At 72.0% G+C, this 56159-nt stretch carries 53 protein-coding genes and 1 tRNA gene (2 of these 54 running past the window's edge); 34 read left to right on the forward strand and 20 right to left on the reverse strand.

Annotation, left to right across the window (positions count from 1 at the left end; genetic code table 11):
* The 9 genes in view from ftsH to ACFWCH_RS08465 are tightly spaced (at most 33 nt apart) and all read left to right on the forward strand, a layout consistent with a single transcriptional unit that may run on beyond the window.
* Positions 1–243, forward strand: the final stretch of a protein-coding gene (gene ftsH / locus ACFWCH_RS08425) for an ATP-dependent zinc metalloprotease FtsH (protein ID WP_136028527.1). Its footprint begins 1758 nt before the window's first position; 243 of the gene's 2001 nt are visible here — the last part of the coding sequence; its start codon lies off the left edge, out of view; it ends in the stop codon at positions 241–243.
* Between the two features lies 1 nt (position 244).
* The gene (gene folE / locus ACFWCH_RS08430) at positions 245–850 is read left to right on the forward strand and encodes a GTP cyclohydrolase I (protein WP_378803348.1); all 606 of its coding nucleotides are present in this window, start codon (positions 245–247) and stop codon (positions 848–850) included.
* Complete coding sequence (gene folP, locus ACFWCH_RS08435; RefSeq protein ID WP_206251821.1) at positions 850–1659, forward strand: dihydropteroate synthase; 810 nt, start codon at positions 850–852, stop codon at positions 1657–1659. The genes folE and folP overlap by 1 nt, the downstream gene beginning before the upstream one ends.
* Before the next feature lie 33 nt (positions 1660–1692).
* Entirely contained in the window at positions 1693–2088 is a 396-nt protein-coding gene (gene folB / locus ACFWCH_RS08440; RefSeq protein ID WP_136028524.1) for a dihydroneopterin aldolase, read from the forward strand.
* Complete coding sequence (gene folK, locus ACFWCH_RS08445; protein WP_206251820.1) at positions 2085–2624, forward strand: 2-amino-4-hydroxy-6-hydroxymethyldihydropteridine diphosphokinase; 540 nt, start codon at positions 2085–2087, stop codon at positions 2622–2624. The genes folB and folK overlap by 4 nt, the downstream gene beginning before the upstream one ends.
* Entirely contained in the window at positions 2621–3103 is a 483-nt protein-coding gene (locus tag ACFWCH_RS08450; RefSeq protein ID WP_136037237.1) for a DUF3180 family protein, read from the forward strand. Before folK ends, ACFWCH_RS08450 begins: the two co-directional genes overlap by 4 nt.
* The gene (locus ACFWCH_RS08455; RefSeq protein WP_136028521.1) at positions 3054–3635 is read left to right on the forward strand and encodes a PH domain-containing protein; all 582 of its coding nucleotides are present in this window, start codon (positions 3054–3056) and stop codon (positions 3633–3635) included. The genes ACFWCH_RS08450 and ACFWCH_RS08455 overlap by 50 nt, the downstream gene beginning before the upstream one ends.
* Positions 3632–5785: a PH domain-containing protein gene (locus tag ACFWCH_RS08460; RefSeq protein ID WP_378803349.1), complete on the forward strand. Its 2154-nt coding sequence runs from the start codon at positions 3632–3634 to the stop codon at positions 5783–5785. Before ACFWCH_RS08455 ends, ACFWCH_RS08460 begins: the two co-directional genes overlap by 4 nt.
* Positions 5782–6480, forward strand: coding sequence for a DUF2520 domain-containing protein (locus ACFWCH_RS08465; RefSeq protein ID WP_206251817.1), 699 nt, complete (start codon positions 5782–5784; stop codon positions 6478–6480). Before ACFWCH_RS08460 ends, ACFWCH_RS08465 begins: the two co-directional genes overlap by 4 nt.
* Before the next feature lie 6 nt (positions 6481–6486).
* Here the strand turns inward: ACFWCH_RS08465 and ACFWCH_RS08470 are convergent, their stop codons facing one another.
* Positions 6487–8400, reverse strand: coding sequence for a DUF2207 domain-containing protein (locus ACFWCH_RS08470; RefSeq protein ID WP_247638323.1), 1914 nt, complete (start codon positions 8398–8400; stop codon positions 6487–6489).
* An 80-nt stretch (positions 8401–8480) separates the two neighbouring features.
* Between ACFWCH_RS08470 and lysS the strand changes: the two genes are divergently transcribed.
* A complete protein-coding gene (gene lysS, locus ACFWCH_RS08475; protein ID WP_136029575.1) occupies positions 8481–10013 on the forward strand; it encodes a lysine--tRNA ligase in 1533 nt (510 codons plus the stop codon).
* Positions 10014–10024: 11 nt separating this feature from the next.
* Here the strand turns inward: lysS and ACFWCH_RS08480 are convergent, their stop codons facing one another.
* Entirely contained in the window at positions 10025–11137 is a 1113-nt protein-coding gene (locus ACFWCH_RS08480) for a DUF4192 family protein (RefSeq protein WP_378803350.1), read from the reverse strand.
* Between the two features lie 110 nt (positions 11138–11247).
* Between ACFWCH_RS08480 and ACFWCH_RS08485 the strand changes: the two genes are divergently transcribed.
* The 3 genes from ACFWCH_RS08485 (at position 11248) to ACFWCH_RS08495 (ending at position 13773) form a co-directional block, all read left to right on the forward strand.
* Positions 11248–11421, forward strand: coding sequence for a hypothetical protein (locus ACFWCH_RS08485; RefSeq protein WP_168387235.1), 174 nt, complete (start codon positions 11248–11250; stop codon positions 11419–11421).
* 86 nt (positions 11422–11507) lie between these two features.
* Positions 11508–12968 (forward strand): cardiolipin synthase, encoded by a 1461-nt coding sequence (gene cls, locus ACFWCH_RS08490; RefSeq protein ID WP_136029579.1) that lies wholly within the window; start codon positions 11508–11510, stop codon positions 12966–12968.
* A 58-nt stretch (positions 12969–13026) separates the two neighbouring features.
* The gene (locus ACFWCH_RS08495; protein WP_136029581.1) at positions 13027–13773 is read left to right on the forward strand and encodes a hypothetical protein; all 747 of its coding nucleotides are present in this window, start codon (positions 13027–13029) and stop codon (positions 13771–13773) included.
* A gap of 596 nt (positions 13774–14369) precedes the next feature.
* Here the strand turns inward: ACFWCH_RS08495 and ACFWCH_RS08500 are convergent.
* Entirely contained in the window at positions 14370–14813 is a 444-nt protein-coding gene (locus tag ACFWCH_RS08500; RefSeq protein ID WP_206251813.1) for a hypothetical protein, read from the reverse strand.
* A gap of 153 nt (positions 14814–14966) precedes the next feature.
* On the opposite strand from ACFWCH_RS08500, the gene ACFWCH_RS08505 reads away from it, so the two are divergent.
* A complete protein-coding gene (locus ACFWCH_RS08505) occupies positions 14967–15626 on the forward strand; it encodes a TetR/AcrR family transcriptional regulator (protein WP_136028483.1) in 660 nt (219 codons plus the stop codon).
* 26 nt (positions 15627–15652) lie between these two features.
* Here the strand turns inward: ACFWCH_RS08505 and ACFWCH_RS08510 are convergent, their stop codons facing one another.
* Positions 15653–16651: a diacylglycerol kinase family protein gene (locus tag ACFWCH_RS08510; RefSeq protein ID WP_241115050.1), complete on the reverse strand. Its 999-nt coding sequence runs from the start codon at positions 16649–16651 to the stop codon at positions 15653–15655.
* A gap of 56 nt (positions 16652–16707) precedes the next feature.
* Here ACFWCH_RS08510 and serS point away from each other — a divergent pair, with 56 nt between their 5' ends.
* The 4 genes from serS (at position 16708) to ACFWCH_RS08530 (ending at position 20239) form a co-directional block, all read left to right on the forward strand.
* The gene (serS, locus tag ACFWCH_RS08515; protein WP_136030473.1) at positions 16708–18012 is read left to right on the forward strand and encodes a serine--tRNA ligase; all 1305 of its coding nucleotides are present in this window, start codon (positions 16708–16710) and stop codon (positions 18010–18012) included.
* Positions 18009–18830 (forward strand): HAD family hydrolase, encoded by an 822-nt coding sequence (locus tag ACFWCH_RS08520; protein ID WP_378803351.1) that lies wholly within the window; start codon positions 18009–18011, stop codon positions 18828–18830. The genes serS and ACFWCH_RS08520 overlap by 4 nt, the downstream gene beginning before the upstream one ends.
* A gap of 42 nt (positions 18831–18872) precedes the next feature.
* A tRNA-Ser gene (locus tag ACFWCH_RS08525) sits at positions 18873–18957 on the forward strand.
* A gap of 52 nt (positions 18958–19009) precedes the next feature.
* Positions 19010–20239, forward strand: coding sequence for an LCP family protein (locus tag ACFWCH_RS08530; protein ID WP_136030468.1), 1230 nt, complete (start codon positions 19010–19012; stop codon positions 20237–20239).
* A gap of 144 nt (positions 20240–20383) precedes the next feature.
* On the opposite strand, the gene ACFWCH_RS08535 is transcribed toward ACFWCH_RS08530, so the two are convergent.
* The 7 genes from ACFWCH_RS08535 to ACFWCH_RS08565 all read right to left on the reverse strand — a co-directional run bounded on the left by ACFWCH_RS08535 (position 20384) and on the right by ACFWCH_RS08565 (position 29439).
* Complete coding sequence (locus ACFWCH_RS08535) at positions 20384–21874, reverse strand: Ig-like domain-containing protein (protein WP_378803352.1); 1491 nt, start codon at positions 21872–21874, stop codon at positions 20384–20386.
* 199 nt (positions 21875–22073) lie between these two features.
* Complete coding sequence (locus ACFWCH_RS08540) at positions 22074–23483, reverse strand: rhamnulokinase family protein (RefSeq protein WP_136037232.1); 1410 nt, start codon at positions 23481–23483, stop codon at positions 22074–22076.
* Between the two features lie 13 nt (positions 23484–23496).
* Positions 23497–25533 carry a bifunctional aldolase/short-chain dehydrogenase gene (locus ACFWCH_RS08545; RefSeq protein WP_136028618.1) on the reverse strand — a complete coding sequence of 679 codons (2037 nt, stop codon included), beginning with the start codon at positions 25531–25533 and terminating at the stop codon, positions 23497–23499.
* Between the two features lie 84 nt (positions 25534–25617).
* Positions 25618–26379, reverse strand: a complete 762-nt coding sequence (locus ACFWCH_RS08550) for a DeoR/GlpR family DNA-binding transcription regulator (RefSeq protein WP_378803353.1) — start codon at positions 26377–26379, stop codon at positions 25618–25620.
* A gap of 9 nt (positions 26380–26388) precedes the next feature.
* Positions 26389–27417 carry a LacI family DNA-binding transcriptional regulator gene (locus tag ACFWCH_RS08555; RefSeq protein WP_378803354.1) on the reverse strand — a complete coding sequence of 343 codons (1029 nt, stop codon included), beginning with the start codon at positions 27415–27417 and terminating at the stop codon, positions 26389–26391.
* A 31-nt stretch (positions 27418–27448) separates the two neighbouring features.
* Entirely contained in the window at positions 27449–28603 is a 1155-nt protein-coding gene (locus tag ACFWCH_RS08560; RefSeq protein ID WP_136046221.1) for a Gfo/Idh/MocA family protein, read from the reverse strand.
* Positions 28600–29439 carry a class I fructose-bisphosphate aldolase gene (locus ACFWCH_RS08565; protein WP_136028615.1) on the reverse strand — a complete coding sequence of 280 codons (840 nt, stop codon included), beginning with the start codon at positions 29437–29439 and terminating at the stop codon, positions 28600–28602. The genes ACFWCH_RS08560 and ACFWCH_RS08565 overlap by 4 nt, the downstream gene beginning before the upstream one ends.
* Before the next feature lie 152 nt (positions 29440–29591).
* Between ACFWCH_RS08565 and ACFWCH_RS08570 the strand changes: the two genes are divergently transcribed.
* From ACFWCH_RS08570 to ACFWCH_RS08625, 12 genes are all read left to right on the forward strand, one after another.
* On the forward strand, positions 29592–30599 hold the full coding sequence (locus tag ACFWCH_RS08570) for an aldose 1-epimerase family protein (RefSeq protein WP_378803355.1): 1008 nt from the start codon (positions 29592–29594) through the stop codon (positions 30597–30599).
* A gap of 124 nt (positions 30600–30723) precedes the next feature.
* Positions 30724–31800, forward strand: a complete 1077-nt coding sequence (locus ACFWCH_RS08575) for a LacI family DNA-binding transcriptional regulator (protein ID WP_206251804.1) — start codon at positions 30724–30726, stop codon at positions 31798–31800.
* Positions 31797–32843: a class I mannose-6-phosphate isomerase gene (locus ACFWCH_RS08580; RefSeq protein ID WP_378803356.1), complete on the forward strand. Its 1047-nt coding sequence runs from the start codon at positions 31797–31799 to the stop codon at positions 32841–32843. Before ACFWCH_RS08575 ends, ACFWCH_RS08580 begins: the two co-directional genes overlap by 4 nt.
* Positions 32840–34249, forward strand: a complete 1410-nt coding sequence (locus tag ACFWCH_RS08585; RefSeq protein WP_378803357.1) for an L-fuculokinase — start codon at positions 32840–32842, stop codon at positions 34247–34249. Before ACFWCH_RS08580 ends, ACFWCH_RS08585 begins: the two co-directional genes overlap by 4 nt.
* Before the next feature lie 3 nt (positions 34250–34252).
* A complete protein-coding gene (locus ACFWCH_RS08590; protein WP_136028610.1) occupies positions 34253–35098 on the forward strand; it encodes an ATP-binding cassette domain-containing protein in 846 nt (281 codons plus the stop codon).
* Positions 35095–36177 (forward strand): ABC transporter permease, encoded by a 1083-nt coding sequence (locus ACFWCH_RS08595; RefSeq protein WP_136028609.1) that lies wholly within the window; start codon positions 35095–35097, stop codon positions 36175–36177. The genes ACFWCH_RS08590 and ACFWCH_RS08595 overlap by 4 nt, the downstream gene beginning before the upstream one ends.
* A gap of 51 nt (positions 36178–36228) precedes the next feature.
* A complete protein-coding gene (locus ACFWCH_RS08600; protein WP_136028622.1) occupies positions 36229–37227 on the forward strand; it encodes an ABC transporter substrate-binding protein in 999 nt (332 codons plus the stop codon).
* A 58-nt stretch (positions 37228–37285) separates the two neighbouring features.
* Positions 37286–38053 (forward strand): SDR family oxidoreductase, encoded by a 768-nt coding sequence (locus ACFWCH_RS08605; RefSeq protein WP_136028608.1) that lies wholly within the window; start codon positions 37286–37288, stop codon positions 38051–38053.
* A 1-nt stretch (position 38054) separates the two neighbouring features.
* On the forward strand, positions 38055–39539 hold the full coding sequence (locus ACFWCH_RS08610) for a rhamnulokinase family protein (RefSeq protein WP_378803358.1): 1485 nt from the start codon (positions 38055–38057) through the stop codon (positions 39537–39539).
* On the forward strand, positions 39526–40281 hold the full coding sequence (locus ACFWCH_RS08615) for a class II aldolase/adducin family protein (protein ID WP_136036973.1): 756 nt from the start codon (positions 39526–39528) through the stop codon (positions 40279–40281). The genes ACFWCH_RS08610 and ACFWCH_RS08615 overlap by 14 nt, the downstream gene beginning before the upstream one ends.
* Positions 40278–41012, forward strand: coding sequence for an SDR family oxidoreductase (locus tag ACFWCH_RS08620; RefSeq protein WP_378803359.1), 735 nt, complete (start codon positions 40278–40280; stop codon positions 41010–41012). Before ACFWCH_RS08615 ends, ACFWCH_RS08620 begins: the two co-directional genes overlap by 4 nt.
* A 16-nt stretch (positions 41013–41028) precedes the next feature.
* Positions 41029–42042, forward strand: a complete 1014-nt coding sequence (locus ACFWCH_RS08625) for a 1-phosphofructokinase family hexose kinase (RefSeq protein ID WP_378803360.1) — start codon at positions 41029–41031, stop codon at positions 42040–42042.
* 18 nt (positions 42043–42060) lie between these two features.
* Here ACFWCH_RS08625 and ACFWCH_RS08630 read toward each other — a convergent pair whose 3' ends face one another.
* Entirely contained in the window at positions 42061–43275 is a 1215-nt protein-coding gene (locus tag ACFWCH_RS08630) for an HAD-IA family hydrolase (protein WP_378803361.1), read from the reverse strand.
* 84 nt (positions 43276–43359) lie between these two features.
* Here ACFWCH_RS08630 and ACFWCH_RS08635 point away from each other — a divergent pair, with 84 nt between their 5' ends.
* Together ACFWCH_RS08635 and ACFWCH_RS08640 are read left to right on the forward strand one after the other, a co-directional pair.
* Positions 43360–44268 (forward strand): tagatose-bisphosphate aldolase, encoded by a 909-nt coding sequence (locus ACFWCH_RS08635; RefSeq protein ID WP_136028602.1) that lies wholly within the window; start codon positions 43360–43362, stop codon positions 44266–44268.
* A gap of 69 nt (positions 44269–44337) precedes the next feature.
* Positions 44338–45321, forward strand: coding sequence for a substrate-binding domain-containing protein (locus ACFWCH_RS08640; protein WP_241115410.1), 984 nt, complete (start codon positions 44338–44340; stop codon positions 45319–45321).
* A gap of 16 nt (positions 45322–45337) precedes the next feature.
* On the opposite strand, the gene ACFWCH_RS08645 is transcribed toward ACFWCH_RS08640, so the two are convergent.
* Complete coding sequence (locus ACFWCH_RS08645) at positions 45338–47488, reverse strand: nucleoside/nucleotide kinase family protein (RefSeq protein ID WP_378803362.1); 2151 nt, start codon at positions 47486–47488, stop codon at positions 45338–45340.
* 146 nt (positions 47489–47634) lie between these two features.
* Here ACFWCH_RS08645 and ACFWCH_RS08650 point away from each other — a divergent pair, with 146 nt between their 5' ends.
* Entirely contained in the window at positions 47635–48363 is a 729-nt protein-coding gene (locus ACFWCH_RS08650; protein WP_136028673.1) for an SDR family oxidoreductase, read from the forward strand.
* A 22-nt stretch (positions 48364–48385) separates the two neighbouring features.
* Here ACFWCH_RS08650 and ACFWCH_RS08655 read toward each other — a convergent pair whose 3' ends face one another.
* From ACFWCH_RS08655 to ACFWCH_RS08685, 7 genes are all read right to left on the reverse strand, one after another.
* Positions 48386–49237: an alpha/beta hydrolase fold domain-containing protein gene (locus tag ACFWCH_RS08655; RefSeq protein ID WP_378803363.1), complete on the reverse strand. Its 852-nt coding sequence runs from the start codon at positions 49235–49237 to the stop codon at positions 48386–48388.
* 148 nt (positions 49238–49385) lie between these two features.
* Complete coding sequence (gene rhaI, locus ACFWCH_RS08660; protein ID WP_136028674.1) at positions 49386–50552, reverse strand: L-rhamnose isomerase; 1167 nt, start codon at positions 50550–50552, stop codon at positions 49386–49388.
* Positions 50549–50932, reverse strand: coding sequence for an L-rhamnose mutarotase (locus tag ACFWCH_RS08665; protein ID WP_136028675.1), 384 nt, complete (start codon positions 50930–50932; stop codon positions 50549–50551). Before ACFWCH_RS08665 ends, rhaI begins: the two co-directional genes overlap by 4 nt.
* A gap of 54 nt (positions 50933–50986) precedes the next feature.
* Positions 50987–52021 carry a rhamnose ABC transporter substrate-binding protein gene (rhaS, locus tag ACFWCH_RS08670; RefSeq protein ID WP_378803364.1) on the reverse strand — a complete coding sequence of 345 codons (1035 nt, stop codon included), beginning with the start codon at positions 52019–52021 and terminating at the stop codon, positions 50987–50989.
* Positions 52018–53127 carry an ABC transporter permease gene (locus ACFWCH_RS08675; RefSeq protein WP_247638343.1) on the reverse strand — a complete coding sequence of 370 codons (1110 nt, stop codon included), beginning with the start codon at positions 53125–53127 and terminating at the stop codon, positions 52018–52020. The genes rhaS and ACFWCH_RS08675 overlap by 4 nt, the downstream gene beginning before the upstream one ends.
* Positions 53124–54143 (reverse strand): ABC transporter permease, encoded by a 1020-nt coding sequence (locus ACFWCH_RS08680; RefSeq protein ID WP_206251788.1) that lies wholly within the window; start codon positions 54141–54143, stop codon positions 53124–53126. The genes ACFWCH_RS08675 and ACFWCH_RS08680 overlap by 4 nt, the downstream gene beginning before the upstream one ends.
* A complete protein-coding gene (locus tag ACFWCH_RS08685) occupies positions 54140–55657 on the reverse strand; it encodes a sugar ABC transporter ATP-binding protein (RefSeq protein WP_378803365.1) in 1518 nt (505 codons plus the stop codon). Before ACFWCH_RS08685 ends, ACFWCH_RS08680 begins: the two co-directional genes overlap by 4 nt.
* 147 nt (positions 55658–55804) lie before the next feature.
* Here ACFWCH_RS08685 and ACFWCH_RS08690 point away from each other — a divergent pair, with 147 nt between their 5' ends.
* On the forward strand, positions 55805–56159 hold the beginning of the coding sequence (locus ACFWCH_RS08690) for a LacI family DNA-binding transcriptional regulator (protein WP_247638345.1). The gene runs 650 nt beyond the window's last position; only the first 355 of its 1005 coding nucleotides appear in the window; the start codon lies at positions 55805–55807; its stop codon lies off the right edge, out of view.

Consider the following 56159-nt stretch of genomic DNA (forward strand, 5'->3'; position numbering starts at 1 on the left):
GCGCTGCTCGAGGAGGAGACCCTCGACCACAACCGCATCGCCGAGATCTTCACCGAGGTCAAGAAGCTGCCCGAGCGCCCGCTGTGGCTGTCGAGCGAAGACCGTCCGGTGTCGGAGCGCCCGCCGATCGAGGTCCCGAAGAAGGACGTGTCGCTCGCGGCCTCCGTCGAGGCGCCGTCCGCTGCGCCGCGTGCGCAGCAGGGATCGGCAGGAGCAGGCAACCCCCGCCCCGCGACGGCGTGACGTGACGGTCGACAGGGAGCGCGTCGAGCGGCTCACCCGCGAGCTGCTGGAGGCGATCGGCGAGGACCCGGACCGACCGGGCATCAAGCAGACCCCGGCGCGAATGGCGGAGCTCTACGCGGAGTTCTTCTCCGGCGTGGGGGAGGACCCCGGAGCGCCCCTCGCGCACACGATCAGCGTGACGCGCGGTCCTGCCCCCGACACCCTGCCGTCCGGTGCGGTGCTGCTGCGCGACATCCGGTTCCGCTCGGTGTGCGAGCACCACCTGCTGCCGTTCGCCGGGCACGCGCACATCGCCTACCTTCCGGGCGAGCAGGTCGTCGGCCTCGGGGCGCTGGTGCGCGTGGTCGAGATCCTCGCGGCGCGGCCGCAGGTGCAGGAGCGGCTCGGTGAGCAGATCGCCGACACGATCGCCGAGCACCTCGACACGCGGGGCGTGCTGGTGGTGCTCGATGCGAGCCACGGCTGCGTCACGATGCGCGGCGGACGGCAGACCGAGGCGTCGACCCTCACGATCGCCGCGCGCGGGGAGTACACCGACGCCGTCGCCAGGGCCGAGCTCGTGACCCTGATCAGCATGTCCGTCCCGTCCGCCGGCGCGCGCTGATGACCGGCATCTGGGGCATCGTCAATGTCACGCCCGACTCGTTCAGCGACGGCGGCCGCTACTTCGACGTGGAGCGCGCGGTGGAGCACGGTCTGCGGTTGCGGGCAGACGGCGCGACCGTGCTCGACGTCGGCGGGGAGTCGACCAGGCCGGGCGCGGAGCGTGTCGGTGCAGACGAGGAGCAGCGTCGCGTGCTCCCCGTGATCGAGCAGCTCGCGGCGGCCGGTGCGCCGGTGAGCGTGGACACGCTGAACGCCGCCACGGCCGCGGCGGCCGTGCGCGCGGGCGCCCGGATCGTGAACGACGTGTCGGGCGGCCTCGCCGATCCGGACATGCGTGCGGCCGTCGCGGAGTCGGGTGCCGACTACGCGATCGGCCACTGGCGCGGCTTCTCGGACGACATGTACGCGAGGGCGGAGTACCGCAGGGTGGCGCGCGACGTCGCGGGCGAGCTGCAGGAGCGGCTGGGGGAGGCCGCCGCCGCCGGCATCGCCCCGTCGCGAGTGATCCTCGACCCCGGGATCGGCTTCGCGAAGGCCGGGGCACAGAACTGGGACGTGCTGCGCGGCCTCGACGAGATCGTCGCGCTCGGCCCGCGCGTGCTCATCGGCACCTCGCGCAAGCGGTTCCTCGCCGAGGTGCTGCAGGGTGCACGGCCCGAAGACGGCGAGGTGACGCAGGCGCGGCGCGATCTGGCGACCGCCGTCACGAGCGCCCTCGCCGCGCAGGCCGGGGTCTGGGCCGTCCGGGTGCACGACGTCGCCGCGACGCGCGACGCGCTCGCGGTCGCGAAAGCCTGGCGCGGCTGAGGCGGCGTCGGAGCCGCGCCGTACGCTAGAGGCATGGACTTCCTCGACGAGATCGTGCTGACAGGGCTGACGGTGTTCGGCCGCCACGGGGTCTACGCGCACGAGCGCGAGGAGGGGCAGGAGTTCACGATCGACCTGCGTCTGCGGCTCTCGCTGGAGCAGGCCGCCGGATCGGACGACGTGGCCGACACGGTGCACTACGGCGAACTGGCGGAACGCGTGGCCGCGGTGGTCGCCGGCGAGCCGGTCAACCTCATCGAGACCCTGGCGGAGCGCATCGCCGCGGTCGCCCTCGACGACCGTCGCGTGCAGGGCGTCACCGTCACGGTGCACAAGCCGCACGCGCCCATCCCGCTGGAGTTCGCCGATGTGGCCGTCACGGTGCACCGCACCCGGGCGCCGGAGACCCTGGAGGACATCACGGTATGAGCCGCAATCTCACGCGCCCGCCCGACGTTCCCGCCCCGCGCCCGGGTCGCCCGGAGACGGTCGCGGTCGTGGCGCTCGGGGCGAACCTGGGCGACCGGCAGAAGACGATCCGCGCGGCCGTCGAGCGCATCCGTCGGCTGCCGCTGGTGAGCGACGTGCGCGTCTCGCGGCTGTTCGAGACGGTGGCGGTGCGCCTCGACGGTCCCGACCCCGACGCCCCGGGCTACGTCAACGCAGTCGCGCTCGTCACCACGCGGCTGGCGCCGGAGATCCTGCTGGGCATGCTGCACGCGATCGAGGACGAGAACGGGCGCGTGCGAGAGGAACGGTGGGGCGACCGCACGCTCGACCTCGACCTCATCGCGTACGGCGATGTCGAATCGGACGACCCGCGGCTGGAGCTGCCGCATCCGCGCGCGGCCGAGCGCCTGTTCGTGCTGGAGCCGTGGCTCGACGTCGACCCCGGCGCCGCACTGGTCGGACACGGACGCGTCGACGACCTCGTGGCGGGGCTGCGGGCGCGGGGCGACGCATGAAGCGCACGTCCGTCGGGCTGCTCGCCGTGCTCGCCCTCCTCGGGGGCGCCGTGGGGTTCGCGCTCGACCAGATGCTGACCGCGGGAGGGCGGGCCACGTTCACGCCGTCGCTGCTGCTGCCCGTGCTGCTCGTGCTCATCGCGATCGCGGCGCTCGGAGTCGCCTGGCCGGTGCGCCGCAGCGTCCGCTCCGGAACGCGTATCGACCCGTTCCGCGCGCTTCGTGCCGCGACACTGGCGCGGGCGTCGAGCCTGCTCGGCGCGATCATGGCCGGCTTCGGCGCAGGACTGCTGCTCTTCCTTCTGACGAGGCCGATCGATCCGCCGGTAGGGTCGACAGTGGCGATGGCCGCGCTGATCGCGAGTGCAGTCGTGCTCGTCGTGGCCGCCCTCATCGCTGAACAGTTCTGTACCCTCCCGAAGGATCCTGATGACTCAGAACCCAGAGACCGCGCCCCTGAACCCGGCGGAGGGCACTGACCTCGACGCGCTGGACCGCGGCACGTACACGCAGTTGCGCACGGCGCGCAACGAGGCGCGCCTCGAGCTCGACGGCACGTGGCACCAGATCTCGCCGCGGTACGTCGTGTCGCAGATCGTGCAGAACGTCATCTTCCTGGTGATCGTCGCCGTCGCCGCGGTGGTGCTGAACGTCGTGCTCGAGCAGGACTGGGTCTGGATCCCCGCGGGCGCGATCATCCTGATCACCCTGATCACGCTCGTGATCCTCCCGCGGCAGGCGCGCGCGATCGGCTACATGCTGCGCGCGGACGACATCGTGTTCCGCAAGGGGATCCTGTGGCAGCGCATGATCGCCGTGCCGTACGGGCGCATGCAGCTGGTCGACATCACGCAGGGCCCGCTCGACCGGGCGTTCGGCGTGTCCCAGCTGAAGATGGTGACGGCGGCGGCGACGACGGGCGTGCAGATCCCCGGACTCACCCAGGCGGCGGCCGAGGCCCTGCGCGACACGCTCATCCAGGTGGCCGAGACCCGCCGGACCGGCCTGTGAGCGAGGCGCAGCTCCCCGGCTCCGCGGTCGGTCAGGCCGCGGCGCCGTCGACGAACCTCGCCGACGGCGAGTGGCACCGCATGCATCCGCTCACGCCGCTGTTCAAGGGCGGCCTGGCGCTGATCATCGTGGCCGGCATCGTGATCGCCAACATGCGCGATCGTGTGATCGCATGGCTCGTCGGCATGTTCACGCCGGAGGAAGCGCACTACGGCGACTACACCGGCGGCGATCCGGTGGACTGGGTGCTCTCGAACAACCTGGCGCTCGTGGCGCTGCTCGGCGTGCTGGTGCTCGTCGTCGTGCTCGTGGCGATCTTCTGGTTCGTGTGGCGCTTCCAGCAGTTCCGCATCACGGGCGACCACGTGGAGGTGCGCAAGGGCATCATCTTCCGGTCGCACCGGCGTGCGCCGCTCGACCGGGTGCAGGGCGTGAACCTGACGCGCCCCTTCCCCGCGCGGATCATCGGCCTCGCGAAGCTGGAGGTGGTCGGGGCGGGCAATGACGCCAACGTCGAGCTCGAATACCTGGCCACGCCGCGGGCGGAGGGCGTGCGCGCGGAGATCCTGCGTCTGGCGTCGGGTGCACGGGCCGCCCGGCACGCCGCCATGAACCCGGGTGCGGAGGTGCCGGGGGAGCGGGTGTCGGCACGGTCGCAGCTCGTCGGCTCGATGAACCAGGGGGTCACCGGCCTCATCGCGGGCGTCGATCTGGAAGACGTGGTGCCGGAGAGCGTCGTGAAGATCCCCACGGGGCGTCTGATCGGCTCGCAGGTGATCTCGGGTCTGCTGTGGCTCGTGTTCTTCGGTGCGATCTTCGCGATCGCGATCGGCAGCACGATCATCGGGGTCCTCGTCGACGGTGATCCGGACGGCGGCATCGTGCTGCTCGGGATCGGGCTCGGCATGGGCGTGCCGATGGTGGTGGCCGTCGTCGGTATCACCTGGGCGCAGATCTCCAAGTCGCTGCGCTACTCGATCGCGCCGACGCCGGACGGCGTGCGCATCACCTACGGGCTGCTCACCACCGTCACCGAGACGCTTCCGCCCGGCCGCATCTTCGCGGTCGAGGTGTCGCAGTCGCTGCTGTGGCGTCCATTCGGCTGGTGGACCATCAAGATCAACCGGATGAGCGGCAAGAGCGCGGCGCAGCAGTCCTCCGGCAGCGGCCAGCAGTTCAACGTGGTGCTGCCGGTGGGCAAGCGCGCCGATGTCGAGCGGGTGCTCGCGCTGGTGCTTCCCGACCTTCCGCCCGCGAGCATCCCGCTGTTGTGGGAGCAGGGCGTCGTGGGTCCCGCCGCGGACGACCCCTACCGCACGATGCCGCAGCGCGCGTGGTGGCGGCGGCCCTTCTCCTGGAGACGCCACGGCTACGCGGTGACCGCGGACGGGCTGCTGCTGCGGCGGGGCATCGTCTGGCGCAAGCTCGCGGTGTTCCCGCTGGCCCGACTGCAGGGCGTGTCGCTGAACCAGGGGCCGATCGATCGGGCGCAGCGGGTGTCCGGCGCGCAGGTGCACACCGTCCCCGGCCCGATCACCGGGATCCTCGCGGGGCTGGAGCGCGCGGACGCCCTCGCTCTGCTGGACGACGTCAGCCGCGCGGCCGCTGAGGCGGCGTCGCGCGACCGCACGCACCGGTGGAGCGAGCACGCGGTCGCACCGGAGCCCCCGGCGTTCACCGGTCCGCCGCCACCTCCGGGTGCACGGCCCGCGCCCTTCGCCCCACCCGTGGGGTCGCCCGCGGTGCCGCCGGTGGGGTCGCCCGCGGTGCAGCCTCCCGCGGTGCCTCCGGTGCCGCCCGCCGCGGTGCCGCCCGTCGCGGTGCCTCCGGTGCAGCCGCCCGCCGTGCAGCCTCCCGCGGCGCCCGCGGTGCAGCCTACGGTGTCGCCGCCTCCGGTGCAGCCTCCCGCGGTGCCTCCGGTGGGGTCGCCCGCCGCGGTGCCTCCGGTGCAGCCGCCCGCGGTGCCTCCGGTGCAGCCGCCCGCCGTGCAGCCGTCCGCGGCGCCTACGGTGCCGCCGCCTGCGGTGCAGCCGCCGCCGGTGCCGCCGGTGCAGCCTCCCGCGGTGCAGCCGCCGCCGACGCCCCCCGTGCAGCCGCCCGTGGTTCCGCCGACCCGTCGGTCGTCGAGGCCGGCTCCGACCGAGGAATGAGCGCCATGCGGGACGGCCGGCTGGGCGTCGGCATCGTCGGTGCAGGTCGCGTCGGGCCCGTGCTGGGCGCTGCGCTCGCCGGTGCAGGTCACGCCGTCGTCGGTATGACCAGTGGATCCGACGACGAACGAGCCTCGGCCGTGCTCCCCGGTGTGCCCGTGCTCGAGACGCAGGAGGTCGTCCGCCGGGCCGAGCTCGTGATCCTCGCCGTGCCCTCCGAGCAGCTCCCGGCGCTTGTCGCCGGCATCGCCGAAGTGGGCGGGTGGCAGGTGGGTCAGCTGGTGCTGCACACCGATGCGGCGCACGGCATCGAGGTGCTCCGTCCTGCCGCTGAGCGCGGAGCGATCCCGCTGGCGGTGCACCCGGCGATCACGTTCACCGGGACATCGATCGATCTCCGTCAGTTGCAGGCCGGCTATGCCGCGGTGACCGCTCCCGCGGCCGTCCTTCCCATCGCGCAGGCGCTGGCCGTGGAGATGGGCTGCGAACCGGTGGTGATCGCGGACGCGGACCGGCCCGCGTACGCGGATGCGATCGCGACCGTGACCGAGTTCTCGCGGTCGATCATCGGGCAGTCCACGTCCCGGCTGCGGGAGATCGGCGTCGACAATCCCGGGGGGTACCTGTCTGCGCTCGTGCAGTCCACGGTGGAGCGGGCGCTGCGCGAATCGTCCGAGCCGCCACCCCTGATCTGACGGCGCTCACCGTCCGCCCGAGAAGCCGCCGCCGCCCCCGCCGCCCGAGAAGCCGCCGCCGAACGATCCGCCGCTCGACGAGGACCCGGTCGTCGGCGCCGTGTACGTCGCCGCCGACTGCGACGACGACATGAACGCCGCGAGCTGCACGCGCAGCGCGAGCGAGGTGGGATCGCCGATCCAGGCCGCGCCGCGCTGCTCTCGGGTGTAGGCGCGTTCGAGGACCTCGCCCCACTCGTCCTCCATCCCGAACAGCATCGCGTACGGCAGCAGTCGCTCATACACGTGGATCACCTCGGCACCATCGACCTCACGGCGTTCCGCACCGGTGTACGACTGCAGCATGCGCAGGCGGTCCTCCTCGGCCACGCGGATGAACTCGCGCACGCCCTGGAGGTACTCGAGCGTCCGGGCACCCTCCGGGGTGAGCACGGTGTGCTTCGAGAACGAGTAGAAGGCGGCGATGCCGACCAGTACCACGGCGAACGCCGCGGCGACGAGCGCCGGGATCGCGGCCAGCCGCCCGCTCGCCACGGCCCAGATGCCCACCCCGAGGCCCGCCAGCGCGATCGCGATGGCACACCACTGCACGACGACGGCGCCGCGACTCCGGGCCCGCTCCGTGAGGCCCCGCGTGGCGGCGGCCGTGGCCCCGGCGGTGGTGAGCGCCGACATGCGGGCGGCGAAGCTCTCGCTCGCGGTCGGCAGGTCGACCACGCCTTCCGCGTCGGCGCCGTGGAACAGGGCGTCGAGGGCGGCCGCGTCGAGCTCGTCCGGTGCGGAACCAGCAGGAAGACGGCGAAGTCGGGGTTGCTCGGGGCTGTCCCCCTCCTCGATGCGCAGCGCTCCGCGGACCGCGAGGTGCACGATCTCCGCGGGGATGACGTCCTGCGCCTTCGGGATGACCGCGGCGGCGACGAGCGGCGGCAGCGTCTCGGGCACGTCGTACTGGGCGACGACGATCCCCGTCGCGCGGCGGCGACGTCGGGTGAAACCTGCAACGGCGAGCCACCCCGCGACCGCGACGCCGACCGCGCCGATCGCCGCTATCAGCGGCCCGACGTCCGCGACCGGGTCGGGCGTGCGGGCCGGCGGCTGCTGGACGGTGCCCGCCTCGAACCCGATCGCGACCGTCACGCCGTCCCCGGCCGCAAGGTCCGCCGCCGACGTGCGGAACGTGGCGCCGTCGCCCGTGGGGTCTGGACCGTCGAGCGTGCACGCGGTCGTGGATCCCGCCGGCCCCTGGTAGCAGCGGGTCGAACCGGTGAGCCTCGCGGCCAGCGCAGCGTCCACGTGGACTTCGGCGTCGAACCGCTCGATCGGCTGCGTGCTGTCCAGCGGAAGGAGGTTCCAGTAGAACTCGTCGACCGCGGGCGTCGCGGAGTCTCTCGGCGACGTGGCCAAGACGACATCGCTCATCTCGTACTCGATCACATACGTCGTCAGGCCGCGCGCGTACTGGTCGTCGCCGGTGAGCACCAGCAGCAGTCCGTCCTCGTCGTCGGTCTCGAACGGGACGTCGCGCCCTTCGCCGTCGGTGACGGACAGCACGCGGGTGTCGATGCGGGCGTTCTCGTACGAGGTCGCGAGGCCCCGGACGATCCCGCGGTTCTGGTCGAACTCAGGGAACCGTGCCACGAGGGTCTCGGTCACGTGGAGGCGAGCGCGACCGTCGACGAGACTCAGGTCGTAGGTGGCGTCCCACGACGCGTACGAGAAGTCGTCCACGTCGGCGGCGACCGTACGCGCCGCGGTGCCCGCGGTGCCCGTGGCGGCCGCGGCTGCCGGCGCGACCGCAGCGCGGTCCGACCGGGCGGAGGTGAGTGCCGGAGCGGCGGAGGCCGAGGCGACGGGGAGGACGATGGCGCCGGCGGCGAGGACGAGGGCGGCGGAAGCGCGGGCGATCCTGGAGAGGGCCATGCACCGAGGCTACCCAGCGACGGCCGCGGGCCCGCATCGCGCCTCGGTAAACTGGGGGAGACTTTCAAGGAGCCCCGCACATGACTGACGCGTCCGCCGCGCCCGAATCGGCCACGACCGACTCTTCCCCCGAGGACGACGTCCACGAGCAGAAGGCGGTGCGACTCGCCAAGCGCGAGCGCCTGATCGCCCGACGCTCGGATGCGGGGGGCGGCGCGTTCCCCGTGGGCGTGCCGGTGACCCACTCGATCCCCGCCCTACGCGCGGAGTACGGCGAGCTGGAGGCGGGCGCGGAGACCGGTGTCGTGGTCGGGGTGGCTGGCCGCGTGGTCTTCAGCCGCAACACCGGCAAGCTCTGTTTCGCGACGCTGCAGGCCGGCGACGGCAGCCGCATCCAGGCGATGGTCTCGCTCGCGAACGTGGGCGAGGAGTCGCTGGCCGACTGGAAGGAATACGTCGACCTCGGCGACCACGTGTTCGTGCACGGCGAGGTCATCTCGAGCCGCCGCGGAGAGCTGTCGATCATGGCGGACGACTGGGCGATCGCGTCGAAGGCCATCCTGCCGCTGCCGAACGCCTATGCGGAGCTCAGCGAGGAGGGCCGCGTGCGCAGCCGCTACCTCGACCTGATCGTGCGCGAGCAGGCCCGCACGACCGTCCGGGCGCGCGCCGCCGTGAACGCCAGCCTGCGGGCGACGTTCGCGAGCCACGACTACCTCGAGGTCGAGACCCCGATGCTGCAGGTGCAGCACGGTGGGGCATCGGCGCGTCCGTTCGTCACGCACTCGAATGCGTTCGACACCGAGCTCTACCTGCGCATCGCTCCGGAGCTGTACCTCAAGCGGGCCGTGGTCGGCGGGATCGAGCGCGTGTTCGAGATCAACCGCAACTTCCGCAACGAGGGCGCCGACTCGACGCACAGCCCCGAGTTCGCGATGCTCGAGGCCTACCAGGCCTACGGGGACTACAACCAGATGGCCGCCCTCACGCAGGAGCTCGTGCAGCAGGCGGCGATCGCGGTCTCCGGCTCGACGACCGTGACCTGGGCGGACGGCACCGAGTACGACCTCGGCGGCGAGTGGGACCGCATCTCCATGTACGAGTCGCTGTCGGCGGCGTCGGGCCGCACGGTGACGCCGCAGGACGCGGTGGAGGACCTGATCTCGTTCGCGCAGGCCCACGGTGTGGACGTGCCACCGCAGGCCACGCACGGCAAGCTGGTGGAGGAGCTCTGGGAGCACTTCGTGAAGGGCGACCTGGTGCGCCCGACCTTCGTGATGGACTTCCCCGTCGACACCTCGCCCCTCGTGCGCGAGCACCGCTCGATCGCGGGCGTCGTGGAGAAGTGGGACCTCTACATCCGCGGGTTCGAGCTCGCGACGGGGTACTCGGAGCTGGTCGACCCTGTCATCCAGCGGGAGCGGTTCGAGGAGCAGGCGAAGCTCGCGGCCCGTGGCGATGTCGAGGCGATGCCGATCGATCAGGAGTTCCTGCGGGCACTCGAGCACGGCATGCCGCCGTCCGGCGGCATGGGGATGGGGATCGACCGTCTGCTGATGGCCATCACCGGCCTGGGCATCCGCGAGACCATCCTCTTCCCCCTCGTGAAGTGACCGGCACCCGTTCATCGGCGGGTCCGTCCGCGGAAGGCCCAGTCGGGTAGCGCCTCCTCGGCGATCAGCCTCTCGAGGAGCATGGCGAGGCTGTACTCCCGATCGATGTCGCGCGCGAGCTCGACGTAGCGACCGGCGTGCGTGGCGCGGCCGAGTGCCCACGACAGCCACGCCGCTGCGGTGAGGGGCGCGGGTCGTGCCGTGCGTGGTGCCCTCGCTGCGGCATGACGCACCACCTCCAACGCGCTGCGGAGCCGATTCGGATCGGGTGTGGGTCCGCGGCCGACGAACACCCGCCCGAGCTCGTCGGGAATTGGGCTGCCCGAGGCGGTGAAGGCGAGCTGCGCCTGGAGCGCACGGATACCGCCCTCTCGATCGCTCGCCCACTGCGCAAGGGCGGCGTCGCGGAGCGCGGGGCGCTGAAGGCACCAGAGCAGCGCCGCCCAGGCGAAGGGCGGGATCGTGTCCGGGCCTTTCAGCACCGCTTCGAAGAGCCCGGGGAGGTCGTCCAGCAGCGCGAGCGCGGCGAGCGCCTGCGGATCCTCCCGACCGGACACGCGGCCCTTCCCGTCCAGCGCGCCGCGGAGCCCGGTCAGCGCGCGCTCGACGCGCTGGCGCTCGGGCGCCCCCACGCGCGGTACCCGGGCTCCCGCGAGCTGGTCGCCGGACACGTCGCCGATCGAGGGGTGCGCGGGCGTGGGGCCGATCTCGGCGAGCGGCTTCAGCGTCGGCTTCCGGTCGAGGTAGCTGCTCCACCCGCCCGGCGTCACGCAGAGAGCATCCATCACTCGCATGCCCGCACCGCGCAGGCCGGCGAGAAGATGATCCACCACCACGGCGCCGGGCAGCACCAGGCCATCCGCCGTCGTGACGCTCTCCTCGTCCGTGTACACGACGACGGCGGCGCCGTCCGTGCCGCGGACGCGCTGCAGGAGCCGCACGGCCGAGGGGGCGTAGCGGCCGGGGGGCATCGCGTCGTCGGGCGGGTCGAGCCGCATCGCCCCGTCGGTGCGGGAGCCGCGGAACGGCAGGAGCACGATGCTCCGGCGCGGAGTGAACCCGGCGAGGGTGGGCACGATGCCCAGGAACTGGGCGGAGTCGGAGGCGTTGAGCACGGTGGTCATCCCGAGAGCATCGCCCGGTCGGCATCGCGTGGCGGGCCGCGAACCCGCAGTCGGGGGAGCATTCGTGGGAACCGGGCTCTGTGGAGGAGACCCTCGCGTACCATGGAGTCATGGACAACTTCTGGCTCGCCGCGGCATGGTCGCTCCTGCCGACCATCGGAGTCAGCATCGTGTTCGTCGTCGTCCTCCGCGGCATCCTGCGCTTCGACCGCACCGAGCGGAAGGTGCACGCCCAGATCGAGGCCGAGGAACGCGCCGCGCGCGGACTCCCGCCGCGCACCTGAGTCCGACCCATCCGCTACTGTGAAGCGAGCGTGCCTGGTCTGGCGCGCACCGGGGTCATGACCCCTGATGCGGGCGAGGGGGTGCGATGACAGCCTGGACCTGGGGCTGGTGGTTCGCGGTCTTCCTCCTGCTCCTCGACATCACGATCCGCGTCACCGCCATCATCGTGATCCCGCGCAACCGGCGTCCCACGGCAGCGATGGCGTGGCTGCTGGCGGTGTTCTTCATCCCCTTCGTCGGCGTGTTCCTCTTCCTCCTCATCGGCAACCCGCGACTGCCGCGGGCCCGCCGCCGCAAGCAGGACCAGATCAACGAGTACATCGCCGAGACCAGCGAGCACCTGCACTTCGGCACGCTGCGTCCGAACGCCCCCGCGTGGTTCGGACCGATCGTGCAGATGAACCAGCGCCTCGGAGCCCTCCCGCTCTCCGGTGACAACGGCGCGCACCTGATCTCCGACTACCAGGAGTCGCTCGACGAGATGGCGGAGGCGATCCGCACCGCCCAGGACTACGTGCACGTCGAGTTCTACATCCTGCAGTCCGACGAATCGACCGACAACTTCTTCCGCGCGCTCGAAGAGGTCGCGGCACGCGGGGTCGCGGTGCGCGTCCTGCTCGACCACTGGGCCAACCGGGGCAAGCCGCGCTACCGCCAGACCGTCGCACGACTCAACGCGATGGGGGCCGACTGGCACCTGATGCTGCCCGTGCAGCCGCTCAAGGGGAAGATGCAGCGCCCCGACCTGCGCAACCACCGCAAACTGCTCGTCGTCGACGGGAACATCGCGTTCCTCGGGTCGCAGAACATCACCGACTCGACCTACAACCTGCGCAAGAACATCCGCCGCGGACTGCACTGGGTCGACCTCATGGTGCGCCTCGACGGGCCGGTCGTGCTGAGCGTGAACGCCATCTTCCTGAGCGACTGGTACAGCGAGACCGATGTGGTCCTCCAGGAGATCGACATCGCGCACGCCAACATCGGGTCCGGCGATCTGGACTGCCAGGTCGTGCCGTCCGGTCCGGGGTTCGAGGTGGAGAACAACCTCCGGCTCTTCCTCGCGCTGCTGTACGCGGCGAAGAAGCAGATCATGATCATCAGCCCGTACTTCGTCCCGGACGAGGCGCTGCTGCTGGCCGTCACCGCAGCGGTCGATCGCGGCGTCCAGGTCGAGCTGTTCGTCTCGGAGGAGGGCGACCAGGCGATGGTCTACCACGCCCAGCGCAGCTACTACGAGGTGCTGTTGCGGGCGGGGGTGCGCATCTGGATGTACCGCAAGCCCTACATCCTGCACACCAAGAGCCTCACGATCGACGACGAGGTGGCGGTGATCGGCTCGAGCAACATGGACATGCGCTCGTTCGGTCTCAACCTCGAGGTGTCGATGCTCGTCCGTGGCGAGGAGTTCGTCAGGGAGATGCGCGAGGTGGAGGACAAGTACCGGTCGCTCAGCCGCGAGCTCACGCTCGAGGAGTGGATGCAGCAGCCGCTGCGGTCCACCGTGCTCGACAACCTGGCGCGGCTCACCTCGGCGCTGCAGTGACCGGCCCCGCGGGCCGAGCCCCGTAGGCAGGGGAGGATGCCGCGAGTACCCTGAGGGCATGACTCCTCGCCGGCTCCTCCTCGTCGCGTCCTCCGCGCTCGCCGCGGCCCTGCTCCTCGCCGGTTGCACGGTGGGTCCGGGCAACACCGCCCCGAACTCGACATCGGAGCCGTCGAGCGGTCCGGGCAACGCGGGCGGCGGTGACGATTCGGGCGACCTGGAGGGCGCACTGCTCGACGACGGGCGCATGTTCGCGGTCGTCAGCTGGGGCTCCTCCACGTGCCTGCCCCAGGTCGACCAGGTCTCCGCGGAGGGCCAGACGGTGTCAGTCACGCTGGTCGAACCCGAGGGCGACGGCGCGACGGAGACGGCGTGCACGGCGGATCTCGCTCCGCGCGCGAGCGTCGGCGCGCTGCCGGAGGGCGTGGATCCGACCAAGGACATCACCCTCCAGGTGACCTACGGGGACGTTTCCGATGACATCGACCTCGACGGCGACCCGGACGCGACCGGCACCCCGGGCGACCCGACGTCGTACGAGCCGTCCGCGGGATGGTTCGACGACGGCGGGCTGGTGCTGCTGACGTGGGGCTCGTCCGGATGCCCGCCCGTCGTGGAATCGGCCGAGGGCTCGGGCTCCGCGGGCACGGTCACCTTCGTCACCGACGACACCCAGGTGTGCACGATGGACATGGCCCCGCGCGCGACCGTGATCGAGTTCCCCGAGGACGACGTGGACGACGACGCGCCGTTCACCCTCACGCTCGTGGGCGGCGGACTCGACGGCACGGTGCAGGTGCGCTGACCCCGGCGCCGCCCCGTCAGAGGATGTGCACGGGGTGGCCGGCGGGCAGCGCCAGCAGCAGAGCGCCCGGGTCGGCGCGGCACACCACCCGCACGGCCTCGCCGAACTCATCGCCGTCGAGCTCGACGGGCGTATGCTCGCAGACATGCGCGAAAGTGAAGTGTTACCGACTGGCATCACTGCCCGGTGGAGGTGGGAAGTTTTTGCCCGCGTGGTGGTCGCGGCTTTGTTCGCCGCAGTCGGGGCTCTGTTACTTCTGGTCGGCGACTTCTGGGTCTGGCCGATTGCTCTCGTGATCCTCGGCGCATCCAGCCGAACTGCGGCACAAGCCTCTGATCGGCGAAGTCGCGGTAGGCGTCAGAGGGCATGGGACGCAAGGAGTTTCTCGTTCGCGGCGATTCTCATCCCAGCGATGCTGGGGATCGTGATTCCATTGCGGTCTTTGGGGGTCCCTCTGCGACCTTGGGTCACGTGGTACGTGCCCGCGGCGACTTTCGTGCTCATGATTGTCACCACCTGCTTGCTCGTACTCCTTCAGTTGCCCTCGCAGGGCGAGGGGACGCCGGCTCACCGTCGCCCCCTCTGATCAATGAGCGTTACGCGAGGCAGGTCATGATTCCTCCCATTCCGGTGAAGCCGAGCGCGGAAATCCAGATGAGCGATCCGTCTGCGCTAAGTACGCCGAAGACGCCGCTGACGATGGACATCAGACACCCGATCGGGTCCGGCTTTGGGTGATCAATCACGGTTCCTGTCACCGACAACTTGTAGTTCGCCACCATCACGCCGTTGATGTACTTGTGTAGGAAGCTGCCGTGGCAGTCCGTGGTTGGCTCTCCGACGCGCAGCGACCAACTGCTTCCGTCCGAGCCGATGCAGATGTACTCGTACTGACCCGTGCTCATCGTTGCGGAGCCGATGGGGCTGGCCGTGCGTACTTCGGTCTGTGCGCTTGTGGCCGCGCTCGCTGCTTGCGGAGCCACAGCCGCTCCGATGGCGATGCACGCGGCAGCACACAGGGTTACGACACTTCTCTTCATGATGTTCTTCCCTTCTCGATCGCGGTGAGCGCCGCGATGCCCGGGAAGCTATGAACTGACCAATCGGTTAGGGAACTGAAGTATTACGCGCCACCTCCTGACCGGCTGTCCAGTGCGTAGGGTCACTCAAAGTGGACACGAGGAGGTGGAGCGATGAGTGCGAAACGGAACGGCGTGCGCACAACGGCTTTGAGGGCGCTCAATGCCCGCTCGGTGATGAGCCCGGACTTGAACGCGGCACCCGAGATCATCGAGGCAGCCGTGCGTGTGTTCGACGAGTTCGGTTATGAGGGCACGAGTTTCCGTCGCATTGCGGAGGTTGCGGGAACCTCGAAGTCCCTCGTCACCTACTTCTTCCCAACCAAACAGGCCTTGGTTGGGACCATCGTCGATCTCGCCTTCCCCGGCGGCGTCTTCATGGGAACCAAACGCACGGATGATGACCCGCTCGATGCGATCGTCGCCGTAGCGGAGCAAGTGACCGACAGCCTTCTGCACGACCCGCTGGCGCGAGTGTCGCTCATGCTGATGGATCGGAGGACCGACGGCTCGCCGCCCGCAAGTCCCAAGTTCAGCGGGTGGCTCGCGCGCTTGACCGACTACCTCGAAGAAGCGCAACGGAAAGAGCTGATCGCTCCGGATGCCGATCCGCCAAGAGAGGCGAAGTACCTCCTATCTGGCATCATCGGACTTGCCGAGTTGGCAAGGGACAGCGGCGCCTACCTGCGGCTTGTCGAAGACGCTGTGCTGCTCACTCGCGACCGGCTCGCTCACATCGTCGTCGGCCCGCGGGCGGGTGAGCTTCGCGCGTAGGGTGCGCTGACCCCCGCGCCACCGCGTCAGAGGATGTGCACGGGGTGGCCGGCGGGCAGCGCCAGCAGCAGAGCGCCCGGGTCGGCGCGGCACACCACCCGCACGGCCTCGCCGAACTCGTCGCCGTCGAGCTCGACGGGCGTGGGAGCGGGCGCCGCCGCCTCGGCCGCCGCGCCGCGGAAGTAGTGCACCGAGGCGTCCGTGCCGCGGCGCTCCAGCACGAGGCGTCCCGCGCGGAAGCGGCGCAGCACCGAGTTGTCCCACCAGATCTTGCGCCACACACCCAGCCAGCCGAGCACACCGGTCGGCTGGATCACGGCGACGTCGAGTGCGGCATCGGTGATCGACGCGTCGGGGATCAGCGAGATGCCGGCGGGCAGCGTGCCGCAGTTCGCGAACAGGATGCTGTGGACCTTGGTGGAGTGCAGGCGCCCCTCACCGATCTGGTAGACGGCGCGGAACGGCTGGGCCCGGGGGAGCGATCGCGCAGCACCGTCGACGTACGCGATCCACCCGACCGATCGCTTCAGGTCGGAGCGCGTGTTCGCGATCATGTCGGCATCCAGGCCGATGCCGGCGAGCACCACGAAGGCATGCTCGACCTCCTCGCCGTCCGCGCGGGTGAGCCGTGCCCAGCCGATGTCGATCGGGTGGCGGAAGTCGCCCAGAGCGGCACGGATCATCTCGGCGGGGTCGGTCAGCGGCAGTCCCAGGTTGCGCGCGAGGAGGTTGCCGGTGCCGCTCGGCAGGATCGCGAGCGGCACCCCGGTGCCGGCGATGGCCTCCGCGACCGCGCGCACCGTGCCATCGCCGCCCGCCACCAGCACCACGTCCACACCACGGGCGAGCGCCTCGGCCGTGGCTCCCTGCCCGGCGTCGTCGACCGTCGTCGGGTAGAACGCCGGGTGCTGCCAGCCCGCCTCGCGGCACAGGTCTCGAACCTGCGCCCGCAGCCGCTTCCCGTCCACTTTCACCGGGTTGTACACGAGTGCCGCCTGCGAGGTGACAGGGGGGCTCGTGCGCATGGCGCTACTCTAGACCGGCAGCCGAGGGGCTCCGCCGCACCTCGTAGACTTGCGGAATGATCGACCTCGCACTCCTCCGCGAAAACCCGGAGATCGTCCGCCGTTCGCAGGCTGCCCGTGGCAACGACCAGAGCACCGTCGACGTCGCACTCGAGGCCGATCGATCGCGCAGGGCCGCGCTCGCCGCGTTCGAAGAGCTGCGTGCCGAGCAGAACGCCTTCGGCAAGCAGGTCGCCAAGGCCCCCAAGGAGGAGAAGGCGGCGCTCGTCGCCCAGGCGAAGGACCTCGCCGACCGCGTGAAGCAGGCGCAGCACGCCGCGAACGAAGCCTCGGAGCACGCGGCCGCGGCCCTCGCGCGCATCGAGAACGTCGTGATCGACGGTGTGCCGGCGGGGGGCGAGGAGGACTTCGTCGAGCTGCGGCGGGTGGGCGACGTCCCGGCGTTCGACTTCGAGCCCCGCGACCACCTCGAGCTCGGGGAGCTGCTCGGCGCGATCGACATGGAGCGCGGCGCGAAGGTCTCCGGCGCGCGCTTCTACTTCCTGCGCGGGATCGGCGCCCGGCTCGAGATCGCCCTCATGAACCTCGCGCTCGACACGGCGCTGCAGAACGGCTTCGTGCCGATGATCACGCCCACGCTCGTGCGGCCGGAGATCATGCAGGGCACCGGCTTCCTCGGCGAGCACGCGGACGAGGTGTACCACCTCGACAAGGACGACGACCTGTACCTGGTCGGCACGAGCGAAGTCGCGCTCGCCGGCTACCACAAGGACGAGATCGTCGACCTGTCCGACGGCGCCCTCCGCTACGCGGGCTGGTCCACGTGCTACCGCCGCGAGGCGGGATCGCACGGCAAGGACACCCGCGGCATCATCCGCGTGCACCAGTTCAACAAGCTCGAGATGTTCGTCTACACCTCGGCCGAGGACGCGGAGGCCGAGCACCTGCGGCTGGTCGCGCTGCAGGAGCAGATGCTCACCGCGCTCGGCCTCGCGTATCGCGTGATCGATGTCGCCGCTGGCGACCTCGGTTCGAGCGCCGCGCGCAAGTACGACATCGAGGCGTGGGTGCCCACCCAGGGTGCGTTCCGCGAGCTCACCTCGACCTCGAACTGCACGACCTACCAGGCCCGGCGCCTCGACGTGCGGTACCGGCCGCCGGTGGAGGAGGGGGCGTCCGCGCCGAAGACGCAGCACGTGGCCACGCTCAACGGCACGCTCGCGACCACCCGGTGGATCGTCGCCCTGCTCGAGACGCACCAGCAGGCGGACGGCTCCGTGCGGGTGCCCGAGGTGCTGCGCCCCTACCTCGGCGGACTCGAGGTGATCCGCCCGCTCGCCGACGCGCAGGCCGCCCGGTGAGCGCGCCCTGGCTGGTCGGCCTCGACGTCGACGGCACGATCCTGCTCCAGGACGAGACCATGAGCCCCGGTGTGCCGGAGGCGATCGCCCGCGTGCGCGACGCCGGACACCTGGTCACGATCGCGACGGGGCGCAGTTGGATGGGGACGCAGCGCTACGTGGAGGAGCTGGGTCTCACGGCGGATCTCGTCGTCTGCTCGAACGGCGCAGTGACGATGCGGCGCGTGGGCGACCGGTGGGAGCGCTGGCACGTCGAGACCTTCGACCCGACTCCCGCGCTGGCTCTGCTCCGTGACCGCCTCCCGGACGCGCGATACATGGTCGAGCTCGGCTCCGGACAGCGGCTCTTCACCGAGCAGCTCGACGACTGGACGCTCGACGGCGGACGGCAGGTCGACTTCGACCGGCTCGGGGATCTCCCGGTGTCGCGCATCGTGGTCGTCTCGCCGGATCACGACGAGGACGACTTCCACCGGCTCGTGGCCGACGCGGGGCTCAACGAGGTGTCGTACGCGATCGGCTGGACCGCCTGGCTCGACATCGCTCCGCAGGGCGTCGACAAGGGAACGGCGCTGGAGCGGGTGCGTCACGAGCTCGGACTGCAGCGCGACCGCGTGCTGGTCGCGGGGGATGGTCGCAACGACATCGGGATGTTCGGCTGGGCCCTCGCGGGCGGGGGCCGTGCGGTGGCGATGGGGCAGGCGCCGGAAGAGGTGAAGGACGCCGCGGGAGAGGTCACGACCGACGTCGAAACGGGGGGCCTCGCGACCGCGCTCGACACGCTTCCAGCGCCCGCCCAGGTCGACGCACGAGAATAGAGTTCGGCTAGACTCACGCCTGGTCGGCAGACGTATCTGTCGGGAGGGTTGTCCGAGCGGCCGATGGAGCTGGTCTTGAAAACCAGTGGGCAGAGATGTCTCGTGGGTTCGAATCCCACACCCTCCGCATACCGAGCACGGCGAACCCACCGCGCCGTGCCGAATCCGAAAGGGCCCGAGTGAGCGACAACCGACGCCGTCATACCCTCGCGCGACACGGTCAGCAGCACACCCCCGGCACCCTGGGTCAGCTGATGAAGTTCATCGCGATCGGCCTGGCCGTGGTGCTGGTCAGTGGCATCGGTGTCGGCACCTACATCTTCTACGACTTCTCCAGCACGGTCTCCGCCAACGCGGTCGATCTCGACGGTCAGGAAGACGTTCCGCCGGACATCGGCGAGTACAAGGGTGGTTTCAACCTCGTTCTCACGGGCGTCGACACGTGCGAGGAGAAGTACAAGGATCTCTTCGGCGATCGCTGCACGGGTCGCGACGCGGGGGGCACGCTCAACGATGTGAACCTGCTGGTCCACGTCTCGCAGGAACCCCGGCGGATCACGGTGGTCAGCTTCCCGCGTGACCTCATGGTGCCGATCCCCGAGTGCGAGGACGAGGACGGCAACGTCCACTCCGCCATGAGCAAGCAGCCGCTCAACACCGCCTACACCGACGGCGGCCTCAACTGCGTCGTCCAGACGATCTCGCAGCTGACCGACCAGGAGGTGCAGTTCGCGGCATCCGTCACGTTCGGCGGCGTGATCGAGATCACCAACGCGATCGGTGGTGTGGAGGTCTGCCTGGCCAACCCGATCAAGGACCGCTACACGGGCCTCGACATGGAGGCGGGCACGCACTGGCTCCAGGGCCTCGAGGCGCTGCAGTTCCTGCGCACCCGGCACGGCGTCGGCGACGGCAGCGACCTGGGACGCATCGGCAACCAGCAGCAGTACATGTCGAGCCTCGCGCGCGCGCTGATCAGCAGCGACACCCTCGGCAACGTCCCGGTCATGCTGAAGCTCGCCAACATCGGCCTCCAGAACCTCGAGACCAGCACGTCGCTCGCCGATCCGATGAAGATCGCGCAGATCGCGCTCGCCGTGAAGTCCGTTCCCTTCGAGGACATCGTGTTCCTCCAGTACCCGACGAACCAGGACAGCGCCGACCCCAACAAGGTGGTTCCGAACACGCAGGCGGCTGACGTGATGTGGGATGCGATCGAGAAGAACGCCCAGCTCCAGGTCACGCATCAGAACACGAGCAACGACGGGGTGATCGTGGCGGAGCCCACCACCCCCGTGGAGGCGACGCCCGATCCCAACGCGACGCCGAGCGACGTGGTGGCGCTGCCCGACAGCATCAAGGGCAACTCGGCCGCACAGCAGACCTGCTCCAACGGCAACGTGCGCTGACGGGCCAGGCGTCGTCTCTGCGCGCGGCCGGGCGCGGACCCGTCCGCCCCAGAGCGATCGAGGCTCCAGCCGGCACGCACGGAGGGCGGGGACGAGGTCGTGAGACCTCGCCCCCGCCCTCCGTGCGTGGGGCGGTGCCCGGCGTCAGCGCGCGCGACGTGTGCGCGCGACGTGCGCTGCCACGAGCCCGGCGCCGATGAGCGCGAGCACCGTTCCGCCGGTCAGGACCCAGGGCGACGTGCTGCCGCCGGTGGTCGCGAGCGATCCGGCGCTCGGATCGGCCGGAGCCGCCGGGTGCGCGGGCGTGCCCGGCGTGCCGGGGTCGGCCGGGGCGCCGGGGTCGGCCGGAGTGCCGGGGTCGGCCGGGTCCACCGGCGGGGCCGCCGGGAAGGTGTTGGTGACGACGATCTCCGCCGTACCCGCGGCCTCATCCGTGACGGTCGCCGCTGGGCCGACGGCGACGCTCGCCGCGCCGCCGCTCTCCGTCTCGGTGGCGGTGCACACGCTGGAGACCGGTGCCGTGAGGGTCTGCGTCTCGGCACCGGTGAACGTCAGGGTGCGCGGATAGTCGGGTGCCGACTCCCCCGCCCACTGGCAGTCGACGACGACGGCGAACGGCCCCGTCGGCGTCCCGGCCCCCTCGACCGTCTTGGTGATCGCCAGCTGTCCCACCCCGGTGCCGGCGCCCTCGCCGCCGGCGCTCAGGCGACGGACCGATCCGGGCGTGCTCCAGGACTCGCCGTCCGCCGTGACCGACAGGGTGTTGCGGTACACGTCGAGCGACGGGTCGGTCACGCTGTTCTGGAACTTGACCTGCACGATCTCGCCGTCGGCCACGGCGCGGCCCATCGTGACCGTGAGCTGCTGAGCGGTGCAGTCGACCGTGTAGTCGCCGGCGTCCACCGGCACGAGATCGGTGAGGAAGCCGTCGGCATCCGCCGTCGAGGTGTGCCGCACGAGGATCGGCGACGTGCAATCGACCTCTTGGCCGGGCTGTGCCGGGTCGTCGAACACGAGGGAGGAGAACGGACCGCGGGGTGAGGCCACGGTCCATTGGAGGGCGCCCTGCGGGTGGGTCATGCCCTGATCGGCGAGGTCGGTCCAGGCGCCGGCCTTGCTGGGGGCGGTGCGGTCGATGCCCGGAACGCCCGTGGCCTCGATGCCATCGTCGAACGTGACGCCCCCGTCACCCGTGAACGTGATCGGCACGGTCGTGCCGGTCTGCGTGGTCTGGAACTCGGCCCAGAAGTGCGCCGTGCCGTGCACCGAGAGCGGGTGCGTGGTGACGTAGTCGGTGAGGGTGAAGGTCGCGAGCCCCTCGGGGGAGAGAGACGCCTCCGCGACCTTGGCGCCGTCGGCGTCGGTCAGGGCGAACCCCTGGGTGAGCGCGAGCAGTTCGGGTGGGAGCTGCAGCGTGAACGTGTCGCCCGCGCGGGAGTCGTCGGGGACGCTCCACGCGAGGTCGATCTGCACATCCGATCCGGCGTCGGCGCTGCTCTGCACCACCTCCGCGCTGGTGATGGCTCCGTCGATGGTCGCCGCCGAGGCGGCCGACGCCGCAGCGAGGGAGCACGCGAGCAGTGCGGTGGAGGCGCCGGTGGCGGCGAGTGCGCGCGAGTATCTGGTCTTCGTCATTGATTGTCCTTCGTGAGCGCTGCCCCGAGAGGCGAGTGGTGACACTAACGCGTAGCATGTTACCCTATGGCTGGGAGGGTCGAGCCCGTCGAGCTCGCGGAGGGGCCGAGCTCGGCAGGCGCGAAAGCACCAGCGGTGCGACGAACAAGGGGCGGTTCCTCTCCGACGGGAAAGGAACCGCCCCTTTTCGCCGTTCGGATCAGGCGCCGGGCGCGAAGACCTTCGGGGGATGCGTGGCGGCGACGAGGGCGCGAAGGTCTTCCAGCGTGCCGCGGGTCGCACCGAGTGCGCGGCCCTGGATCAGGACGTTCCCCAGGGCGGTCGCCTCGACCGGGCCCGCGAGGACCGGGAGGCCAGAGCGGTCGGCGGTCGCCTGGCAGAGCAGGTCGTTGAGCGCGCCGCCCCCGACCAGGTGGATGCGGTCGAGACTGCGGCCGGAGAGCTCGGCGGCCGTGTGCACCGCCTCGGCGAACGCCGCGGCGATGGACTCGATGATCGAGCGCACGAACGCCGCACGCGTCGACGGCGCCGGTTGCGGCAGCAGGGCGGCGATCCGGGCGGGCATGTCCCCCGGCGCGCTCAGCGACGGGTCGTTCGCGTCGAACACCGGGACCTGGTCGGTGACGACCGACGCGGCAGCCAGGAGTTCCGGCAGTGCGATCGGCGCACCGTCTTCGGCCTCCCACGCGCGCACCGTCTCACTGAGCAGCCAGAGCCCCGTGACGTTGTGCAGGAAGCGATACCGGCCGTCGGCTCCGCGCTCGTGCGTGAAGTTCGCCTCCCGCGCGTCGTCGGTGAGCACGGGTGCGCGCAGCTCGACGCCCACCAGGCCCCAGGTTCCGCACGAGATGAACGCGGACGAGGACGACTCCAGCGGAACGGCGACGACGGCGGACGCGGTGTCGTGCGAGGCCACCGCCACCACGGGCAGGCTCGCACCGATGCGTGCCGCGACCCCGGGGGTCAGCGTGCCGACGACCGTGCCGGCGTCGACGAGTTCGGGCAGGAGCCGTGGCGGGATCCCCGCCCTGACCGCGAGCTCGGTGTCCCATTCGCCCGACCGCACCCCGAGCAGGCCGGTGGTGGAGGCGTTCGTGCGCTCCGCCACGCGCCGGCCCGTGAGGAGGTACGCGAGGAGGTCGGGGATGAGTAGAGCCGTGTCCGCCTCCGTGAGACGCGGGTCGGCACGGAACTGGTACAGCGTGGTGAATGGCAGGAACTGCAGGCCGTTGCGCTCGTACAGCTCCGCGAAGGGCACCTCGCCATGCACCTCGGCCACGCCACGGGCGGTGCGGCGGTCGCGGTAGTGGAACGGCTCCCCGAGCAGCTCGCCGTCGCGCAGCAGCCCGTAGTCCACCGCCCAGGAGTCGATCCCGATGCTCTCGATGGACGGCTCGCGGCGGACGGCCTCGGCGAGCCCGTCCACCACGTGCTCGTACAGGGCGGCGAAGTCCCAGTGCAGTCCGTCGGCACGCTCCACCGCTCCGTGCGGGAACCGCGAGACGGGCTCCAGGTCGAGCACCCCGGGGCCGATGCGCCCGATCATGACCCGGCCGCTGGTCGCGCCCAGGTCGACCGCGGCCACCGCCCTGACCCTCGTGTCGTTCATCGGCCGGTGACCCTCATCGCAGGAACGCGGCGGCGACGCCGGAGTCGACGGGGATGTGCAGGCCGGTGGTGCGGCTCAGCTCTGGTCCGGTGAGCACGTAGACGGCATCGGCGACGTTCTCCGGCACGACCTCGCGCTTGAGGATCGTGCGGTTGGCGTAGAACTGGCCGAGGTCCTCTTCCTTGACACCGTACGTGGCGGCACGGTTGGCGCCCCAGCCCGACGCGAAGATGCCGGAGCCGCGCACGACGCCGTCGGGGTTGATGCCGTTGACCCGCACGCCGTGCTCGCCGAGCTCGACCGCGAGCAGCCGCACCTGGTGGGCCTGGTCGGCCTTGGTCGCGGAATAGGCGATGTTGTTCGGGCCCGCGAACACGGAGTTCTTCGACGAGATGTAGATGATGTCGCCGCCGAGCTTCTGATCGATCAGCACACGGGCCGCGGCCTTCGACACCAGGAACGAGCCCTTGGCCATGACGTCGTGCTGCAGGTCCCAGTCCTTCTCGGTCGTCTCCAGCAGCGGCTTCGACAGGGAGAGCCCCGCGTTGTTGACGACCAGGTCGACGCCGCCGAACGCGAGCAGGGCCTCGTCGAGCGCGGCTTGCACGGCCTCGGCATCCGCCACGTTCGCGGCGACGCCGATCGCGACGTCGGTGTTCCCGAGCTCGGCGGCCGCGGCCTGCGCCTTCTCGAGATCGAGATCGGCCACGACCACGCAGGCGCCCTCGGCGGCCAATCGGGTCGCGATCGCCTTGCCGATGCCGGAGGCGGCGCCGGTGACGAACGCGATGCGACCCTGGTGGGTCTTCGGCTTCGGCAGCCGCTGGAGCTTGGCCTCCTCCAGCGCCCAGTACTCGATGCGGAACTTCTCGGCGTCGGAGATCGGGGCGTAGCTCGACACGGCCTCGGCGCCGCGCATGACGTTGATCGCGTTGACATAGAACTCGCCGGCGACGCGCGCGGTCTGCTTGTTCGCGCCGTAGGAGAACATGCCCACGCCGGGCACGAGCACGATGAGCGGGTCGGCGCCGCGGATGGCGGGGGAGTCGGGGGTGGCGTGCGCGTCGTAGTAGGCCCGGTAGTCGGCGCGGTACTGCGTGTGCAGCTCGTGCAGACGCGCGATCTGCTCGTCGACGGTCGCCGTGGGGGGCAGGTCGAGGATCAGCGGCTTCACCTTGGTGCGCAGGAAGTGATCGGGGCAGCTGGTGCCCAGGGCCGCGAGGGCGGGCGCCTTCTCGGCTGCGAGGAAGTCGAGCACGACGGCGTCGTCCGTGAAGTGCCCCACCATCGGCTTGTCGGTCGAGGCGATGCCGCGGATGGTGCCGGCGAGGGCCGCGGCCCGACGGCGACGGTCGGCCTCGGGGAGCGCCTCGAACCCCGGGCGGACGGGACCGAACGGCTCGGCGCGGCCGTGGTCGGCGAGGTACGCCGCCGCGGTGTCGATGATCCAGAGGGAGTTCGCCTCGGCCTCGTCGGAGGTGTCGCCCCACGCCGTGATGCCGTGCCCGCCGAGGATGCAGCCGATCGCGGCGGGGTTCTCCGCCTTGATGGCGGCGATGTCGAGTCCGAGCTGGAAACCAGGGCGCCGCCACGGCACCCACACCACGCGGTCGCCGAAGATCGCGGTCGTCAGGGCCTCGCCGTCGGCGGCGGTCGCGATCGCGATGCCCGAGTCGGGGTGCAGGTGGTCGACGTGTGCCGCGTCGACGAGTCCGTGCATGGCCGTGTCGATCGAGGGGGCTGCCCCGCCCTTGCCGTGCAGGCAGTAATCGAACGCGGCGACCATCTCGTCTTCGCGGTCGATTCCGGGATACACGTCGACGAGCGCCCGCATCCGGTCGAGGCGCAGCACGGCGAGGCCGCTCTCGGTGAGGGTGCCCAGGTCGCCGCCCGAGCCCTTGACCCACAGCAGTTCGACGGGCTGCCCGGTGACGGGATCGATCTCGGTGCCCTTGGCCGAGGTGTTGCCCCCGGCGTAGTTGGTGTTCTTCGGGTCTGCGCCCAGACGGTTGCTCCGCGCGATCAGCTCGGCGGCGGTCGGGTTGGTCATGACGATCTCCTGCACCATCGGGGGAGCGCCGCAGCGCTGTTAAGTCCTGTGAAAGATAACACGATCTGACGCCAGCGCCAAGGGTCAGCGCACCTCGGCGATCCCCCGGAAGGGGTCGAGGCGCTCATCCGCCGGATCGAGATCGGTGATCAGCACGTCCACCTGCGCGGGCTCGAGGGCGCGGGCAACCGACCGACGACCCAGCTTGGTCGCATCGACGCACAGCACCGTGGTGCTCGCCTGCGCGGCCAGCGCCCGCTTGACCTCGGCCTCCTCCACCGACACCTCGGAAGAGCCGTCGATCTCGTCGAGGGCATCGGCCGAGGCGAAGAACACGTCGAAGTACACCGCCTGCAGGCTGCGGAGGGCGAGGGGTCCGATCAGGCTGCCCGTGGTCGGCTCGGCGGTGCCGCCCGACAGCACCGCGGTCACCCCCTCCCGCGGCTGCAGCAGCTGGAAGGTCTCAACGGCGTTGGTGTACACGGCGAGTGCGTCGCGCGTTCCGAGCGCCGCGGCGAGCGTGCTGATCGTCGTCGACGCGTCGAGGGCCACCGTCCCGGCGGCCGGCACCAGGTGCAGCGCCTTCTCGGCGATCACCCTCTTGGCGCTCGCCCGCATGCTGCGCCGGGCGTCGAAGGGCCGGGCGCGGGGAGCCGCTGTCGCCCCGCCGCGCACCCGTCGCACCCGCCCCTCGGCCTCGAGTTCGAGGAGGTCGCGCCGGATCGTCATCGACGACACCGCGAACAGCTCCGCTGCCCCGTCGATCGAGACGCCCTCGGGGCCTTCGGCCATCGCGACCAGCTCGTCGCGGCGGCGCTGAGCGTCGAGGTTTCCGGAAAGAGCCATACCGGGAATCTAGCCGGTGGGCGTGCGCTGCCGACCGCCGCGATCGACGAGCGTGGTCGGCACGAGGTGGAGGGCGGGTGGCGCGGCGGCGTCCCCCGCGATGCGGTCGAGCAGGGTGGTGGCGGCCAGGGCGCCCAGTGCGGCGACGTCGTAAGCCACCACGCGCAGCGGCCGCGGCAGCATCCACGACAGCTCGAAGTCGTCGAAGCCGGTCACCGCGACGTCGGCGTCACGCCGCGTGAGCTCTTCGAGGGCTCCGACCGTCGCGCGGTTGTTGCCGCAGAACAGGGCCGTCGGCGGGCGGGGGCCGTCGAGGAGGCGCGCCGTGGCAGCCGCGGCGTCCTGCGGGGTGTGGATGCCCGTGATGAGGAGCGACGGATCGAGCGCGCGGCCCGCGGCGGCGAACGCCTCCTCGGCCCCGGCGAGCCGCTCGCGCATCGTGTAGATCTCCGTCGCGTCGAGCAAGAGCCCGATCCGCTCATGCCCGCCCAGCAGTTCGGCGACCGCCGCGCGTGCACCGCCGCGGTTGTCGAGCAGCACGGTGTCGGCGGGGATGCCGTCGCCCGGGCGGTCGAGGAACACGACCGGCGTGCCGTGGGCGACCTCGGGCGCCAGGTAGCCGTGATCGGTCGCGGCGGGGACCAGGATCAGCCCGCCCACCCGGCGCTGGCAGAGGTCGAGGGCGAGGCGGCGCTCGACGGCGGGATCCTCCTCGCTGGAGGCCATCAGGACGTGCAGACCCCGCTGTGACGCGACGGCCGACACGGCCGCGGCGATCCCCATCGAGAAGGAGTTGGAGAGGTCGGCGGCGAGGAACCCGATGGTGTCGTTGGTGCCGGAGCGCAGGCTCGCCGCGAGGGCGTTGCGGTGGTATCCGAGGCGGTCGATGGCCTCGCGCACGCGGTCGGCCAGGGCGGGGTCGACGTTGGGCTCCGCGTTGATGACGCGCGAGACGGTCTTCAGACTGACCCCCGCCGCGGCGGCCACGTCGTTCATCGTCGGCCTGCCGCTGCCGCGCATCGTGCGCCCTCCGCTCACCACCTCTCCACGATAGGAGCGTGCGCGCCGTTCACCCGCGCGGCGCGACGGCCGCGCCCGACTGATGCGAGGCGATGGCCGCCGCGAAGATCCGATGCGTCGCGGCCGCCTCCTCCGGTCGCACGGTGCCGAAGCCGTCGCCGAGGAGCCCCTGATGCTCGGCGAGGAACGCCGCCCACATCTGCAGGATCGCATCCGAGAAGCCCGACTCGAAGTTCGGCCCGGTCACCGTGGGCCACACCGACTGGCTGCCGGCGTCGATGCGCTGCCAGCTCTGCTCGCGCCCGACCCCCGGCACGTCGATCAGCGCGAACACCTGCACCTCCTTGGGGTTCTTGGTGCTGAAGCGCACGGCGCCCTCCATGCCGATCGCCTCGAACTCCCAGGTGTTCTTCTCGCCGGGGGCGATCCGCTTGGTCTCGGTCGTGAGCGGGAACCGCGCCCCCTCGTGCGTCGCCCACGAGTGCAGGACGGCGTTGTCCCAGGTGTCGCACGGCTGCGGGGTGCCGTCGGGTCCCGGCCGTTCGGTGACGATGTCCTGCAGCACGCCGCTGACGGTCTCGGGCATCCAGCCCAGGCGCAGCGGCACGTGCCAGGTGTGCATGCCGAGGTCGTTGAGCACCCCGGCCTCGCCGCAGAACCGCTGCTGGCGCTTCCAGTTCAGCGGCTTCGCCGTATCGAGGTCGCTGGCGTGCAGGAACGCGCAGCGCGCCTCGACGATGCGACCGAGCGCCCCGGAGCGCACGTAGTCGACCGCCCACTGGGCGCCGGGGAAGTACGGCATCTCACTCGACACCCGTACGAACGACCCGGGGGTCTCGTCGATCGCCCGGAGGATCGCGTCGGCGGCGGCCCCGTCGATGCCGAAGGGCTTCTCGGCCAGCAGGGCCTTGCCCGCCCGGATCGTGTCGACGTAGAGCTGCTCATGCAGGTCGTGGCGGACGGCGATGTAGACCACGTCGATGTCGGGGTCTGCCAGCAGCTCATGGTGGTCGGTGGTGGTGAGGCGCACGGTGTCGATCCCGGCGAACCACTCCAGGGCCGCGGGGTTGATGTCGCACACCGCCACGAGCTGCGGGTCGGCGGGGTGGTCGACGAGCGCGGGCCAGCGGCGCAGGGCCGCCGCGATCTCTCGGCCCATCAGACCCCCGCCGATGATGCCGACGTTCACGCGGCGCCCGCTCATCGCGTCGCTCCGATCAGGCGGAGCGCGTCGTCGACCGAGGCGTCGTCGTGCACCACGGCCATCAGGGCTGCGGTGATGCCCCGGGGGTCGTCGTGCTGGATGACGTTGCGGCCGTACACGATGCCGCGGGCACCCTGCGCGAGGACGGCGACCGTGCGCTCGAGGAGCGTGCGATCGTCGACGCGTCCGCCGCCGCGCACCAGGACCGGGGTGTCGCCGGCGGCCTGGATGACGCGGTGGTAGTCGGAAATCTCGTCGGTGGGATCGGCCTTGATGAGGTCGGCCCCGAGCTCCCTGGCCTGCCGCACGAGCGTGACGATCTTGGCGGTGTCGCCGTCCACCGCATAACCCCCCGCGCCCGCCCGGGTCTGCATCACCAGCGGCTCGATCATCAGGGGCATGCCGTAACGCTCGGCGTCGGTGCGCAGCGCGAGGATCGACCGGATGCACTGCTCGCGCACCTCGGGGTGGCCGGGGAGGTCGAGCAGGTTCACGCACACGGCGACCGCGTCGAGCCGCACCGCCACCTCGATCGCGTCGGGCACGTGGATCGAGTGCAGCGGCGACTCCAGCGGGTCGTTGTAGACGTTGGCGATGTCGGTGCGCAGCACGAGGCCGGGCTTCTGCTTGCCGGGGACGGACTGCAGCAGCGGGGCCTGGCCGAGCGTCAGCTGGATCGCATCCGGGCCCGCGTCGACGAGGGTGCGGACGGTCGCGGCCATGTCCTCGATGCCGGTGAGGAACGAGTGCTCGTGGAAGGCCCCGTGGTCGACGGCCACGTCGAGGGCGCGACCGGAGCGGGCGTGGAACAGGCGGTGGAGGCGAGGCTTCGTCATCGATGGTGCTCTCTGCGTGAGGGTGGCGCGGCGATGCGCACGATCAGTATGCAGAGGCGAGACAACGTTGTCAATCGCGACGATCCGGGCTGCGCGGGCGCCTGCTACGGTGGCCGCACGCGCGCCAGGACGGCGCGGGAGAAGGGCGGGCGATGGTGGCGGAGCTGTACGGGACGCCGATCGACGAGGCCTGGCGACGGCTCGGACACCGCGGGCAGGCCGTGACGGTGGAGTCGTCGCTGCGGACCGACGGACCGGACGCGGGGAGCCGTCGGATCCGGGTCGTCAACGGCGACCTCGACCTCGAGATCCTGCCCGATCGCGGCCTCGACCTGGGGCAGCTGCGGGTCGCGGGCATGCCCTTCGCGTGGACCTCGGCGACCGGATTCCCCCCGATCGTCCCCGGGCCGGACGACGACGGCTGGCTCCGGTCGTTCGGGGGCGGGCTGCTGACGACCTGCGGACTGCGCAGCTTCGGAGCGCCGTCCGTCGACGAGGGTGAGGCGCATCCGCTGCACGGCCGATACTCGTCGCTGCGCGCCGCGGTCACGCGCACCGAGGTGACCGACCGCGAGGTCGTGGTCGAGGGCACGGTCCGCGAGGTCGAGGTCTTCGGGGTGCACCTCGAACTCCGGCGCCGCATCAGCACGCCGATCGGGTCGCGCCTGGTCCGGGTGCAGGACCACGTGGTCAACCGCGGGGCGGCCGCCGTGGAGCCCATGGTGCTCTACCACCTCAACCTCGGCTGGCCGCTGGTCGACGAGGGGACCGTGCTGCACTCGCCGGCGACCGCTGTCGAGCCCCGGGACGCGCAAGCGCGGGCGGGCCTCGGCTCGTGGGACCGGTTCCCGGCCCCGGCGGTGTCGTATCCCGAGCAGGTGTTCCGCCACGAGCTGCCGCTTCGGGAGCGGGTCGACATCGTCGTCGAGAGCCCGCGCGGGGCGGCGGTCCGCATCGCCGTCGACACCGCACGCCTGCCGGCGCTGTTCCAGTGGCGCGTCGCCGAGGAGCGCGGCCACGTCGTCCTGGGGATCGAGCCGGCGACCGTGCCGACGATCCTCGGCCGGGCCGATGCGCGGGCTCGCGGACTGCTGCGCCCGCTGGCGCCCGGCGGGGTGCTCGAACTGGGCGTCGACGTCGAGGTGGCGCCCGGCGGGTGACCGCTCGCAGCGGTGGGCTGCGATCGAATCGGCGCTTGACAACGTTGTCGACCCGGTCGCATGATGTTCCCATCGAACTCGCGATGGCCGCGGATTCAACGATGACAACGATGTCGAGGTGGCAATGGAGCACGAGCGCGACGAGTCGAGCGCGACGGTGGGCACCCAGCGTGACGGGCGCCGCCGGGCGCGCATCACCGACGTGGCGCAGCTCGCCGGCGTGAGCATCAAGACCGTCTCGCGCGTCGTCAACGGCGAGAGCGGCGTGCTTCCCGAGACCCGCGAACGCGTCGCCGCCGCGGTGCTCGAGCTCGGCTTCGTGCCCGACCGTCGCGCCCGGTCGCTCAAGCGCGGCGACACCGACACCATCGGCATCCTCATCGACGCCATCTCCGACCCGTTCTTCGCCGCGTTCGTCAGCGCCGTCGAGGAGCTCGCCGTCGCCGAGGGCCTCAACGTGCTCTTCGCCAGCACCGTGCACGACGCCGCACAGGAGCGCGAACAGCTCGAACGTCTCACCGGCGACCGCCTGCGCGGGCTCATCATCTCGCCCTTCGCGATCGAGTCCGCCGAGCTGGCGGCGCTGCGGCAGCGGTTCCCGGTGATCTGCGTCGACCGTTCGCGCGAAGGCATCGACTCGATCGTCGTCGACGACTACGGCGCCACGCTCGAAGCCGTCCGCGGCTTCCTCTCCCGCGGGCACCGCCGGATCGGCTTCATCGGCGAGGAGATCCCGTACCCCACCGTGTTCGAGCGCCTGAGCGCCTACCGCGACGCCCACGCCGAGGCCGGGGTCGAGGTGGACGAGAGCCTGATCATCGCGCAGGGCCGCCACCGCGAAGAGCGGTCGATCAGCGAGCTGCTCGCCCGCCCCGACGCGCCGACGGCTCTCTTCTGCGCCACCAGCCCCGCCGCCATCGCGACCATCCACGTGCTCAGTGCCGACCGCGTGCCGATGCCCGCGCTGATCTCGTTCGGCGACTTCCAGTTCGCCGACGTGTTCACCCCCGGCATCACCTGCGTCGACCAGGACCCCCGGCTGATCGGCGAGGCGACGTTCCGGCGGCTGATGCAGCTCGGCGCCGACCCCCAAGCCGAGCCGGAGCACATCGTCGTCCCCACCCGCCTCATCGCCCGCGGCTCGGGCGAGATGGCCCCCGAGCGCGACGCATCGGCCCGCCCGATCGGAGACCTGCGATGAACCCGGTCCTGCTGCCGCCCAACCCCGTCCAGCACTTCTACCGCGGCGGCGACCGCATCGCGGCGCTGCGCGGGATCGAGCCGGAGACCGACCACCAGCCCGAGGAGTGGCTGGGCGCGACGGTGTCGCGGTTCGGCACGCCGGACACCGGTCTCGCCGTCACCGCCGACGGCGCCCTGCTGCGCGACCTCGTGACCGCCGACCCCGCGGCCTGGACCGGCCCGGGGAGCGGAGCCGACGCGGGCGACGTGGGACTGCTGGTCAAGCTGCTCGACGCCCGCCAGCGCCTCCCCGTGCACGTGCACCCCGACCGGGCGTTCGCCACGAGCCACCTGGACTGCCCGTACGGCAAGACGGAGGCGTGGTTCGTGCTCGACACCGAGGCCGACAGCGCCGTGCACCTCGGCTGGAACACCGACCTCGACCGGGCCGAGCTGGACCGCCGCCGCGACGCCCAGGACAGCGAGTGGATGCTCGCGCACATGAACCGCGTCGTCGTGCGCGAGGGCATGGGCATCCTCGTGCCCGCCGGCACCGCGCACGCCATCGACGGCGGCATCTTCGTCGCCGAGGTGCAGGAGCCCACCGACTTCTCCATCCTGCTGGAGTGGTCGGTCACCACCTCGACCCGCGAGGAGTCGCACCTGGACCTCGGCTTCGACGCCGTGATGCCCGCCGTCTCGGCCGACCGCCTCGCCCCCGAGCAGCTCGCCGCACTGATCAGCGACGCGGGCACGACGCCCGCCGGCCCGCGCTTCCGCTCGCTCCTGCCCGCCGCCGCCGACCCCTTCTTCCGCCTCGGGGACGCGGCCGTCTCCGGGGACGTCTCGACCGAGCGCCCTGCCGGCTTCGGCGTCGTGCTGGTGCAGGAGGGGGAGGGCGAGCTGGTCGGTGCGTCCGGCCGGATCGCCGTCTCGCACGGCCAGGCCTTCGCCGTGCCGCACGCCTTCGGCGCCTGGCATCTCGCGGGTGACGCGCGCGTGCTCGTCGCCGAGCCGGGCGCGGGATGGCCGACCACGCTCACCGGGACCGGGATCCGATGAACGGCTACGTCGTCGGGGTCGACATGGGATCGACCAGCATCAAGCTCCTCGTCGCCGACACCGACGGACGCCAGGTGCTCGTCGCGAGCCGCCGGTCGCCGTGGACGAGCCGTGAGCACGGCCGCGCCGAGATGCCCGCCGCGGTCGCCGTCGACACCGTCCGCGAGCTCGCCCACGAGGCCGACGTCCTGCTGCGCGTGCACGGCCCCTACCGCGTGCTCGCGCTCGGGGTGTCGGGCATGGCCGAGGCCGGCGTGCTGCTGGACCCCGCCGGTGAGCCCGCGGCGCCCGTCATGGCCTGGTTCGACCCGCGCGGTGCGGCCGAGATCCTCGCCACCCCCGACGCCTTCCGCGCGGAGTTCCTCGGACGGACCGGACTGCCGGTGGGCCCGCTGGCCTCCATCGCCAAGATCCTGCACCTGCGCGAGTCCGGGGTGGACCTGCGCGGACGCACCTTCCTCACCGTGCCGGAGCTGGTGGTGCACGCCCTCGGCGGCCCCCGCGTCGCCGAGTACTCCCTGGCGTCGCGCACCGGGCTGCTCGACCAGGACGACAGCACCCCGTGGGACGCCGCCTTCGAGGTGCTCGGCGTGGGCGACGACCTGCTCGCGGAGCGCGTCGGCGCGGGCAGCGCCGTGGGCATCCTCTCGGACGACGCCATGCCCGACGGCTTCCGCGGCGCCGTGCTCACCGTCGCCGGCCACGACCACCTCGTCTCCGCCGTCGCGGTGGGCGCCGTCCACAGCGGACAGCTGTACGACTCGATGGGCACGGCCGAGGCGCTGGTGCGGGTGCTCGACGGCCCGCTGCCGTTCGACGCGCGCGAACGGCTCGCCCTCGCCGGCATCAACACCGTGCGTCATGTGCTGCCGGGCAAATACGTGCTGCTCGCCGGCACGAAGTCCGGTCTGCTCATGCGGCGCGTGCTGCAGCTGCTGGGCATCGCCGACGCCGCGGGCCGGGCGCGGATCGATGAAGCCGTGATGGCGCTGCCCGTCACCGGCACGCTCGCCGACGGGGCCCTCGCGGTCAGCGGTGCCCGCAACGACGACGGCGAGCTGAAGATCGTCGCGAACGGCGACGGCCTCGACCCGGCGGAACTGTTCACCGCGACGCTGCTGCACGGCAACGACATGTGCGCCGAGCTCATGGAGGTCATGGACCGCGAGGTCGCGCCGCCCACCTCGACCGTGCTGACCGGGGGGTGGTCGAGCATGGCGAGCGTCGTCCGCGCGCGCCGACTCGTGCTGCCCGATGTCACGGTCGCCACGCACGACGAGGCCACCGCCTACGGCGCCGCGCTGTTCGCCGCGTTCGCCGCGAGCACCCGCACCGACTTCGAGAGCGTGGCCGCGGCGTTCCGCTCCGGCCACTCCGATCACGACAACAGCAAGGGAAGGAGCTGACCCATGTCGCTCAGTTCTACGGTTCCGGTTCTCCAGGCGCGCGGACTCTCGCGCCAGTTCGGCCACGTGCGCGCGCTGAACGACGTCGACTTCGAGGTGTATCCGGGGGAGGTGACGGCCCTCATCGGCGACAACGGCGCCGGTAAGTCGACGCTCGTCAAGGCGCTCTCGGGCAACCTCGCCGTCGACTCCGGCACGATCCTGTTCGACGGCGAAGAGGCCGACATGTCCACGCCGTCCGCGGTGAGCGCGCTCGGTGTCGAGACCGTCTACCAGGACCTCGCACTCGCGCCCCACCTCGACCCGGTGCAGAACATGTACCTCGGCCGCGAGCTGCGCCAGACCGGCGTCGCCGGCGCCCTCGGCTTCATGAAGACCAAGGAGATGCGCGCGCAGTCGCGGGCCGCCTTCGACGAGCTGGGCGCCACCGTGCGCTCGCTCACCTCGCCGGTGGGGGAGATGTCGGGCGGCCAGCGGCAGGCCATCGCCATCGCCCGCGCCGTGCACTGGGCCTCGCGCGTGGTGTTCCTCGACGAGCCCACCGCGGCGCTGGGCGTGCGACAGACGCAGAACGTGCTCGAGACGATCCGCCGGGTGCGCGACAAGGGCATCGCCGTGGTGTTCATCTCGCACTCCATGCCGCACGTCATGGAGGTCTCCGACCGCATCCAGGTGCTGCGCCTGGGCACGCGCGTCGCCAACATCCCCGCCGCCGACACCTCCATGGAGGAGCTCGTCGGCCTCATGACCGGCGCCGTGACCCGCGACGCCGCCCCGCCCGTGGCCGACGTCGCCCCCGAAGGCGACGTCGCCGAGACCTCCGCCGCTGACAAGGAGCCGAACCGATGAGCACGACGAAGCCCCCCACGGAGACCGTGGCGATCGGCACCCTCGAGGAGCCGAAGAACGGCTACTTCCGCAACCTGCTCCGCGCCCAGGCCTTCCAGATCCTGCTCGTGCTGATCGCGATCGTCGTCGTGTTCAGCCTGCTGGCACCCGACACGTTCGCGCAGTGGTCGAACTTCCGGCTGATCATCCAGAACGCCTCGATCCTCGCCGTGCTCGCGGTCGGCATGACCTACGTGATCATCACGGCCGGCATCGACCTGTCGATCGGCTCGGTGCTGGTGTTCTCCGGCGTCGTCTCGGCCATGGTCATGCGCGCCATCGGCGGGGCGGGCTGGGGCACGGCCGTGGTCGGCATCCTCGTCGCGATCGCCTGCGGCATCGGGTGGGGACTGCTCAACGGGTTCCTCATCGCCAAGGCGAAGATCCCGCCGCTGATCGTCACGCTCGGCACGCTGGGCATGTCGCTCGGCCTCGCGCAGATCCTCACCGGCGGCGTCGACATCCGTGAGGTGCCCGCCGTGCTGACCACCACCATCGGCTACGGCAACGTGCTCGGCACGATCCCCACCATCTCGGTCATCGCCCTCGTGATCATCGTGATCGGCGGAGTGGTGCTGCACTTCACCCGTTTCGGCCTGCACACCTACGCGGTCGGATCGAGCGAGCTCGCCGCGCGACGGGTGGGCGTGAAGGTGGACCGCCACCTCATCGCGATCTACACCCTCTCCGGCGGTCTCGCCGGCGTCGCGGGCATCCTCTCGCTGTCGCAGTTCTCCACCACCGCGATCGCCGGGCAGTCGCAGACCAACCTCAACGTGATCGCCGCGGTCGTCATCGGCGGCACGAGCCTCTTCGGCGGCGTCGGCACCATCGTCGGCACCGTCGTGGGCCTGTTCATCCCCGCGGTGCTGCAGAACGGCTTCGTCATCACCGGCGTGCCGCCGTTCTGGCAGCAGGTCGCCGTCGGCGCGGTGCTCATCACCGCCGTCTACGTCGACCAGGTCCGCCGCTCGGCCGCCATGCGCGGCAACTCCCAGAGCCTCTGGCGCAAGTTCGTCAGCGGGGGCCGGCGTACCTGACGCCCGGCCCACCACCATCCACACACAGTCAAGAGAAGAACGGTGATCACAATGAAGTGGAACAGGAAAGCGATCAGCATCGCCGCACTCGGCGCGTCCGCGACGCTCATCCTCGCCGGTTGCGCAGGCGGGGGCGGAGACGCGGGCGGCGACGGCGGATCCGGCGGCGGCGACGACGGCTACAACATCGCGTTCGTGCAGGGCGTGGCCGGAGACGAGTTCTACATCTCCATGCAGTGCGGCATCGAAGAAGCGGCCAAGGAGGCCGGAGCGACGGTGCAGGTGCAGGGCCCGGAGAAGTTCGACCCGACGCTGCAGAAGCCGATCGTCGATGCGCTCGTCGCCTCCAAGCCCGACGCGCTGCTCATCGCCCCGACCGACGTGACCGCGATGCAGGCGCCCATCCAGGCCGCGGCCGACGCCGGCATCAAGGTCGTCCTCGTCGACACCACCCTGGAGGACCCGTCGATGGCGGTCTCCCAGATCGCGTCGGACAACGAGGGCGGTGGCGCCGCGGCGTTCGAGGCCATCCAGAAGGCGCACCCCGAGGGCGGCAAGGTGCTCGTGGTCTCGATCGACCCCGGCATCTCCACGTCGGACGCGCGCGGTGAGGGCTTCGAGAAGGCCGTCGCCGAGGACTCGAAGTTCGAGTCGCTGGGCATCGAGTACTCGCACAACGAGCCCGCGGAGGCCGCCCGCATCGTGACCGCCGCGCTGCAGGCCAACCCGGACATCGTCGGCATCTTCGCCGCCAACCTGTTCGCCGCCGAGGGCACCGCGACCGGCATCCAGCAGGCCGGCAAGCAGGGCGAGGTGACCGTGGTCGGCTTCGACGCCGGACCCGCGCAGGTCGAGGCGCTCCGCAACGACGTCGTCCAGGCGCTCGTCGCCCAGGAGCCGGCCACCATCGGCAAGGACGGCGTCGCCCAGGCGCTCGCCGCCCTCGAGGGAGACGCCACCGAGGAGAAGATCCAGACCGGGTTCACGGTCATCACCAAGGAGAACATCGACACCGACGGCGCCGACGCCGTCTACAAGTCGACCTGCTGACACCCCCTCCGGCGACCGGGGATCCCCCGGTCGCCGGAGTCACCCCCGAGAGGACCCCATGAGCTTCCCTGATCTCGCCGGAAAGGTCGCCGTCGTCACCGGAGGCGCCCGCGGCATCGGCTACTCGCTCGCCACCGCCCTCGCCCGCGCCGGTGTGCGCGTGGCGCTGCTGGACCTGCTGCCCGAGGTCGAGGAGTCCGCCGCGCGGCTGGCATCCGAGACCGGAGCCCGCACCGCCGCCGCCCTGGTCGACGTCACCGATGCCGACTCGGTCGAGCGCGCCTTCGCGGCCGTGCGCGAGGAGCTCGGCGTCGCCGACCTGCTGGTGACCGCGGCCGGCATCACCATCTGGGGCGACTCGACCGAGGTCGATCCCGGCACGTGGGCGAAGGTCGTCGACGTGAACCTCAGCGGCACGTTCTACTGCACGCAGGCCTTCGCCCGACCGCTGCGGGCGGAGGGCCGCGAGGGGTCCGCGATCCTCATCTCGTCGATGTCGGGCCGGGTGGTCAACGTGCCCCAGCATCAGGCGTCGTACAACGCGTCGAAGGCCGCCGTCGACCAGCTGGCGAAGTCGCTCGCCGTGGAGTGGGCGCCCGCGATCCGGGTCAACGCCATCGCGCCCGGCTACATCCTCTCCGATATGACCCGCCAGTTCACCGAGGCCAACCCCGAGCTGGCCGCCGACTGGGTGTCGATGATCCCGGCCGGCCGCATGGGCGTGCCCGCCGACCTCGACGGCCTGCTCCTGCTGCTCGCCTCGTCGGCCTCGTCGTACCTCACCGGGCAGACGCTGGTGATCGACGGCGGCTACACCGCGATCTGACATGACGGCCGCCTACCTCGCCGTCGACCTGGGCTCGTCGAGCCTGCGCGTCATGGTCGGCCTGCTGCGCCCCGACGCGCCGGACGGGCCCCGGATGGAGGTCCGGGAGGCCGCCCGGTTCCCCAACACCCCGGTGCCGCGCGCCGAGGGGCTCGGGTGGGACGTGCCTGCGCTCTTCGACGGCGTGCTCGCCGGACTCCGCGCGGGCGTCGCGATCGCCGCGCAGGAGGGAGCGGAGCTGCGCGGCATCGGCGTGGACGCGTGGGGCGTGGACTACGCCCGGCTCACCGTCGACGGCACCCTGCGTCCGTTCGTGCGGCACCACCGCGCTGCCGACCCGGACCTCGCCGCCCGCACCTCCGCCGGCCGCGACCTCGCCGCCGACTACGCCGTCACCGGGGTGCTCGACCAGGCCATCAACACGGCCCATCAGCTGCGGCAGGACCAGTCCGCGGGCATCGGCGACCCCGACGACACGATCCTGCTGACCGCCGACATCGTCGTGCACCTGCTCACCGGGCGGGTGGGGGCCGAGCCCTCGCTCGCCTCGACCACCGCGCTGCTCGACCGGGCGACCGGGGACTGGTCGGCCGCGCTCGCCGCGGGTCTTCCCGCCCGGCTCCCTCCCGTGGTGCCGACGGGATCGTCGGCCGGGCCCACCACCGCCCGGGTCACCGCGGCGATCGGCGCCGCGCACCCCGTGCCCGTCTTCGCGGTGACGGCGCACGACACCGCCGCCGCATTCATGGCCGTGACCGCCGCCGACGACGAGGGGACCGGTGTCGTCTCCAGCGGGAGCTGGGGGGTGGCCGGGGTGGCCCTGCCCGCGCTGCTGCGCGACGACCGCGCCCGCCGCGACGGCTTCACGCAGGAGATCGGCGCCGGGGGCGACACCCTGCTGGTGAAGAACCTCAGCGGCATGTGGCTGCTGCAGCAGACGCTGCGCGAGTGGGCCGCCGCCGACGGCGAGGCCGAGCCGTCGCTCGACATGCTCACCGCGCTGCTCGACGCGGCGGCCCGGTCGTCGTACCCCGGTCTCTTCGATCCCGCCGACCCCGCGCTGCAGGCCCCGGACGACCTGGTCGCGCGGCTGGTGCGGGCGTGCGTCGAGGGCGGGGCCGAGCCGCCGTCCACCAGGGCCGACCTCGTCCGCGCCATCGTGGACAGCCTCGCCGTCGCCTACGCCGACACCGTCGCGCTCGCCGCCCGCCGGAGCGGACGCACCCTGGAGCGCATCCGCATCGTCGGCGGCGGCGCGCGCAACGCCCTGCTGTGCGCCCGCACCGCCGCCCGCAGCGGGCTTCCCGTCATCGCCGGACCCGTCGAGGCCTCCGTCCGCGGTGTGCTGCTGCAGGTCGCGCTCGCCGCCGGCGACCTGCCCGACGCCGCGACCGCCCGGGCCCTGCCGGTCGACGACGGCGACGGCCCGCCGCGCGTCCACCACCCCGCCCCCACCCGATCGGAGCCCCTGCATGACCTCGCGTGAGCTGCTCGCCGCCCTCAGCCGCCGCCTCGGCGACCCCGCCCTCGACGCGGCCGTCCTCGGCGAGGGCAACACCTCGATGCGCGAGGGCGACACGATGCTGGTCAAGGCCTCGGGCGCCGTGCTCGGGGCCGCCCGCCCGGAGGACTTCGTGCCGCTGGTGCTCGCCGAGGCGCGCGAGCTCATCGACGACGAGCGCGCGACGGGCGCCGATGTCGACCGCTACTTCGACCGGGTCGCGGAGGCGGAGGGACGACGGCCCTCGGTCGAGGCGCTGCTGCACGTGGTGCTCTACGACCAGACGCCGGCGCGGGTGATCGCCCACGCGCATCCCACCGCGGTGAACGCCGTGCTGTGCTCGCAGCGACCCGAGCTGCTGGTGGAGGGTGCGCTCTTCCCCGACCAGATCGTGGTGCTCGGAGCGACCCCGCTGCTGGTGCCCTACATCGATCCGGGTCTCGCCCTCGCGCGGGAGGTGCGGGCGCGGCTCGCGGCGCACATCGACGCCCACGGCTCACCGCCCGTCACCGTGTACCTGCAGAACCATGGGATGTTCGCCACCGGCGCGACGGCCGACCAGGTCATCGGGATGACCGCGATGGCGCAGAAGTGCGCGCGGGCGATCATCGGTGCCGAGACGCTGGGCGGGGTGCGGTTCATGCCGGCCGACGAGGTGCGGCGCATCGACACCCGGCCCGATGAGATCTACCGGCGGGCGCTGCTCGCAGAAGGAGGGGAACGATGAGCGGTGTGTCGGTGAAGGACCGGGTGGCGCTGCTGACCGGGGCGAGCTCGGGCATCGGGCTGGCGACCGCGCAGGCGCTCGCGGCAGCCGGCTGCCACGTGGTCGCTGTGGCGCGCGACGAGCAGCGGCTCGCGGCGCTCGCCGCGGAGCATCCGGAGCGGGTCACGACGATCGCCGCCGATGTGTCGGAGCCGCAGAGCGCCGAGGACGTCGTGGCCGAGACCCTGCGCCGCCACGGCCGCCTCGACATCGTGCTGCCCAACGCGGGGATCTATCTCGGCGGCGATCTCGCCGATGCGACGGTCGCTCAGATCGCGGCGGTGGTGGCCACCAACGTCACCGGTGTGATGGCGCTGGTGCGCGCGGCGCTTCCCCCGCTGCTGGCGCAGGGCAGCGGCGACATCCTCGTCACGAGCTCGGTGTCGGGGCACCAGGACATCGAGTGGGAGCCGGTGTACTCCGCCAGCAAGCACGCCGTGCAGTCGTTCGTGCACACGGTGCGTCGTCAGTACGCCGACAGCGGGGTGCGCATCGGGGCGATCGCGCCCGGGGTCGTGCTCAACCCGCTGTGGGGCTTCGCGCACGGCTCGCCCGAGGAGGCGGAGCGCATCGCCGATGGCACGGGCATCCGGTCGTCGGACGTGGCGGATGCGATGCTGTTCATGCTGACGAGGCCGCCGCACGTGGTCGTGCGCGACCTGGTGCTGCTGCCGACCGGGCAGCCGATCTGAACGAGGGGGACCAGCCGTGACCGAGGCGCGTGCGCTGCCGGAGGGGACAGCAGGACCCGTCGTGACGCTGACCGCGGCCGGGGCGATCGACGCCACGTACCGGCTGCCCGTCCCGCTCGAGCGTGGAGCCTTCGTGCGCGCGTCCGGCTGGGAGCGGGAGGTCAGCGGCAAGGGCGTGAACGTGTCGGCTGCGCTGCGGGCGGCCGGCGTCACCACCGCGGCCGTGGTGGTGCTCGGGGCGGACGACGTGGCGTTCGCGGCGCAGTCGCCGCTGGCCGACGTGCTGCGGATCGTGACCGTGCCGGGGGCCACCCGGGTCAACACGTCGATCATCGATGCGGGCGGTGCCACCACGAAGGTCAACGCGCCGACGCCGCCGCTCACACCGGCGGCCTGGGAGGAGACGCGGTCCGCCGTGGTGGGGGCGTGCCGCGCGCTCGCCGCCTCGTGGCTGGTGGTGTCGGGCACGCTCCCGGAGGTGACCGGCGCCGAGGCCCGGATCGCCGACGTCGTGCGCGCGGTGCGCGGCACCGGGGTGCGCGTGGCCGTGGACACCAGCGGCGCCGCGCTCGCGGAGCTGGCGTCCGACCCGGCGGAGGTGGCGCTGCTGAAGCCGAACACGCACGAGCTCGCCGAGCTCGTGGGGCGTCCGCTGCGCACGGTCGGCGAGGTGACGGCGGCCGCGCGCGAGCTGGTCGCCCGCGGTGTCGCCACGGTGTACACGAGCATGGGTGCCGACGGCGTGCTGGTCGTGACGGACGCGGCGGTGATCCACGCGCGGGCGGTCGCTCCGGCCGTCGTGAACACGGCCGGCGCGGGCGATGCCTCTCTCGCCGGCTTCCTGCACGGTCTCGGCGGCGCGTCCGGGGGACGGGCGGCGCTGACGACGGCGGCGTCGACCGCGGCCTCCTGGGGGGCGCTCGCCGTGAGTCGTCCGACCACGCTGCTCGACGCGGTGGAGGCGGCGCCGCGCGCGGTCGTCACGGACGAGCCCGACCCGGCGACGCGGTTGACCGAACCGGCGGTCTGACCCCGCCCCGGGCGCCCGTCAGCCGAGCGGGCGCAGGTGCAGGCCGTCAGCGTCGGCGGTGAGCGCGACGCGGTCGAGGCCGTCCACGACCAGGTCGGCGGGCAGCGTCTCGGCGTCGACCGTGCCGGTGACCGCGAGCACCGTGCAGCCGGCGGTCCGGGCGGCCGCGATCCCCGCGGCTGCGTCCTCCACCACGAGGCAGCGCGCGGGGTCCACTCCCAGGCGGGTCGCCGCGGTGCGGAACGGCTCGGGGTCGGGCTTGCCGCGGGTGACGTCGTCGGCGGTGACGAACACCCCCGGTGCCGCGAACCCGGCGGCCGCCAGTCGCGCGGCGGCCAGGGGTGCGGCTCCCGAGGTGACGATGGCGCGCCGGTGCGCGGGAACCGCGTCGTAGAGGGCCCGCGCTCCCGGCACGCTCGGCAGGTCGACCGCGTCGGAGAGCTCCAGGTCGAGGATGCGGTCGAGGCCCTCGGTGTGCTGCGCGGGGGCGAGCAGCCGCGACACGAGCACGTGAGCGGGCTGCCCGTGGTTCTCGTGCAGGGCCTCGGCGGAGACGCCGTAGTGGGCGGCGAAGCGGCGCCACGACCGGATGACCGAGGCGGTGGAGTCGACGAGGGTGCCGTCGAGGTCGAACAGCACCGCGTCGAACGTCCGGCGGAAGACCACGGCGTCGGGGTCGAGCGACGGACGCGGCCCGACGACGACGCGCACGCGCGCGAGCTGCTGCGCGGTCGACAGGTCGGCGTCGATGCGGGTCACCGGGATCGCCGGGGGCGGCGGGGTCTCGTCGGCGCGGTGGAGGTCTCTCGGGGTCGCCCGTTCGGCGCGTCGCGCGGCGAGCAGGTCGGAGTCGCCCGTGAGGTGGAGCACGTGCGGGGTCGCCGGAGCCACCGCGGCGCGGAGCAGCTCCCACGCCGCTCCGCCCTGCAGCTCGCGCGTGAAGGGCGCCACGAGCACGGCTCCGCCCGCGGTGGCGACGGCGTCGGCGGCCACGGCCCGCAGCGCGGCGTAGCGACCCTCGCGCACGGCGGCGGCGTGCGGCCCGTGCAGCCAGTGGCCGTCCCAGAGCTCGGGCGGAAGCGCGTCGAGGAGGGGGGTCGTGACGGCGTCGAGGTCGAGGAGCGGGACGCCGAGCTCGGCGGCGAGGGCGCGGCCGAGGGTGGTCTTGCCGCTTCCCGCGACCCCGGCCACGACGACCACGTGGGCGTCCGACGGTTGACAGGTCTCGGTCATACCCCCACCATAGAAGAGAAAGACACCGGTGTCATGGTTGATTTTCCGCGGATCATCGGTTTCTGCCCACGAGAAGAGGAACCCATGCTCACCCGCACCGTCGCCAACCCGCTCACGACGCTCGAACGCCGTGCCCTGCAGTCCCTCTCCACCCCCGACGGCGGCATGCTCATCGTCGCCGCCGACCAGCGCAACGGCATGAAGGCCGCCATCCCCGACGCACCGGGCGGCCCCGACGCCATCACCCGCGAAGAGCTGTCGGCGGTGAAGGCCGACCTCGTGCGCCACCTGGCCGTGCACGCGCCGGCCATCTTGCTCGACCCCGAGGTCGCCCTGCCGGCCGTCGTCGACGACGGCGTGCTCGACCGCGACACCGCCCTCGTGGTGGGCCTCGACGCGTCCGGCTTCGAGACCGTCGACGGTCTGCGCTACACGCGCTTCGTGCCCGGCGTCACCCCGCGCACGGTGCGCGAGCTCGGCGGCGGGGTCGCCAAGATGCTCTACTACACGCGGCCCGACCGGCAGGGGCGCGACTCCCGCGTCGCCGACGAGATGCGCGCGCTCATCGCCGAGTGCGAGGCGGAGGGACTCCTGCTGATCGTCGAGCTGCTCACCTACCGCCTCGACGACGAGACCGAGGAGGAGTACGCGGACGCCTTCCCGGCGCTCGTCGCCGAGGGGGCCGCGCTCGCCGTCGCGGCCGGTGCGAAGATCCTCAAGCTGCAGTACCCGGGATCCGCCGAGGCCAGCGCCGCGGTGACCGAGGCGGCCCAGGGGGTGCCGTGGGCGGTGCTGTCGGCCGGGGTCGACCACGAGACCTTCATCGGTCAGGTCACCACGGCGGTCGCGAACGGGGCGGCGGGAGCGATGGCCGGACGCTCGCTGTGGAAGGACAGCCTCTCGTACGACGCCGCCCGCCGCGAGGAACTGCTGACGACCCGCGCGCTGCCGCGACTGCGCGAGCTGGCCGCCGCCGTCGACGGGCGCGGCTGAGCGCGGCGCGGCCGGTAGGGTGGCCGGAGGCTGCCCCGCCCCGGGGGCGAGGAGGTACCTGTGACGACCATGCGTGACGTCGCCGCGCGCGCGGGCGTGAGCACCAAGACGGTCTCGCGCGTGTTCAACGACGACCCGCACGTGCTGCCGCACACCAGGGCCCTGGTCGAGCAGGCCATGCGCGAGCTCAACTACGTCCCCAACGTGCTGGCCACCACCTTCCGCGCCGGGCGGACCTCGGTCATCGGGGTCGCGGTGCCCGACATCGTCGACCCGTTCTTCGCCTCGATCGCCCGCGCCATCGAAGACGTCGCGCGCGGGCGCGGACTGTCCACGCTCGTCACGAGTCTGGGGTCCGACCCGGAGGGGGAGCGTCCGGCGATCGAGTCGATGCTCGGCCGGCAGCTGTCGGGACTGGTGATCGCCCCGGTCGGGGTCGACCACTCCTGGTTGGAGCGGTGGCGCGAGCACACGCCGATCGTGTTCGTCGACCGGGCGCCCGTCGGCCTCGACGCCGACACGTTCGTCGAGGCCGACGAGCGCGGGGCCGTGGCGGCGGTGCAGCACCTGATCGGCCACGGGCACCGGCGGATCGCCTACGTCGGCGACGCCGTGCACCTGTCCACCGAGGCGAACCGGCTGGAGGGCTGGCGACGCGGGCTCGCGGAGGCGGGGATCGCGGCCGACGAGGAGCTGGTGCGGTCCGGGGTCTCGGATCGGGAGGCGGCGCGGCAGGCGGTGGCGCAGCTGCGGGCCCTCGACGACCCGCCCACCGCCCTCTTCTCGGCCAACGCGCGGTGCTCGATGGCGCTCGCCGCGGCGCTGCGCGACGAGCCCCTCGCGATCGTCGGCTTCGGCGACTTCCCGATGGCCGACGTTCTGACGCCGGCGCTCACCGTGATCGACCAGGACCCGTATCGCCTGGGCACGCTCGCCGCGGAGCGCATCTTCGACCGGCTCGGCGGTGCGGAGCCCGCAGGGCCGGCGGTCGCTGTGATCGACGTCGACCTGGTCGAGCGCGAGTCGTGCCGCACCGGGGCCGCCCCGGTCTGAGCCGCTCGACCCGCGGTCAGCCCAGGGCGGCGATGCTCGCGCGGGCCCCGAGGGTGCGGAGCGAGGCGCGCGCGGCGACGAACTCCGCCCGCAGCCGTGCGTCGCGCCCCAGGTCGCCGAAGACCTCCGTGCAGTCCAGGAACGCGCCGGGTTCTGCGGCCTCGGCGGCCACCGCCGCGCGCAGCAGGGCGAGCCGGCGGTCGGACACCGGGGTCGGCGTCCCGTCTTCCGCGACACCCTCGAGGAAGACGCTCCAGGCCGCGAGCACGAGCACGGCGTGCGCGATCGAGCCGCCCGTGGCGAGCCGCTCCCGCACGACCGGGAGCAGGAAGGTGGGGATGCGGTCGGAGCCGTCCACGACCTGCCGGGCGAGGGTGTCGCGCACGGCCGTGCTGCCGAACCGGGCGAGCAGCTGCTCCCCGTACGCGTCGAGGTCGATGCCCGGTACGGGCCGCAGGGTGGGAACGGCCTCCTGCTGCATGTACCCGCGCAGGAAGGTGCGGAAGAGCGGGTCCGCGCACACCTCGTGCACCATGGTCGCCCCGGCGAGGATGCCGAGGTAGCTCATCGCCTGGTGCGAGGCGTTCAGCAGCCGGAGCTTCATGAGCTCGTACGGCTCGACGTCGTCGACGAGCTGCACGCCGACCGTGTCGAACGCCGGGCGGCCGAGCGGGAAACGGTCCTCGAGCACCCACTGCACGAAGTCCTCGGAGCGTACCGGCCACCGGTCGTCCACGCCGAAGCGCTCCCGGACGAGCGCGCGGGTCTCGTCGGTGGTCACCGGGGTGATGCGGTCGACCATCGAATGGGGGAACGCCACGTGCGTGCGGATCCAGGCCCCGAGTTCCGGGTCGAGCCGGTCGGCGAAGCCGCTGAGAGCCGTGCGGGCGACGCCGCCGTTGCCGGGGATGTTGTCGCACGACAGGACGGTGAACGGCGCGATCCCGGCCGCGCGGCGACGGGCGAGGGCGGCGGCGAGGTGTCCGAGAGCACTCCGGGGCGGGGTGCCGCGCCCGTGCGCGGCGTCGTCGAGGTCGGCGAGGGTCGCGGCGTCCTGCGGCACGAAGGCGCCGGTGCGCTCGTCGATCCCGTAGCCGCCCTCGGTGATCGTGAGCGAGACGATGCGCGTGGCGGGGTCGCTCAGGCGCGCCTGGACGGCCTCGGGGTCGTCGGGTGCGAAGAGATACTCCGTGAGCGCACCGATCACGCGGGCCGACTCCGTGCCGTCGGGCGTCACGGTCACGAGCGTGTACAGCCCGTCCTGCGCGGCGAGGGCGTCGCGCATGGCGGCGTCGTGGGGCAGCAGGCCGACGCCGGAGATGCCCCAGTCCGCGTCGCCCGCGGCCAGCAGCCGGTCGACGAACATGGCCTCGTGCGCGCGGTGGAAGTTGCCGACGCCGAGGTGCACGATGCCGGGTCGCACGCGGGCCCGGTCGTAGGCGGGGCGGGCGACGGCGGCGGGCAGCCGCTGCAGCGTCCCGGCCGCGAGGGCGATCGGGGCGGCCGGGGCGGCGGGTGACGAGAGCCGCACGACGAGGTCGGCGCGCGCGCGGCTCCCCTCGACCACGGCGGCGTTCGCCTCGTCCACGTCGCGCACCCACGCGGTCGCCTCGTCGAGGGGATGGCCGTGGCTGCGACGTCGTGCCACCAGCCGCCGCCGGCGCGTGTCCGGCTCGATGTCGAGGAACCAGCTCTCGTCGAGCAGCTCGCGCACGCGCTCCCATCCGTGTCCGGTGTGCAGGAGGTAGTTGCCCTCGGTGATGATCAGCGGCACGTCGGCGGGGACCGGGATCGCGGAGGCGATCGGCTCCTCCAGCCCGCGGTCGAACGCGGGGGCGTACACGACGCCGTCGGCCGGGGCCCGGAGCCGCCGCAGCAGGGCGAGGTAGCCGTCGACGTCGAAGGTGTCGGGGGCGCCCTTGCGGTCGCGGCGATGGAGGCGCACGAGCTCGGCGTTCGCGAGGTGGAAGCCGTCCATGCCCACGACCACCGCCTGCGGCCCGAGCGCGTCGAGGAGGGCGGCGCTCACCGTCGACTTCCCGGCGCCGGGGGTGCCGGCGATCCCGAGGATGCGGCGGCGGCCGTCGGCGACGAGACGCCGCGCCCGTTCCACGAGGTCGGAGAGCGCGACGTCGGAGTCGGGCGCGGGCGGCGGGGTCTGGATCACGGCTTCGTGGTCTTCCTGTGGTCGACGCGGGGCATCGGAGGGCGAGGGACGATGTGGGCGACTGCGGAGCACGCTACGCTGGCCATGTCACCGGTGTCAAGCGACCCGGGGCACCGGACAACACCCCTCGATGGAGAGAGACGCGCATGACCGAATTCCAGGGCCGCACCATCCTCGTCACCGGAGCCGGCGGCGGCATCGGCGGCGCGACCGTCCGCCACCTCGTCGCGGCCGGCGCCGACGTGCTCGCCGCGGGCCGCACCGCGGAGAGCGTCGCCGACATCGCGCGCGAGACCGGCGCCACGCCGCTCGCCTTCGACCTCGAGGACGAGGGCGAGATCCGCGCGGCGATCGAGGGCCGCGACCTCTACGGCGTCGTCAACTGCGGCGGCTGGGGCGGCGAGATCGCCACCCCCATGGACACCGACATCTCGGTGTTCGACCGGGTCATGAGCATCAACGCGCGCGGGGCCCTGCTGGTGACCAAGTACGCCTCGCGCGAGATGATCCGCGGGGGTAAGGGCGGCGCGATCGTGAACGTGTCGAGCCAGGCGAGCCTCGTCGCCCTCGCCGGGCACATCTCCTACGGCTCGTCCAAGGCGGCGCTCGACAACATCACGCGCGTCTCGGCGCTCGAGCTGGGCGGCCACGGCATCCGGGTCAACAGCGTCAACCCGACCGTGGTGATGACGCCGATGTCGGCCTGGTACTGGGGACGCCCCGAGATCGAGGGTCCCTTCCTCGACGCGATGCCTCTGCACCGGTGGGCCACCGAAGACGACATCGCCGCCCCCATCGTCTTCCTGCTGGGCGACGGCGCCGCGATGATCTCGGGCGTCTCGCTCCCCATCGACGGCGGCTACACCAGTCGCTGAGGCGGCCACGGCGCCCGGCACCTCAGGGAAGCTGTCGCAGGCGCTCGGCGAAGCGCTCGACGGTGGTCGCGAACGCCGGGGCGTCCGGGCGGTTGAGGTGCCCGTGGGTGGTGCCCGGCTCGGTCGACACGTCGACGTCGACGCCGGCGGCCGAGAGGGCGCGCGCGAAGGCCTCTCCCGACATGCGCAGCTCGTCCGTCTCGTCGTTGACCATGATCGTCGGGGGGAAGCCCGCGAGCTGCGCGGGCGCGGCGGTCCCCGGGATCGCGTAGACGTCGGCGCCGTCCAGCGGTCCGCCCAGATAGTTCTCGTACATGCCGCGCACGAACGCGGCGGTGAAGACGTCGGCGTCCGGCTGCGCGTCCAGCAGGGCGCGCAGCTCGCGGGTGGGGGCGTCCTGAACGGCCTGGAGCGTCGGGTAGGCCAGGACCGCGAGGCCCGGGACCGGTCCGCCGTCGTGGGTCAGTCGCAGGGCGGCGCCGGCGGCGAGGTTGCCGCCCGCACTCGCGCCGCCGATCGCCCATCCCCGCGCGGCGATCGGGGAGGACACGGCCCAGCGGAACGCGGCGACCATCTCGTCGTGCGGCACCGGGTAGTGGATGCCGCCGCGCTCCGGCGAGCCCAGGCGGCTCGTCCAGTCCGGGGTCATCGGCGCCAGGCGGTAGTCCACGCTCACGACGACGATGCCGTGCGCCGCGAAGGCCCGCGCCACCGCATCCGCCTCCGGCATGTCGAGGTCGCCGCCCGCGAAGCCTCCGCCGTGCGCCCAGACGAGACCCGCGCCGGTCGGCGACGCCGGGGTGTAGAGGCGTACGCGCAGCGCTCCGTGCGGTCCGTCCAGCACCCGGTCGGCGATGTGGAGGTCCGCGCTCACGGCAGCACCGTGTACAGCAGCCAGACCGCGAGCGGGGTGCCGATCACGAAGAACAGCAGACCGATGATCGCGCCGCGGCGGGAGGGCTTCTCGTCGGGGGAGGACATGCGTCGAGCATGGCAGACGAGCGACGGTTCGCGCCGGTGGGTCAGGCTCCCCAGCCGGCCTGCACGCCGCCCACGCGCTCCTCCGCGATGCGCTGCTGGTACCCGGACGCCGCGTAGGCGGCCATCGGGTCGGCCGGCAGGCCGCGCGACTCGCGCCACTCCGCGAGCGCCGGGCGCACGTCGGTCGAGAACGCGTCCATGAACACGGCGTTCGCCGTCAGCACGTCGCCCGAGCGCTGCGCGGCAGACAGCGCCTCGCGGTCCACCAGCAGGGCACGCGCGGTCATCTCCTGCACGTTCAGCACGGAACGGATCTGCCCGGGGATCTTGTCCTCGACGTTGTGGCACTGGTCCAGCATGAAGGCGACGTCGGGATTGTTCAGGCCGCCACCGCGGATCACCTCGAACAGGATGCGGAACAGCTGGAACGGGTCGGCCGCGCCGACGATGAGGTCGTCGTCGGCGTAGAAGCGGGAGTTGAAGTCGAACGAGCCGAGCTTGCCGAGCCGCAGCAGCTGCATCACGATGAACTCGATGTTCGTGCCCGGCGCGTGGTGACCGGTGTCGAGGCACACGAGGGCCTTGTCACCGAGCGCGCTCACCTGGGCGTACGACGTTCCCCAGTCCGGCACATCGGTGTGGTAGAACGCGGGCTCGAAGAATTTGTACTCGAGCACGAGCCGCTGGTCGTCGCCGAGGCGCGCGTAGATCTGCTGCAGCGAGTCGTGCAGGCGGTCCTGACGACCGCGCAGATCGGCCTGACCGGGGTAGTTGGAGCCCTCGGCGAGCCAGATCTTCAGGTCGCGGCTGCCCGTGGCGTCCATGACGTCGATGCACGCGAGGTGGTGGTCGATGGCCTTGCGGCGGATCGCGGCGTCCTCGTGCGTGAGCGCGCCGAACTTGTAGTCGTCGTCCTGGAAGGTGTTGGAGTTGACGGTGCCGAGCGTCACGCCGTGGTCTTCGGCGTGACGGCGCAGGTCGTCGAAGGAGTCGACCAGGTCCCACGGGATGTGCAGCGCCACGGTCGGCGCGAGGGCGGTGTGCGCGTGCACCTGGGCGGCGTCGGCGATCTTCTCGTAGGGGTCGCGCGGGGTGCCCGGCGTGCCGAACACCTTGAACCGGGTGCCGGAGTTGCCGAAGGCCCAGCTGGGCAGCTCGATGCTCTGCTTCTCGAGCGCGGCGAGGATGTCGGGGGTGAGGATGCTCACGATGCACGGCCTTCGGTGTCGGTGGTGGCGGAGGAGTCGGTGGCGCTCGCCGCGGCGAGCTGGTCTTCGAGGTGGAACACCTCGGTGAGGGAGGTGGCGGCCTGATCGGGGCGGCCGTCGAGGCCCACGAAGAAGCGGCTCATCTCGGCCTCCCACCGCGCGGCGACGGGCGACGCGGCGAGGTACGCCTGGGCCGCCCGGTCGTCGTCGGTCTCGTAGTAGCCGAAGAGCGTGCCGCCGGCGCCGAGGAAGAGGCTGTAGTCGCGTCGTCCGGCGGCGGCGATCTCCGCCAGCATCTCCGGCCGCACGGGGGAGTGCCTGGCCACGTACTCGTCGAGCAGCTCGGGGCGCACCTGGAGCTGGAAGGCCACGCGGGTCATGAGGGTCCTTTCGGTGTCCGGCCGGTGCCACGCGGCACCGGCCGGACGGGCGACTCAGAAGTCGAAGTCGCCGATGTTGTCGGCGTCGAACACGAACGGGTCGCCCAGCAGCACGACGCCGTCGGCGCCGACCGTGTACTCGCCGAGGTCGCCCGCGTCGAACGCGTCGCCTTCCTTGCCGGTGATGTCGCCGGCGATGAGGGCGTGGGCGGCGAACGCGGCGAGGTAGCCGAGGTCTTCCGGGTTCCACAGCGCGAACGACGTGACGGTGCCGTCCTCCACGTACTCGCGCATCTGGTTCGGGGTGCCGAGCCCGGTGAGGGCCACGGTGCCCTTGTAGTCGGACGTGGAGAGGTAGCGCGCGGCGGCCGCGATGCCGACCGTGGTGGGCGACACGATGCCCTTCAGGTCGGGGTGGCTCTGCAGCAGTGCCGCCGTCTTGTCGAAGGACGTCTGGTCGTCGTCGTCGCCGTACACGGTCTCGACGATCGTGATGTCGGGGTAGTCGCTCGCGACGTACTCCTTCATCAGTTCGATCCACGCGTTCTGGTTGGTCGCGTTGGCCGAGGCGGAGAGGATCGCGATCTCGCCCGCGCCGCCGATCTGCTCGGCGATCTGGTCGATCTGCACCTTCGCGATGCCTTCGGAGTCGGCCTGGTTGATGAACAGGTCGCGGCACTCGGTGTTGGTGTCGGAGTCGAACGTGACGACCTTGACACCCGCGTCGCGGGCCTCGTTCAGGGCGTCGCAGATGGCCTTGGGGTCGTTCGCCGAGACGACGAGCGCGCCGACGCCCTGCTGCGTGGCGGTGTTGATGTAGCTGACCTGGGCGTCGGGCGTGGCCTCGGCCGGTCCCACCTCGGAGAACGTGCCGCCGAACTCCTCGACGGCCTTCTTGCCGCCCTCGCTGGACGTGTCGAAGTACGGGTTGCCGAGGTTCTTGGGCAGGAAGGTGATCGAGGCGTCGCCGCCGCCTTCTCCGCCGCTGCCGCTGCCGCCGTCGCCGGATCCGGCGCAGCCGGTGAGGGCGACCGCCGCGGCCACCGCGAGGGCGGCGAAGGCGGTCACGCGCTTGCGTGCAAACGTCATTGTTCGTTCCTTTCGTCGGGGGATGCCGCGGTCGCGGCGTCCATCGGTGCCCCTGGCGCTGTGGTGCCGGCACCGGCGGGGGTTCTGCCCGGTCGGCGGCGTGCTTTCTGCAGCCAGGCCAGGACGCTTGCGGCCACCACCGAGATCACGAGGAGCGTGCCGGTGATGATGTTGATGACGTCGGAGGTGACGTTCACCAGGCGGAGCGCGCTCGCGAGCGCCCCGATGAGGAAGGCGGCGGCGATGACGCCGTAGATCTTGCCGCGACCGCCGAAGACGGACACCCCGCCGAGGACGACGGCGGCGATCACCTGGAGCTCGAGGCCGGTGGCGTTGTCGCCGCGGGCGCTGCCGTAGCGGAGCGTGTAGAAGATGCCGGCGAAGGCGGCGACCGCGCCGGAGAGCACGAAGAGCACGAGCTTGGTGCGCTCGACGTGCACGCCGGAGAAGTGCGCGGCGTCCTTCGACAGTCCCACCGCGTACACGCCGCGACCGAACGGGGTGAAGTGCAGCAGGACCGCGAACACGGCCACCAGCACCAGGAACGGGATGGTGATGACGGGGATAGGCGTGCCGGCGATCTTGGCTTTCGCGAGGTCGCTCCAGAACTCCGGGAAGTCGGTGACGGCGGCCGTGCCGAGCAGGCCCACCGCGAGGCCGCGGTAGAGCGCGAGCGTGCCGATCGTGACCGCGAGCGAGGGGAGCCCGACGACGGTCACCAGGAAGCCGTTGAACGCGCCGCCGACGATGCCGACCGCGAGCGCGGCGAGCGCGGCGACCTCGAACGGGAGGCCGCCCTGCACGAGCGCTCCGGTGACCACGCTGGACAGTCCGACCATGCTGCCGACCGAGAGGTCGATCTCGCCCGTGATCATGATCAGCGTCATCGGCAGCGCGATCAGCAGGATCGGGGCGATGTCGAGCAGCAGGTAGGTGAGGGTGATCGGCTGACCGAAGCCGCGGATGCTCGTGGCGGCCACGACGGCCACGACGATCAGCAGCCCGACGATCGCGGCCTCGCGCGTGAGGAGCAGCCGGCGCCACAGCGGCTTGTCGTAGTCGCGGATGACGCGGGCGCTCGCGGTGGTGGTGGTCGCGGTGGTCATGACTGGTCCCTCGCCTCGATGAGCCGCCGTCTCTGCCGGACCGCGAGCACGCGGTCGAGCACGATGGCGCCGATGATGAGCAGGCCGACGACGGCGCGCTGCCAGAAGTCGGGGATGCCGAGGATCGGCAGGGCACGGTTGATGGTGAGCAGCAGCACGGCTCCGATCGCCGCACCCCAGACCGAGCCGATGCCGCCCGTGATGGCGACGCCGCCGATCACCGCGGCGCCGACCGCGTCGAGCTCCCATCCGGCTCCGGCCTGGGAGTTGATGGTGCCGTAGCGTGCCGCGTAGAACACCCCGGCGAGCCCGGCGAGCGCACCCGACAGGACGAACGCGGTCAGCACGCGGCGCGTGACGCGCAGGCCGTACAGCTCGGCGGCTGCGGGGTCGGAGCCGATCGCGTAGAACTCCCGCCCGCCGCGCGTGTTCTTCAGGTACCAGGCGGCCGCGGCGAGCACGATCACCGCGACGACCGCGAGGATCGGGATGCCCAGGAGCTGTCCGGTGCCCAGCGCCAGGAAGTCGCGGGGGAGGTCGGAGGCGTTGACGCGGTCGCTGCCGGTCCACAGCACGTTGATGCCCCGGTAGGCGTAGAGCGTGCCGAGCGTGATGACCATGGCGGGCACCTTCGCGTAGGCGACGAGGGCGCCGTTGACGAGTCCGAGGAGGGCGCCGAGCACGACGGCGGCGATCACGACGAGCACGATGGGGATGCCGGGCACGTCGATGAAGAGCCGTCCGGTGAGGTAGGCCGTGAGGCCCATGACCGAGCCGACGGAGAGGTCGACGTTGCGGGTGATGAGCACGATGGCCTGACCGACCGCGACGAGCACGAGGATCGAGGGCGTGAGCAGCAGGTCGCGCCAGCCGTCGGCGCTGAACAGGAACTTCGGGTTGTTGAGGGTCGCGGCGGTGATCACGAGCACCAGGGCGAGCAGGATGCCGAACTCGCGCGCCCTGCCGATGCCGGAGATGCGCGTGGTGAGCGCGGAGACGGGGATGGCGGTGGTCACGAGGAGAGCTCCGATGCGTGCGTCGCGGCGAACATGACGTTCTCGGAGGTGGCCTCCGAGCGGGGGATCTCGGCGGTGATGCGGCCCTCGCGCATCACCAGCACCCGGTCGGCCATGCCGAGCACTTCGGGCAGCTCCGACGAGATCATGAGGATGCCCATGCCCTGGCCGGCGAGCTGGGAGAGCAGCCGGTGCACCTCGGACTTGGTGCCGACGTCGATGCCGCGGGTGGGCTCGTCGATCAGCAGCACCCCGGGCTGCGTCGCGAGCCACTTGGCCAGGACGACCTTCTGCTGGTTGCCGCCGGAGAGGGTGGCGGCGACCGTGTCGAGCGCGTGCGTCTTCACCTCGAGGCGCGAAGCCCACTCACGGGCGGCCCGGTTCTCCATCGCGGTCGTCAGCAGGCCGAGCCGGGCCAGACGCCGGCGGATCGCGAGGGTGATGTTGCCGCCCACGCCGGACTCGATCACGAGGCCCTGCTTGCGACGGTCCTCGGGGACGAGCGCGAGTCCCGCCCGCATGGCGTCGACGGGGCGCCGCGGCGAGATGCGCCGGCCGGTCATGCGGACCGTGCCCTCGCGGTAGCCGTCCACGCCGAACACGGCCCGGGCGACCTCGCTGCGTCCCGCGCCGACGAGCCCGGCGAGTCCGACGATCTCGCCCGCGCGCACGGTGAAGGAGATGTCGTGGAAGAGCCCGGGGCTGGTGAGGCCCTCCACCTCGAGCAGCGGTTCGCCGATCGCGGCCTCCTGCTTGGGGAACAGCTCGGCGACCTCGCGTCCCACCATCTGGCGCACGAGCTCGTCGACCGTGGTGTCGGCCACGGCGGAGGTGGCGATGTACGCGCCGTCACGCATCACGGTGACGGTGTCGCAGAGGGCGAACACCTCGTCGAAGCGGTGCGAGATGAAGATGAGGCCGCGCCCCTCGTCGCGCAGGCTGCGCGCGATCGCGAACAGGCGCTCGACCTCCACGCCGGACAGGGCGGCGGTGGGCTCGTCCATGATGAGCAGTGCCGCGTCGAGGGAGACGGCCTTGGCGATCTCGATCACCTGCTGGTCGGCGATCGAGAGCCCCTCCGCGGGGCGGTCGGGGTCGATGGTGACGCCGAGGCGGGTGAAGAGCCGCTCGACCTCGTGCCGCATGGCCTTCCGGTCGATGCGGCCGAAGCGTCCGAGGGGCTGGCGGCCCATGAAGATGTTCTCGGTCACCGACAGGTCGGGGAAGAGCGTCGGCTCCTGGTAGATGACGGCGACACCGGCTGCCTTGGACTGGGCGGTGGAGGTGAAGTCCACGTCGGCCCCGTTCAGGCGGAACGTTCCGGCGTCGCGCTGGTAGAGGCCGGCGACGATCTTCACGAGCGTGGACTTCCCGGCACCGTTCTCGCCGACGAGCGCGTGGATGGAGCCGGGGTCGACCGTGATCGTGCCGGAGCGCAGGGCGATCACCGAGCCGAAGGCCTTCTGGACGCCGGCGAGCTCGAGCACGGGCGCCGTCGCGGGTGAGGACATCATTTCTCTCTCCATTGAGGGAATGAATCGTTTCAAACCCTGTCGGAGATGAGATTAGGCGATGTGTTGACTGCTGTCAAGACGGCATGAGAGTGTGAGTCCCGAGCGGAATGTGAGTCGTTTCACACGCCGGAGGACGGGAGGTCGCGGATGGCGGTCAGCGTGCGCGAGGTCGCGGAGGACGCGGGTGTCTCGGTCGGCACGGTGTCGAACGTCCTCAACCGGCCGGAGAAGGTGGCCGCCGAGACGGTGGCCAGGGTCCAGGCGTCGATCGATCGGCTCGGCTTCGTGCGCAACGACGCGGCCAGGCAGCTCCGCGCCGGACGCAGCCGCACCATCGGACTGGTCGTGCTCGACATCCGCAACCCCTTCTTCGCTGAGGTGATCCGCGGCGCCGAGGAGCGCGCCGATCAGCACGGGCTCTCGGTGCTGGTGGCCAACAGCGACGAGAAGCAGGAGCGCGAGGCCATGCACCTCGACCTGTTCGAGGAGCAGCGGGTGACGG

The organism is Microbacterium sp. NPDC060132, assembly GCF_042729675.1.
Taxonomy (GTDB): Bacteria; Actinomycetota; Actinomycetes; order Actinomycetales; family Microbacteriaceae; genus Microbacterium; species Microbacterium sufflavum.

Coding starts and splice junctions, on each gene's coding strand:
- folP (WP_206251821.1), top strand. CDS start 850: ATGACCGGCATCTGGGGCATCGTCAATGTCACGCCCGACTCGTTCAGC.
- folB (WP_136028524.1), top strand. CDS start 1,693: ATGGACTTCCTCGACGAGATCGTGCTGACAGGGCTGACGGTGTTCGGC.
- folK (WP_206251820.1), top strand. CDS start 2,085: ATGAGCCGCAATCTCACGCGCCCGCCCGACGTTCCCGCCCCGCGCCCG.
- ACFWCH_RS08450 (WP_136037237.1), top strand. CDS start 2,621: ATGAAGCGCACGTCCGTCGGGCTGCTCGCCGTGCTCGCCCTCCTCGGG.
- ACFWCH_RS08455 (WP_136028521.1), top strand. CDS start 3,054: ATGACTCAGAACCCAGAGACCGCGCCCCTGAACCCGGCGGAGGGCACT.
- ACFWCH_RS08465 (WP_206251817.1), top strand. CDS start 5,782: ATGAGCGCCATGCGGGACGGCCGGCTGGGCGTCGGCATCGTCGGTGCA.
- ACFWCH_RS08470 (WP_247638323.1), bottom strand. CDS start 8,400: ATGGCCCTCTCCAGGATCGCCCGCGCTTCCGCCGCCCTCGTCCTCGCC.
- lysS (WP_136029575.1), top strand. CDS start 8,481: ATGACTGACGCGTCCGCCGCGCCCGAATCGGCCACGACCGACTCTTCC.
- ACFWCH_RS08480 (WP_378803350.1), bottom strand. CDS start 11,137: ATGACCACCGTGCTCAACGCCTCCGACTCCGCCCAGTTCCTGGGCATC.
- ACFWCH_RS08485 (WP_168387235.1), top strand. CDS start 11,248: ATGGACAACTTCTGGCTCGCCGCGGCATGGTCGCTCCTGCCGACCATC.
- cls (WP_136029579.1), top strand. CDS start 11,508: ATGACAGCCTGGACCTGGGGCTGGTGGTTCGCGGTCTTCCTCCTGCTC.
- ACFWCH_RS08495 (WP_136029581.1), top strand. CDS start 13,027: ATGACTCCTCGCCGGCTCCTCCTCGTCGCGTCCTCCGCGCTCGCCGCG.
- ACFWCH_RS08500 (WP_206251813.1), bottom strand. CDS start 14,813: ATGAAGAGAAGTGTCGTAACCCTGTGTGCTGCCGCGTGCATCGCCATC.
- ACFWCH_RS08505 (WP_136028483.1), top strand. CDS start 14,967: ATGAGTGCGAAACGGAACGGCGTGCGCACAACGGCTTTGAGGGCGCTC.
- ACFWCH_RS08510 (WP_241115050.1), bottom strand. CDS start 16,651: ATGCGCACGAGCCCCCCTGTCACCTCGCAGGCGGCACTCGTGTACAAC.
- serS (WP_136030473.1), top strand. CDS start 16,708: ATGATCGACCTCGCACTCCTCCGCGAAAACCCGGAGATCGTCCGCCGT.
- ACFWCH_RS08535 (WP_378803352.1), bottom strand. CDS start 21,874: ATGACGAAGACCAGATACTCGCGCGCACTCGCCGCCACCGGCGCCTCC.
- ACFWCH_RS08540 (WP_136037232.1), bottom strand. CDS start 23,483: ATGAACGACACGAGGGTCAGGGCGGTGGCCGCGGTCGACCTGGGCGCG.
- ACFWCH_RS08545 (WP_136028618.1), bottom strand. CDS start 25,533: ATGACCAACCCGACCGCCGCCGAGCTGATCGCGCGGAGCAACCGTCTG.
- ACFWCH_RS08550 (WP_378803353.1), bottom strand. CDS start 26,379: ATGGCTCTTTCCGGAAACCTCGACGCTCAGCGCCGCCGCGACGAGCTG.
- ACFWCH_RS08560 (WP_136046221.1), bottom strand. CDS start 28,603: ATGAGCGGGCGCCGCGTGAACGTCGGCATCATCGGCGGGGGTCTGATG.
- ACFWCH_RS08565 (WP_136028615.1), bottom strand. CDS start 29,439: ATGACGAAGCCTCGCCTCCACCGCCTGTTCCACGCCCGCTCCGGTCGC.
- ACFWCH_RS08570 (WP_378803355.1), top strand. CDS start 29,592: ATGGTGGCGGAGCTGTACGGGACGCCGATCGACGAGGCCTGGCGACGG.
- ACFWCH_RS08575 (WP_206251804.1), top strand. CDS start 30,724: ATGGAGCACGAGCGCGACGAGTCGAGCGCGACGGTGGGCACCCAGCGT.
- ACFWCH_RS08580 (WP_378803356.1), top strand. CDS start 31,797: ATGAACCCGGTCCTGCTGCCGCCCAACCCCGTCCAGCACTTCTACCGC.
- ACFWCH_RS08585 (WP_378803357.1), top strand. CDS start 32,840: ATGAACGGCTACGTCGTCGGGGTCGACATGGGATCGACCAGCATCAAG.
- ACFWCH_RS08590 (WP_136028610.1), top strand. CDS start 34,253: ATGTCGCTCAGTTCTACGGTTCCGGTTCTCCAGGCGCGCGGACTCTCG.
- ACFWCH_RS08595 (WP_136028609.1), top strand. CDS start 35,095: ATGAGCACGACGAAGCCCCCCACGGAGACCGTGGCGATCGGCACCCTC.
- ACFWCH_RS08600 (WP_136028622.1), top strand. CDS start 36,229: ATGAAGTGGAACAGGAAAGCGATCAGCATCGCCGCACTCGGCGCGTCC.
- ACFWCH_RS08605 (WP_136028608.1), top strand. CDS start 37,286: ATGAGCTTCCCTGATCTCGCCGGAAAGGTCGCCGTCGTCACCGGAGGC.
- ACFWCH_RS08610 (WP_378803358.1), top strand. CDS start 38,055: ATGACGGCCGCCTACCTCGCCGTCGACCTGGGCTCGTCGAGCCTGCGC.
- ACFWCH_RS08615 (WP_136036973.1), top strand. CDS start 39,526: ATGACCTCGCGTGAGCTGCTCGCCGCCCTCAGCCGCCGCCTCGGCGAC.
- ACFWCH_RS08620 (WP_378803359.1), top strand. CDS start 40,278: ATGAGCGGTGTGTCGGTGAAGGACCGGGTGGCGCTGCTGACCGGGGCG.
- ACFWCH_RS08630 (WP_378803361.1), bottom strand. CDS start 43,275: ATGACCGAGACCTGTCAACCGTCGGACGCCCACGTGGTCGTCGTGGCC.
- ACFWCH_RS08635 (WP_136028602.1), top strand. CDS start 43,360: ATGCTCACCCGCACCGTCGCCAACCCGCTCACGACGCTCGAACGCCGT.
- ACFWCH_RS08640 (WP_241115410.1), top strand. CDS start 44,338: ATGCGTGACGTCGCCGCGCGCGCGGGCGTGAGCACCAAGACGGTCTCG.
- ACFWCH_RS08650 (WP_136028673.1), top strand. CDS start 47,635: ATGACCGAATTCCAGGGCCGCACCATCCTCGTCACCGGAGCCGGCGGC.
- ACFWCH_RS08665 (WP_136028675.1), bottom strand. CDS start 50,932: ATGACCCGCGTGGCCTTCCAGCTCCAGGTGCGCCCCGAGCTGCTCGAC.
- rhaS (WP_378803364.1), bottom strand. CDS start 52,021: ATGACGTTTGCACGCAAGCGCGTGACCGCCTTCGCCGCCCTCGCGGTG.
- ACFWCH_RS08675 (WP_247638343.1), bottom strand. CDS start 53,127: ATGACCACCGCGACCACCACCACCGCGAGCGCCCGCGTCATCCGCGAC.
- ACFWCH_RS08685 (WP_378803365.1), bottom strand. CDS start 55,657: ATGATGTCCTCACCCGCGACGGCGCCCGTGCTCGAGCTCGCCGGCGTC.